The sequence below is a fragment of the Streptomyces endocoffeicus genome (genome assembly GCF_016741935.1).
Lineage (GTDB): Bacteria > Actinomycetota > Actinomycetes > Streptomycetales > Streptomycetaceae > Streptomyces > Streptomyces endocoffeicus.
The window spans coordinates 461374-519044 of sequence record NZ_JAERRG010000002.1 but is presented as its reverse complement, the minus strand read 5'-3'; the positions used below and the strand labels follow the sequence as shown (position 1 = coordinate 519044).

The 57671-nt window shown below is 70.7% G+C and carries 45 protein-coding genes and 2 tRNA genes; 9 read left to right on the top strand and 38 right to left on the bottom strand.

The window, feature by feature from the left end:
* Window positions 1-28: 28 nt before the first annotated feature.
* The 4 genes from JK364_RS09630 to JK364_RS09615 form a co-directional block, all read right to left on the bottom strand.
* Complete coding sequence (locus JK364_RS09630) at window positions 29-1846, bottom strand: LCP family protein (RefSeq protein WP_201849605.1); 1818 nt, start codon at window positions 1844-1846, stop codon at window positions 29-31.
* A gap of 10 nt (window positions 1847-1856) precedes the next feature.
* Window positions 1857-2468 (bottom strand): nicotinate-nucleotide adenylyltransferase, encoded by a 612-nt coding sequence (gene nadD / locus JK364_RS09625; protein ID WP_037945980.1) that lies wholly within the window; start codon window positions 2466-2468, stop codon window positions 1857-1859.
* A gap of 59 nt (window positions 2469-2527) precedes the next feature.
* Entirely contained in the window at window positions 2528-2695 is a 168-nt protein-coding gene (locus tag JK364_RS09620) for a hypothetical protein (RefSeq protein ID WP_037945979.1), read from the bottom strand.
* 147 nt (window positions 2696-2842) lie between these two features.
* A complete protein-coding gene (locus JK364_RS09615) occupies window positions 2843-2995 on the bottom strand; it encodes a hypothetical protein (RefSeq protein WP_044575378.1) in 153 nt (50 codons plus the stop codon).
* Window positions 2996-3098: 103 nt separating this feature from the next.
* Here JK364_RS09615 and JK364_RS09610 point away from each other — a divergent pair, with 103 nt between their 5' ends.
* Entirely contained in the window at window positions 3099-4352 is a 1254-nt protein-coding gene (locus JK364_RS09610; RefSeq protein WP_201849603.1) for a M48 family metallopeptidase, read from the top strand.
* An 18-nt stretch (window positions 4353-4370) separates the two neighbouring features.
* Here the strand turns inward: JK364_RS09610 and JK364_RS09605 are convergent, their stop codons facing one another.
* The 5 genes from JK364_RS09605 to proB all read right to left on the bottom strand — a co-directional run bounded on the left by JK364_RS09605 (window position 4371) and on the right by proB (window position 9718).
* Window positions 4371-5453, bottom strand: coding sequence for an SCO2583 family membrane protein (locus JK364_RS09605; RefSeq protein ID WP_201849601.1), 1083 nt, complete (start codon window positions 5451-5453; stop codon window positions 4371-4373).
* A 137-nt stretch (window positions 5454-5590) separates the two neighbouring features.
* Window positions 5591-6217, bottom strand: coding sequence for an SCO2584 family spore wall biosynthesis protein (locus tag JK364_RS09600; RefSeq protein WP_307841206.1), 627 nt, complete (start codon window positions 6215-6217; stop codon window positions 5591-5593).
* Window positions 6218-6323: 106 nt separating this feature from the next.
* Window positions 6324-7622: a glutamate-5-semialdehyde dehydrogenase gene (locus tag JK364_RS09595; RefSeq protein WP_201849598.1), complete on the bottom strand. Its 1299-nt coding sequence runs from the start codon at window positions 7620-7622 to the stop codon at window positions 6324-6326.
* A gap of 91 nt (window positions 7623-7713) precedes the next feature.
* Window positions 7714-8175: a DUF8830 family protein gene (locus JK364_RS09590; protein ID WP_063893219.1), complete on the bottom strand. Its 462-nt coding sequence runs from the start codon at window positions 8173-8175 to the stop codon at window positions 7714-7716.
* A 328-nt stretch (window positions 8176-8503) separates the two neighbouring features.
* Entirely contained in the window at window positions 8504-9718 is a 1215-nt protein-coding gene (proB, locus tag JK364_RS09585; protein WP_372461933.1) for a glutamate 5-kinase, read from the bottom strand.
* Between the two features lie 302 nt (window positions 9719-10020).
* Between proB and JK364_RS09580 the strand changes: the two genes are divergently transcribed.
* Entirely contained in the window at window positions 10021-12108 is a 2088-nt protein-coding gene (locus JK364_RS09580) for a CDP-glycerol glycerophosphotransferase family protein (protein WP_201849596.1), read from the top strand.
* Window positions 12109-12288: 180 nt separating this feature from the next.
* On the opposite strand, the gene obgE is transcribed toward JK364_RS09580, so the two are convergent.
* The 17 genes from obgE to JK364_RS09495 all read right to left on the bottom strand — a co-directional run bounded on the left by obgE (window position 12289) and on the right by JK364_RS09495 (window position 37125).
* Window positions 12289-13722 carry a GTPase ObgE gene (obgE, locus tag JK364_RS09575; RefSeq protein WP_201849594.1) on the bottom strand — a complete coding sequence of 478 codons (1434 nt, stop codon included), beginning with the start codon at window positions 13720-13722 and terminating at the stop codon, window positions 12289-12291.
* A gap of 142 nt (window positions 13723-13864) precedes the next feature.
* The gene (rpmA, locus tag JK364_RS09570) at window positions 13865-14122 is read right to left on the bottom strand and encodes a 50S ribosomal protein L27 (protein WP_020871349.1); all 258 of its coding nucleotides are present in this window, start codon (window positions 14120-14122) and stop codon (window positions 13865-13867) included.
* Window positions 14123-14136: 14 nt separating this feature from the next.
* Window positions 14137-14457, bottom strand: coding sequence for a 50S ribosomal protein L21 (rplU, locus tag JK364_RS09565; protein WP_201849592.1), 321 nt, complete (start codon window positions 14455-14457; stop codon window positions 14137-14139).
* A gap of 241 nt (window positions 14458-14698) precedes the next feature.
* Window positions 14699-18898 (bottom strand): Rne/Rng family ribonuclease, encoded by a 4200-nt coding sequence (locus JK364_RS09560; protein ID WP_201849590.1) that lies wholly within the window; start codon window positions 18896-18898, stop codon window positions 14699-14701.
* Between the two features lie 222 nt (window positions 18899-19120).
* Window positions 19121-19897, bottom strand: a complete 777-nt coding sequence (locus tag JK364_RS09555) for a TIGR03936 family radical SAM-associated protein (protein ID WP_201849839.1) — start codon at window positions 19895-19897, stop codon at window positions 19121-19123.
* Window positions 19898-20131: 234 nt separating this feature from the next.
* Complete coding sequence (locus tag JK364_RS09550; protein ID WP_201849588.1) at window positions 20132-22054, bottom strand: TIGR03960 family B12-binding radical SAM protein; 1923 nt, start codon at window positions 22052-22054, stop codon at window positions 20132-20134.
* Between the two features lie 94 nt (window positions 22055-22148).
* Window positions 22149-23786 carry a CYTH and CHAD domain-containing protein gene (locus tag JK364_RS09545; RefSeq protein ID WP_201849586.1) on the bottom strand — a complete coding sequence of 546 codons (1638 nt, stop codon included), beginning with the start codon at window positions 23784-23786 and terminating at the stop codon, window positions 22149-22151.
* 63 nt (window positions 23787-23849) lie between these two features.
* A complete protein-coding gene (gene rodA, locus JK364_RS09540; RefSeq protein ID WP_201849584.1) occupies window positions 23850-25052 on the bottom strand; it encodes a rod shape-determining protein RodA in 1203 nt (400 codons plus the stop codon).
* Window positions 25049-27193, bottom strand: a complete 2145-nt coding sequence (mrdA, locus tag JK364_RS09535; RefSeq protein WP_201849582.1) for a penicillin-binding protein 2 — start codon at window positions 27191-27193, stop codon at window positions 25049-25051. The genes rodA and mrdA overlap by 4 nt, the downstream gene beginning before the upstream one ends.
* Window positions 27190-27897 carry a rod shape-determining protein MreD gene (mreD, locus tag JK364_RS09530; protein WP_201849838.1) on the bottom strand — a complete coding sequence of 236 codons (708 nt, stop codon included), beginning with the start codon at window positions 27895-27897 and terminating at the stop codon, window positions 27190-27192. The genes mrdA and mreD overlap by 4 nt, the downstream gene beginning before the upstream one ends.
* A gap of 6 nt (window positions 27898-27903) precedes the next feature.
* Window positions 27904-28848 carry a rod shape-determining protein MreC gene (gene mreC, locus JK364_RS09525; protein ID WP_201849580.1) on the bottom strand — a complete coding sequence of 315 codons (945 nt, stop codon included), beginning with the start codon at window positions 28846-28848 and terminating at the stop codon, window positions 27904-27906.
* A gap of 143 nt (window positions 28849-28991) precedes the next feature.
* Complete coding sequence (locus JK364_RS09520; RefSeq protein ID WP_037946248.1) at window positions 28992-30011, bottom strand: rod shape-determining protein; 1020 nt, start codon at window positions 30009-30011, stop codon at window positions 28992-28994.
* Between the two features lie 321 nt (window positions 30012-30332).
* Window positions 30333-30746, bottom strand: coding sequence for a nucleoside-diphosphate kinase (gene ndk, locus JK364_RS09515; protein WP_020871339.1), 414 nt, complete (start codon window positions 30744-30746; stop codon window positions 30333-30335).
* Between the two features lie 74 nt (window positions 30747-30820).
* A complete protein-coding gene (locus JK364_RS09510) occupies window positions 30821-31174 on the bottom strand; it encodes a DUF4233 domain-containing protein (protein WP_201849578.1) in 354 nt (117 codons plus the stop codon).
* Between the two features lies 1 nt (window position 31175).
* Window positions 31176-32681: a bifunctional tetrahydrofolate synthase/dihydrofolate synthase gene (gene folC / locus JK364_RS09505; RefSeq protein ID WP_307841205.1), complete on the bottom strand. Its 1506-nt coding sequence runs from the start codon at window positions 32679-32681 to the stop codon at window positions 31176-31178.
* Between the two features lie 76 nt (window positions 32682-32757).
* Complete coding sequence (locus JK364_RS09500; protein WP_201849576.1) at window positions 32758-34218, bottom strand: peptidoglycan D,D-transpeptidase FtsI family protein; 1461 nt, start codon at window positions 34216-34218, stop codon at window positions 32758-32760.
* 273 nt (window positions 34219-34491) lie between these two features.
* Window positions 34492-37125, bottom strand: coding sequence for a valine--tRNA ligase (locus JK364_RS09495; protein WP_201849574.1), 2634 nt, complete (start codon window positions 37123-37125; stop codon window positions 34492-34494).
* A 118-nt stretch (window positions 37126-37243) separates the two neighbouring features.
* On the opposite strand from JK364_RS09495, the gene JK364_RS09490 reads away from it, so the two are divergent.
* From JK364_RS09490 to JK364_RS09480, 3 genes are read left to right on the top strand one after another with little or no spacing between them, the layout of a single operon-like run.
* Entirely contained in the window at window positions 37244-38182 is a 939-nt protein-coding gene (locus JK364_RS09490; RefSeq protein ID WP_201849572.1) for a hypothetical protein, read from the top strand.
* Window positions 38183-38233: 51 nt separating this feature from the next.
* Window positions 38234-39229: a hypothetical protein gene (locus JK364_RS09485; protein ID WP_201849570.1), complete on the top strand. Its 996-nt coding sequence runs from the start codon at window positions 38234-38236 to the stop codon at window positions 39227-39229.
* A gap of 58 nt (window positions 39230-39287) precedes the next feature.
* Window positions 39288-40130 (top strand): hypothetical protein, encoded by an 843-nt coding sequence (locus tag JK364_RS09480; RefSeq protein ID WP_201849568.1) that lies wholly within the window; start codon window positions 39288-39290, stop codon window positions 40128-40130.
* A 106-nt stretch (window positions 40131-40236) separates the two neighbouring features.
* Here the strand turns inward: JK364_RS09480 and clpX are convergent, their stop codons facing one another.
* The 5 genes from clpX to JK364_RS09455 form a co-directional block, all read right to left on the bottom strand.
* Window positions 40237-41523, bottom strand: coding sequence for an ATP-dependent Clp protease ATP-binding subunit ClpX (gene clpX / locus JK364_RS09475; protein ID WP_037945935.1), 1287 nt, complete (start codon window positions 41521-41523; stop codon window positions 40237-40239).
* 181 nt (window positions 41524-41704) lie between these two features.
* A complete protein-coding gene (locus JK364_RS09470; protein ID WP_201849566.1) occupies window positions 41705-42376 on the bottom strand; it encodes an ATP-dependent Clp protease proteolytic subunit in 672 nt (223 codons plus the stop codon).
* 46 nt (window positions 42377-42422) lie between these two features.
* Window positions 42423-43025: an ATP-dependent Clp protease proteolytic subunit gene (locus tag JK364_RS09465; protein ID WP_198548849.1), complete on the bottom strand. Its 603-nt coding sequence runs from the start codon at window positions 43023-43025 to the stop codon at window positions 42423-42425.
* A gap of 287 nt (window positions 43026-43312) precedes the next feature.
* Window positions 43313-44749: a trigger factor gene (gene tig / locus JK364_RS09460; protein WP_201849564.1), complete on the bottom strand. Its 1437-nt coding sequence runs from the start codon at window positions 44747-44749 to the stop codon at window positions 43313-43315.
* Between the two features lie 156 nt (window positions 44750-44905).
* Window positions 44906-44982, bottom strand: a tRNA-Pro gene (locus tag JK364_RS09455).
* A gap of 179 nt (window positions 44983-45161) precedes the next feature.
* Here JK364_RS09455 and JK364_RS09450 point away from each other — a divergent pair.
* Window positions 45162-45235, top strand: a tRNA-Gly gene (locus tag JK364_RS09450).
* Window positions 45236-45365: 130 nt separating this feature from the next.
* Here JK364_RS09450 and JK364_RS09445 read toward each other — a convergent pair.
* The gene (locus JK364_RS09445; protein WP_201849562.1) at window positions 45366-45560 is read right to left on the bottom strand and encodes a hypothetical protein; all 195 of its coding nucleotides are present in this window, start codon (window positions 45558-45560) and stop codon (window positions 45366-45368) included.
* A gap of 617 nt (window positions 45561-46177) precedes the next feature.
* Between JK364_RS09445 and JK364_RS09440 the strand changes: the two genes are divergently transcribed.
* Window positions 46178-47356 carry an acyltransferase family protein gene (locus JK364_RS09440; protein WP_201849560.1) on the top strand — a complete coding sequence of 393 codons (1179 nt, stop codon included), beginning with the start codon at window positions 46178-46180 and terminating at the stop codon, window positions 47354-47356.
* Between the two features lie 103 nt (window positions 47357-47459).
* Here JK364_RS09440 and JK364_RS09435 read toward each other — a convergent pair whose 3' ends face one another.
* The 3 genes from JK364_RS09435 to JK364_RS09425 all read right to left on the bottom strand — a co-directional run bounded on the left by JK364_RS09435 (window position 47460) and on the right by JK364_RS09425 (window position 52245).
* Entirely contained in the window at window positions 47460-49991 is a 2532-nt protein-coding gene (locus tag JK364_RS09435) for an ABC transporter permease (protein ID WP_201849559.1), read from the bottom strand.
* Window positions 49988-50806 (bottom strand): ABC transporter ATP-binding protein, encoded by an 819-nt coding sequence (locus JK364_RS09430; protein ID WP_201849556.1) that lies wholly within the window; start codon window positions 50804-50806, stop codon window positions 49988-49990. The genes JK364_RS09435 and JK364_RS09430 overlap by 4 nt, the downstream gene beginning before the upstream one ends.
* A gap of 296 nt (window positions 50807-51102) precedes the next feature.
* Entirely contained in the window at window positions 51103-52245 is a 1143-nt protein-coding gene (locus tag JK364_RS09425; protein ID WP_201849554.1) for a PP2C family protein-serine/threonine phosphatase, read from the bottom strand.
* A 128-nt stretch (window positions 52246-52373) separates the two neighbouring features.
* On the opposite strand from JK364_RS09425, the gene JK364_RS09420 reads away from it, so the two are divergent.
* Window positions 52374-53606 (top strand): GNAT family N-acetyltransferase, encoded by a 1233-nt coding sequence (locus JK364_RS09420; RefSeq protein WP_201849553.1) that lies wholly within the window; start codon window positions 52374-52376, stop codon window positions 53604-53606.
* A 4-nt stretch (window positions 53607-53610) separates the two neighbouring features.
* Here the strand turns inward: JK364_RS09420 and JK364_RS09415 are convergent, their stop codons facing one another.
* Both JK364_RS09415 and JK364_RS09410 read right to left on the bottom strand, forming a co-directional pair.
* Window positions 53611-54420: an Fpg/Nei family DNA glycosylase gene (locus JK364_RS09415; protein WP_201849551.1), complete on the bottom strand. Its 810-nt coding sequence runs from the start codon at window positions 54418-54420 to the stop codon at window positions 53611-53613.
* A complete protein-coding gene (locus JK364_RS09410) occupies window positions 54420-54908 on the bottom strand; it encodes a ribose-5-phosphate isomerase (protein ID WP_201849549.1) in 489 nt (162 codons plus the stop codon). The genes JK364_RS09415 and JK364_RS09410 overlap by 1 nt, the downstream gene beginning before the upstream one ends.
* Window positions 54909-55089: 181 nt before the next feature.
* Here JK364_RS09410 and JK364_RS09405 point away from each other — a divergent pair, with 181 nt between their 5' ends.
* Complete coding sequence (locus JK364_RS09405) at window positions 55090-56562, top strand: amino acid permease (protein WP_201849547.1); 1473 nt, start codon at window positions 55090-55092, stop codon at window positions 56560-56562.
* Window positions 56563-56714: 152 nt separating this feature from the next.
* Here JK364_RS09405 and JK364_RS09400 read toward each other — a convergent pair whose 3' ends face one another.
* Window positions 56715-57548 carry an alpha/beta hydrolase gene (locus tag JK364_RS09400; RefSeq protein WP_201849545.1) on the bottom strand — a complete coding sequence of 278 codons (834 nt, stop codon included), beginning with the start codon at window positions 57546-57548 and terminating at the stop codon, window positions 56715-56717.
* Window positions 57549-57671: the final 123 nt, after the last annotated feature.

The following is a 57671-nucleotide window of genomic DNA, read 5'->3' as shown; positions in this document are numbered from 1 at the left end:
AACGACCGCCCGGCGTGCCCGGGCCGCCTCAGCCCGTGGCGTCGTAGTCCGGGCCGAGGAGGACCGTGATGTCCGCGTTGGCCGCGCCCTTGCCCTTCCGCACCGCCGACTCCGGCAGCCCGAGCGTCTTGGCGACCTCCTTGGCCTGGCCCGCCTGGGCGTTGTCCGCGTAGGTCACCCGCGAGGCCGACTGCGCATCGCCGCCCTCGGTGGCCGTGACGACCGTAAAGCCGCCGTTGACCAGCGCCACCCGCGCGGCACTCGACGCGTCCTTGGGGCCTCCGGCGTTGGTCACGCTGACCCGGGCCGCGGTGTTCTTGTCGGAGTTCTTGACCGTGCCGCCCAGGATGTCCTTGACCACATGGTCGGTCGCCTGGCTGCTGAGCGTCCCGTCCGGCTGGACCGGCAGCATCGCGGTGTCGTACGCACCGCTCTTGGCCTGCCCGGCCAGCTTCGCCAGCGACGCGCCCAGCTGCTGCTCGGACAGCGACGGGTCGGGGATCTGGGCCAGCGACTCCACGGTGCTGGTGGCGCCCTTCTCATCGCTGGAGAGCTTCTTCAACGCCGCGTGCATGACCTGCCCGAACCGCGCGAGCTGCTTGGACTGTGCCTCGCCGGGAGCGCGGTAGGTGGCGTACGCCACGGCCGCCTGGCCGCTCACGATCTGGTCCTTGCCCCGCTTGACCAGGGGGTCCTCGCCCTTCTGGGGGCTGGGGACGGTCGCGTCGGTGTCGATGCCGATCCCGCCGACCAGCTCTACGAGGTTCTCCAGATAGGGCGTGTCCAGTCGCCAGGTGCCCTGGATCTTCGACCCCAGCAGGGTGCTCAGGGAGTCCCGGGTGGAGTCGGAGCCCTCGTCGGTCACGGACTTGCCGAGAGTCGTGGAGGCGCCGTCCTCGGTGGAGACGGCCAGCGAGTTCGGCAGCAGGACGGTGGTGCCCTTCTTGGTGGTCTCGTTGTCCACCAGCAGGGCCGTGGAGGTGCGGCCGCCCTTGGTCTCGCGCAGATGGACGACGATCACATCGCGCTTCTGCGGACCGCCCGCGGCCGCCTGGTCCTGGGCGTCGTCGGACAGCCCCGGGAGCTTGCCCGCGTACCAGAGGTAACCGACCCCGCCCGCCGCGGCGACAACCAGGACCACGACGAGCGCTATGAGGCGGTTGCGGCCCTTACGGCGGCGTTCGTCACGGCGCTCGGAGCGGGTCTCGGCGAATTTCAGCCAGTCGATGACGTCGTCGGATTCCTCGTCCTGCTCCTCGACGAAGGAGAACTGCTCGGTGTGGTACTCCTCCTGATCGGCATCCCCAGGACGCTTTCGCTCCGCGGACCGGGGCCCGGCGGAACGGGGCTCCCCGGCCGGAGGCGGCTCGGACCCGGGGCGCAGCTGCTCCGGGCTCAGCTCCTCGTAGGGGTTGGCCGCGGGGTTGGGCTCCTCGCGCCGCGAGGGGACGGCCGGGGCGGCGGCCGCCTGCGGGTAGTCGTAGCCGTAACCCTGCTGTGGCTGTTGTTGGTACTGCTGCTGGTGTTGCTGTTGTTGAAACTGCTGTTGTTGTTGCTGCTGAACGTACGGGTCGTAGTTCTGCGTCTGGGGCTGCTGCTGGGGCTGCTGGTGCTGGTGATGCTGCGGCTGGCCGTAGGGGTCGTAGCCGTACCCGTCGTGTTGCTGTTGTTGCTGCTGTTGCTCCCCGTACTGCGTCTGCTGCTGCGCGTACGGGTCGTAACTCTGCTGCTGGTCCGCCTGCGGCTGGTAAACCGGACGCCCATAGGCGTCATAGCCGTAGATCTGCGGCTCCTGGCCATACGGGTCCTGTGCGTACGGGTCGTACGGATCCTGCCGGTCGTTCACCGGTACCCCTTCAGCAGTCGTGCCGGTACAGCTCGCGCTTGTCGATGTAGCGCACCACGCCGTCCGGCACCAGGTACCAGACGGGGTCGCCATGAGCGACCCGCGCCCGGCAGTCCGATGACGAGATCGCCAGCGCGGGGACCTCCACCAGCGACACCCCGCCCTCCGGCAGCCCCGGGTCGGCCAATATGTGCCCGGGTCTGGTCACCCCGATGAAGTGGGCCAGCGAGAAGAGCTCTTCGGCGTCGCGCCAGGTGAGGATCTGGTTGAGTGCGTCGGCCCCGGTGATGAAGAACAGATCGGCGTCACCGTTGAGCGCGCGCAGTTCCCGGAGCGTGTCGGTGGTGTAAGTGGGCCCGCCGCGGTCGATGTCGATACGGCTGACCGAGAATTGCGGGTTCGAGGCGGTCGCGATGACCGTCATCAGATAGCGGTCCTCGGCCGGGGAGACCTTCTTGTGACTCTTCTGCCAGGGCTGCCCGGTGGGCACGAACACCACCTCGTCGAGGTGGAACTGCGAGGCCACCTCGCTCGCCGCGACCAGGTGGCCGTGGTGGATCGGGTCGAACGTCCCGCCCATCACACCCAGTCGCCGCTTGCCGGACCCTTTCTGCTCTTCCATGCGTGCAGACCCTACTGGGCCCGGCCCGGAGCCGGGGCCCATAGGTGCAATCGCCCAGGTCAGCGGTCCCGGTTGAAGCGCGTGGTGATCCACAGCAGCAGGAAGAGGATCACCAGGGCCGCACCGCCGGTCATGAAGGGGCTGATGCTCGGGTGAGTGTCGGTGTGCTCACCGCCCTCGGACGCGAGCGTGGTCAGGGCGGCATGTGCGGTGCTGAAAGCGGTCATCGCGGCAGTACCTATCCGGGTCTAGGCGTCACAACACGTCGGCCACATCGTATGCGAGGCGGTTTTCGGTCCCGATGTCCGTCCTGCTGGTGGCAGCCCCGCTCGTATCCGTCCTGCTCGTATCCGCTCAATCCCGCTCGTATCCGCTCAGTCCTGCTTGTAACCGCGCAGCAGGAACCAGGCGAGCAGGGCGGCGCCCACCACGCCGACCACGATGACGATGCGCAGCAGCGCTCCGGGGCCGTCGTTGCTGTGCGAGGTGGCGGCGAGGGCTTCGGTGAGGCCAGTCATTTCGGGCATGTCTCCACGCTAACCCCCAGGCGCTCAGGGCCTAGGCTGGGGGCCGCCGGACGAGGGCCCGGACCGGGCACCCCGTCGAGCGGGCAATCAACGAGGGGGCGACATGAGCGACAGCCACGAGACCGGTGGTGGAAACGGGACGGGAGGCGCCCGGGAGCATGTGCCCAGCCGGGAGCGGCGGCGGTTCCCCGGGATCTCCTCACGGGCGTACGAACATCCGGCGGACCGCTCCGCGCTGGTCGCGCTGCGCAAGCTGACCGGCTTCGACACCGTCTTCAAGGCCATGAGCGGTCTGCTGCCCGAGCGGAGCCTGCGGCTGCTCTACCTCTCCGACTCGGTGCGGGTCAGCGAGCGGCAGTTCACCCATCTCCACGACATGCTGCGGGACGCCTGCTACATCCTGGACCTGGAGCGGGTCCCGGCCATGTACGTCACCCAGAACCCGCAGCCGACCGCGATGTGCATCGGCATGGACGCGCCGATCATCGTGATCTCCACCGGTCTGGTCGAGCTGCTCGACGAGGAGGAGATGCGGGCGGTCATCGGCCATGAGGTGGGCCATGCGCTGTCGGGGCACTCGGTCTACCGGACGATACTGCTCTTCCTCACCAGTCTCGCCATGAAGGTCGCCTGGATTCCGCTCGGCAATGTGGCGGTGCTGGCGCTGGTCACGGCGTTGCGGGAGTGGTTCCGGAAGTCGGAGCTGTCGGCGGACCGGGCGGGGCTGCTGGTCGGGCAGGATCTGCGGGCCTCGATGCGCGGGCTGATGAAGCTCGCGGGCGGCCATCACCTCCATGAGATGAACGTGGACGCCTTCCTGGAGCAGGCGGAGGAGTACGAGTCGAGCGGCGATCTGCGGGACTCCGTCCTCAAGATCATGAACATGCTGCCGCGCAGCCATCCGTTCACCACCGTGCGCGCCGCCGAGCTCAAGAAGTGGGCCGCGACCCGCGACTACCAGCGGCTCATGGACGGCCACTACCCGCGCCGCGACGAGGACCGGGACACCTCGGTCGGCGACTCGTTCCGGGAGTCCGCGAGCCACTACGCGGAGTCGGTCCGCAACAGCAAGGACCCGCTGTTCGCCTTCGTCAGGGACGTGGCGGGCGGCGCCGGGGACCTGGGCAGCAAGCTGCGCGACCGGTTCACGGGCGGCGCGGGCAAGCACGGTGAGACCGCCGAGGAGGGCACACCGCCCCGGGAGGAGCCCCGGGAGCCCCGGGACGAGCCCCGGGGCGGGGCCCAGGACGAGACTCAGGACGGGGCCCAGGACGCGGCTGAGGACCAGCGCCCCGGAGACGGGCCGGCGGAGCGGCCGGGGAACGACGAGCCCGGGGACACCCCGCCGCAGCGCTGAGACGGCCCCTGGCGGCCCTCAGGACCGCCCGTTGACGGCGGGCTGGGTCCCGGGGGCCATGACGCCGCACAGCGAGACCGTGGTCCGGCCCGTGGTGTACGGGTCGGTGCCGGTCGGGGCGTCGCCCTTGGCGCTCTGGCCGGCGAGCATCGGCCGCAGATAGCCGGAGGCGTTCGCGGCGCAGGCCTGCGGGCCCGCCAGCGCGGTGCTCTGCACCAGCTCCAGATGGTGGTCGCGCAGATCGTCCCGGTCGAAGCGGAACCGCGTCTCACGGCGCACGGTGAACAGCGAGGCATGGTCCGGTCCACGCTCATGGGCCGGCTGGAGCGCGTAGACGAAGACGTGGTCGGCGGCGACCTCCAGGGTCGCGGCGCTGCGCTCGATGACCGTAAGGGTGCCGCGGACCCGCACCGGGGTGTCGGCCAGGGTCACCTCGGCCGGGTTGAAGCGGTTCAGCCAGCCGGTGGCGGCATGCCGTCCGTCGTCGACCGGGTGCTCGAAGCTCTGGTCGAACTGGGTCTGCTGGGCGGGATCCAGCAGCAGCCTTACGGCCTGCACCGGACCGCCGGTGAGCACACCCGGGTCGATGGCGGACTTGACCAGGTAGTCCTTGGCGGTGGTGAGCGCCGTCATCACCTGGCTCTCGGAGAAGCTCTGGGTGCGGCGGGCGCCGGGCACGGTGACTCCTTCGGCGCCGGTGCGGAACTCGGCGGCCGGGCTGGCGCGGAACAGCCGGTCCGGCGGTCCTCCGGGCACCTCACCGCGCGGCGCGAGCGGCACCACGCTGCTGTGCAGTGGCTCCACGGTCTGCGGCTGTGGCGTCTGGTACGGGTGGCGCACCCCCATGTAGACGGCCGCCGCGAAGGCGATGGCGATCAGCAGGACGAGCGCGACGGCCTGGCGCGACGCCCCGGCCCTGGCCCAGGCGTGCCGGCTGCGCACCGCCCGTGCGTGCTCGCCCATGCGCTCGTCGGCCGAGAACTCCTGGAGCCGGGCAGCACGGACGAACGACTCGTCGAACACGACGGAGCGGTACTCATCCTCACCACCTCCCGGGATGCCCTCGGGTGTCCCCTCGGGAGGGTCTCCACGCCCGGCCATACCTCAAGAGTAGGTCGCCAGGGGCGACGGTAAACGCGGTGGTACTCCACAACTTGGGAGGCGAGTGCGGAGGAAACGCCCCATACGCCGCGACGTGCTAGGGACACGCCGCGACGTGCCGGGGACATGTGCGGACGTCACCGCGACGGCGGTACGGCGGAGGCGGTCGAGCCCTTGGCCCCGGTCGGCTCCGGGGCCGACTCCGAGCCCGAGGGTTCCAGGCGCGGCTGCCCCGCGGGCGAGCCGTCGACACCGCTGGTGGCGGGCGGCGGGGCGGGGTCCTGGCGGTTGCCCGAGGCGCCCCGGTAGACCGCCGTGAAGGCCAGGGCGACCACCCCGATGCCCATCAGGATGGCCAGCAGCCAGGCCACCGGGCGGTGCCAGCGGGCATGGCCGCGGTAAGGGCGCCCCGCGCTGCCGTAACGCCCATAAGGGCCGTAGGCGTCGTCCCCGTCCCGTCCCGGGCCGAAGCGCCCGTCGGGGTCGTCCGCGCCGTAGAAGTCGGTCTCCGCGCCGTACCCGTCCTCGAAGAGCTCGTCCTCGGGCGGGACACCGGCCCTGCGGCGCCGGGACGCCTCGGCCTCGGCACGGGCCTCGGCGGCGGCCAGCATCCGCTCGATGGCGGTGGGCTCATGGATCGGGGCCGACCGTACGAAGTCCTCGTCGAAGACCACGGCGGCGAACTCGTCGTTCGTCTCGCCGTGGCTGCGGTCGTCGGGCTCGTCGCCGTCCGGGAACGGCTTGCCCCCCACGTCGTCCGGCACCCATTCAGAGTAGACCGGACGGGTCAATTTGGGCAGGGTGAAATGGTATTCGGGGGAAGATCCACCCCAGCGGCGCCGGAAATCGACTATCCCCCGAACGGGTGAGTCAGCGGGTGTGGCCGTCGCCGGTGACGATGTACTTCGTCGAGGTCAGCTCGGGCAGCGCCATGGGCCCCCGGGCGTGCAGCTTCTGGGTGGAGATGCCGATCTCGGCACCGAAGCCGAACTGCCCGCCGTCGGTGAACCGCGTGGAGACGTTCACGGCGACCGTGGTGGAGTCCACGAGCTGGGTGAAGCGGCGGGCGGCCTGCTGGGACGTCGTGACGATGGCCTCGGTGTGCCCGGAGGACCACAGGCGGATGTGGCTCACCGCGGCCTCCAGGGAGTCCACGACGCCCGCCGCGATGTCGTACGAGAGGTACTCGGTCTCCCAGTCGTCGATCACCGCCGGGACCACGGTGGCCTTGGAGCCCTCCGCGAACGCCATGACCCGCTCGTCCGCGTGGACCGTGACCCCGGCCTCGGCCAGCGCGTCCAGGGCGCGGGGCAGGAACCGGGCGGCGATGTCCTGGTGCACCAGCAGCGTCTCCGCGGCGTTGCACACGCTCGGCCGCTGGGCCTTGGAGTTCACCAGGATCTCGACCGCCATGTCGAGGTCGGCGTCGGCGTCCACGTACACATGGCAGTTGCCGGTGCCGGTCTCGATGACCGGAACCGTGGACTCCTCGACGACCGTACGGATGAGGGACGCGCCGCCGCGCGGGATCAGCACGTCCACCAGGCCGCGGGCGCGCATCAGCTCGCGCACCGACTCCCGGCTCTCGCCCGGCACCAGCTGCACCGCGTCCGCGGGCAGCCCCGCCCCGCCGACGGCATCGCGCAGGACCTTCACCAGCGCGGCGTTGGAGTGGGACGCCGACGAGGAGCCACGCAGCAGCACCGCGTTGCCCGACTTCAGGCAGAGCGCCGCGGCGTCCGCCGTCACATTCGGCCGGGCCTCGTAGATGATCCCGACGACGCCGAGCGGAACGCGCACCTGGCGCAGGTCGATGCCATTGGGCAGCGTGGAGCCGCGCACCACCTCGCCGACCGGGTCGGGCAGCGCGATCACGTCGCGGACGTCGGAGGCGATGGCCCGCACCCGCTCGGGGGTGAGCGTCAGCCGGTCCACGATGGCGTCGCTGGTGCCGGCCTCGCGGGCCCGCTCCACATCGGCCGCGTTGGCCTCCACGATCTCCTTGGTGCGCACCTCCAGGGCGTCGGCCATCGCGAGCAGCGCGTCGTCCTTGACGGCGCGCGGCAGTGGCGCGAGATCGGCGGCCGCGACCTGGGCCCGGTAGGCGGCCTGGAGGACCGGGGACTTCGGCCAGGGGTCGGTGAGCGGCGACGTGGGTGCGCTGGTCATGCCCGAAGCGTACTGAGCCGGGCGCGGAGATCCACGCACTATTCCGCAGTTCGAGATGGCGTTCTCATATCTCGGCGTCGCACATCCGCCCTCAGAACGGATGCACGCCCACCGGGGAGGCCGGTGGCGGCCCGTACCCCTCCGCGACCCGCTGGTGATACGTATCACGGTCGATGACCTCGAGCCCCACGATCTCCCAGGGCGGCAGCTTGGCCGAGGCCCGGTGCTCGCCCCACAGCCGCAGCGCGACCGCCGCGGCGTCGTGCAGATCACGGGCCTCTTCCCAGTAGCGGATCTCGGCGTGATCGTTGGCATAGCGACTGGTCAGCAGGAACGGATGGTCATGGGCCAGCTGCTCGAGCGCCCTGCGGACCTCCGGCAGCGGCGCCTCGCTCCCCGAGACGCTGAGGGTGATGTGCCACAGCCGGGACGCCTCGCCACGCCCGGCATCGTGCGCCACGGCGTCGCCGGACCCGGCGTCGCCCGCTCCGACACTGGTCAGGGTGCGCTCCGCCGCCCCTCTGGGCGACGCCCCCGGGCGCCCTCGTCTCACCGGCGGCCTCCTGTAACTCGCTGCTCCGCTCACGCGCGGGCGGAGCATCTCATGACGGTGCCATGGCCGCGGCCTTCCGCTCGGACTCCGCCGCGTCTCCCACAGCCGGCGCGCTGCCCCGCGCGACCCCGTTGAACAAAGTTGACCAGCCCACGCCCGCCCGCGGGGCGCTTTTGAGGTTTTTCGGAGGGGGGTTATTTTCTGGCGGCTCGGTTCTCCCCCGGCTCCCGCCGGGAGGTCCCGCCGCCAGGGCGCCCGTGCCGCCGGAGCGGCCCAGTCGGAGCGGCTCAGTGGAGCGCCCCAGTCGGAGCGGCCCAGTCGGAGCGGCTCAGTCCAGGACGACGAGGTCGTCGCGGTGGACCACCTCGCGTTCATAGGCCGGCCCGAGCTCACGGGCCAGGTCCCGGGTCGAGCGGCCGATCAGCTGCGGAATCTCCTTGGCGTCGAAGTTGACCAGCCCACGGGCCACCGGGCGGCCCTCGGTGTCCCTCAGCTCGACCGGGTCACCGGCGGTGAATTCGCCCTCCACGGCCGCGATCCCGGCGGGCAGCAGGGAGGTGCGGCGCTCCACGACGGCCCGTACCGCGCCGTCGTCCAGGGTGAGGGCGCCACGTGGCGCGGAGGCGTGGGCGAGCCAGAGCAGCCGGTTCGCCGAGCGGCGGCCGGTGCGGTGGAAGAACGTGCCCGTATGGCGGCCGAGCAGGGCGTCCCCGGCCCGGCTGGCGGAGGTGAGCACCACCGGGACCCCGGCCGCGGTGGCGATCCGGGCCGCCTCGACCTTGGTGACCATGCCACCGGTGCCCACCCCGGAGCGGCCCGCGCTGCCGATGGAGACGCCGTCCAGGTCCTCAGGGCCCCGGACCTCGTCGATCCGGGAGGTGCCGGGGGTCCTGGGATCCCCGTCGTACAGGCCGTCCACATCGGAGAGCAGCACCAGCAGATCCGCCCGGACGAGATGGGCGACCAGGGCCGCCAGCCGGTCGTTGTCGCCGAACCGGATCTCGTCCGTGGCCACCGTGTCGTTCTCGTTGACGATCGGCAGCGCGCCCATGGCCAGCAGCTGGTCCAGGGTGCGGGTGGCGTTGCGGTAGTGGGCGCGGCGGCTGGTGTCGTCCGTGGTGAGCAGCACCTGGCCGACCCGGCGCCCGTAGCGCGCGAACGAGGCCGTGTAGCGGGCCACCAGGAGCCCCTGTCCGACGCTCGCGGCCGCCTGCTGGCGGGCGAGGTCGCGGGGGCGCCGGTCCAGGCCCAGCGGGGCCAGTCCGGCGGCGATGGCGCCGGAGGAGACCAGGACTATCTCCTTGCCGTTCGTGCCCCCCTTGCCGCCCTTGCCGTTCGTGCCACCCTTACTGTCGCCGTCCCTGCCGCCGTCGCCCTTACCGTCGCCGTCGAGCACCTTGGCGAGCACGTCGACCAGCGCGTCCACCCGGTCCGCGTCCAGGCCCCCCGCCGCGGTGGTGAGGGAGGACGAGCCGACCTTGACCACGATCCTGCGGGCGGCGGCCACCTCGTCCCGTACCGCCGACCCGTCCTGCTCCGCCACGCCGCTCCCTTGCTCGTCCCCGCTCACCACACGCCCCGAAGAAACGCATGCCCTACACACTCATCATGACAAGGGGGCAATCTACGACAGACGAGCCGCGCCCGCCTCGGCATTTCAGCCTCCGGACACCGCCCGCGCACACCGCCTCACCCACCGCCATAAGTGCCCCGCGGCCACTCTCCGGGGCCCCTTTGACACCGATTGCGACCGGTTGGCACCGGCGCGGATTGTCACCGGGCGGGGCGTCGGCATACGGTCAGGGGTCCCCCCAGTCCGTTGCCCTCCTGCCAGGAGCCCACCCCGTGCCCTCTGCCGGAATCGCCCCACGCCGGGTCGTACAGCTGACGGCGCTGCTCGCGATGCTCGTGTTCTTCGCCACACAGCTCGTCGGCGCCGTGCTTCCGAACGTACCGCTTTTCATCGCCGCCTCGGCGTGCGGTCTCGCGCTCGATCTCTTCCTGCAGCACAAGCAGCCCGGTCTGCTGTCGCTGCTGGGGAAGATCCGCCTCGACGTCACGGTGCGCCAGCTGTTCCGCGACATGCTCATCATGGTCGGGCTGCTGCGCATCGAGGGCATCAACCCCCTGCACGAGCAGGCGCCCCTGACCGTGGGGCTGCTGCTCTTCTACCTGGTGCACTTCGCCTGCCAGGCGGCGGCCATCCTGGTCCGCCGGACCCGCCAGCTGCCGTTCGTCACCCGCAACATCGACGCGTCCGCGCTGCGCCTGAGCGACGCCCCGCCGCGGCTGTTCGCCCGTCAGCACGGGCGCCGTCTGCTGCGGCTGGCCGCACCGGCCACCGCCGGTCTGCTGATCACCGCCGCCACCAAGAACGCCGTCTGGGGCGGCGTCGGCCTGACGATCGCGCTGCTGATCGGCATCGGCGGCACGGCCCACCTGGCCGGCTGGCTGCTGCCGCGCAAGCGCGTGGCGAACGAGGCCACGGCCCTGCGCTGGCTGGACCAGTGGCTGGCCGACTACCAGCCGACCGTGGGCATGTACTTCTCCGGCGGCAACTCCTCGGCGTACCAGGCGAACATGTGGCTCTCCACGCTCGCCGCGCTCGACGGCAAGCCGATCATCGTGCTCCGTGAGCGGTTCATGGTGCAGAAGGTGGAGGCGACGGACGTGCCGATCGTCTGCCTCCCCAAGGTGGCGCATCTGATGCGGCTGGAGCACTCGACGCTCAAGGTACTGCTGCACCCGGCGAACTCCGGCAAGACCTCGCAGGTGCTGCGCATCCCCTCGATCAAGCACGCGTTCATCAACCACGGCGAGAGCGACAAGCTCTCCAGCTGCAACCCGTACGCCAAGGCGTACGACGAGGTGTGGGTCGCCGGCCCGGCGGCGCGCGAGCGCTACCAGCTCGCCGACATCGGCGTCGAGGACAAGGACGTCGTGGAGGTCGGCCGGCCGCAGCTGGCCCCCATCCGCCCCTACGCGGGCGTGCCCACCGGTGAGTTGACGACCGTGCTGTACGCGCCGACCTGGGAGGGCTGGGACGGGAACCCCGGCAACACCTCGGTGATCCTGGCCGGTGAGAACATCGTCCGCGAGCTGCTCGCCGACCCCAAGGTGCGCCTGCTGTACAAGCCGCACCCGATGACCGGTTCCGTGGACCCCCGCGCGGGCCGTGCCAACGACCGCATCAGGGTGATGATCGCCGAGGCGAACACCAAGCGCACCGGCGACCGCCCCGGCGCGGAGGCCGCCGCCGAGCTGGCCCGGTGCGCCGATGAGCTCAACCAGCTGACCAGCACCGCCTTCCGCCCCAGCGCGGACGAGACCGAGCGCATGAAGCTCCAGGGGGCCCCGGACGGCGGCCGCGCGGCGGCCGTCGCCGCGGCCACCGCCGCCTGGGAGAGCGCCTACTGGGCCTCGCTGCCGGTCTGGGAGCACCAGATCATCACCGGTCCGCGTCCGGCGATCTTCACCTGCTTCAACCAGGCCGACGTGCTGATCAGCGATGTCTCCAGCGTGGTCTCGGACTACCTGACGAGCGAGAAGCCGTACGCCGTGGCGAACACCAGCGGGATGACGGAGGAGGAGTTCCGGGCGGGCTTCCCGACGGTGCGCGCCGCCACGATCCTCACGCCGGAGGCCGTGGGCGTGACCGGACTGCTGGAAGCGGTCCGCGACCCCGAGAAGGACACCCTCGCGAGCGCCCGCGCCGAGCTGAAGGTGCATCTGCTCGGCCCGTCCGACCCGCCGTCGCTGGTGCGCTTCGACCAGGCCACGCAGGACCTGTGCCGCGAGGCCGACGAGCGCCGGGCCCGGATGGCCACCCGGCTCACCGACGAGATCCCCTCGCAGCGCGAGGCCCGGGACGCGGCGGAGGAGATGGAGCTGGAGTCCGGCTCGGCGGAGCCGGAGGAGACCGCGACGGTCTGACCTCCGACGGTCCGAGCCGACGGCGGGCACCGACAGCATGACGAAGGGCCCGGGAGATCCCTCCCGGGCCCTTCGTCATGCCACCCGCCGGACGGCGCCGAGAAGCCCGCTCAGAGCCCGCGCACGGGCCCCGGAGCAGACACGCACCGCCCCCAGACGCCCGCTACGGCCGTGCGGCGCTCAGAACGGCTTGAACGTGTCGAACTCCTCGTCCGCCTCGTCCCGCTCGGCATCCCGGTCGCGCCGCCGCTGCGCGGCCGGGCGCGGGGCGTCGAAGCGATGGTCCTCGCCACGGCGGCCCAGCATCTCCGCGCCGGTCGCGAGGCTCGGCTCCCAGTCGAAGACGACCGCGTCGTCCTCGGGGCCGATGACGACCTCGTCGCCCGAGTGGGCGCCCGCCTTCATCAGCTCCTCCTCGACACCGAGGCGCGCCAGGCGGTCGGCCAGGTAGCCCACGGCCTCGTCGTTGGCGAAGTCGGTCTGGCGGACCCAGCGTTCGGGCTTCTCGCCCAGTACGCGGTAGAAGCCCTCCTCGGCGACGACCCTGAAGCCCGCGTCGTCCACGGCCTTCGGCCGGATGACGATCCGGGTCGCCTCCTCCTTCGGCTTCGCCTCCCGCGCCTCCGCGACGATCTTCCCCAGGGCGAAGGACAGCTCCCTGAGGCCGAGATGGGCGACCGCCGAGGCCTCGAGGACCTGGTAGCCGCGGGCCTCCAGATCGGGCCGGATGATGTCGGCGAGGTCCTTGCCGTCGGGGATGTCGACCTTGTTGAGCACGACGACCCGCGGCCGGTCGTCCAGACCGCCGTACTGGGCCAGCTCCGCCTCGATGACATCGAGGTCGGTCAGCGGATCGCGCTCGGACTCCAGCGCCGCGGTGTCCAGCACGTGCACCAGCACCGAGCAGCGCTCGACATGGCGCAGGAACTCCAGGCCGAGGCCCTTGCCCTGGCTGGCGCCGGGGATCAGGCCGGGGACGTCGGCGATGGTGTAGACGGTCGAACCGGCCGTGACCACACCGAGGTTGGGCACCAGCGTGGTGAACGGATAGTCGGCGATCTTCGGCTTGGCCGCCGAGAGCACCGAGATCAGCGAGGACTTGCCGGCGCTCGGGTAGCCGACGAGGGCCACGTCCGCGACGGTCTTGAGCTCCAGGATGACGTCCCCGGAGTGCCCCGGCTCGCCCAGCAGCGCGAAGCCGGGGGCCTTGCGGCGGGCCGAGGCGAGCGCGGCGTTGCCGAGGCCGCCGCGGCCGCCCTGGGCGGCGATGTAGGTGGTGCCCTGCCCGATCAGATCGGCCAGGACGTTGCCCCGCTTGTCGAGGACGACGGTGCCGTCCGGGACCGGCAGGACCAGGTCGGTGCCGTCCTTGCCGGAGCGGTTGCCGCCCTCACCGGGCTTGCCGTTGGTGGCCTTGCGGTGAGGGCTGTGGTGGTAGTCGAGCAGGGTGGTGACGGACTGGTCCACGACCAGGATCACATCGCCGCCCCGGCCGCCGTTGCCGCCGTCCGGTCCCCCGAGCGGCTTGAACTTCTCGCGGTGCACGGAGGCGCAGCCGTGGCCTCCGTTACCCGCGGCGACATGCAGTTCGACGCGGTCCACGAAGGTGGTCATGACGGGTGCCTCCAGTTACATACGGGTTCGGGGATGTTCTGATGTGCCTCACGCTCGTAACGCGCCGAGGGCGGACCCGCTTCCCGTCACGGGAAGAGCGGTCCGCCCTCGGAAAAGGCTGTGCGATGTCGCCCCGGGCTGATTACTCAGCGACCGGAACGATGTTCACGACCTTGCGGCCACGGCTGGTGCCGAACTGCACCGCACCGGCGGCCAGCGCGAACAGCGTGTCATCGCCGCCGCGGCCGACACCCGTGCCCGGGTGGAAGTGCGTGCCGCGCTGGCGGACCAGGATCTCACCCGCGTTGACGACCTGGCCGCCGAAGCGCTTGACGCCGAGCCGCTGAGCGTTGGAGTCGCGACCGTTCCGAGTGGACGATGCGCCCTTCTTGTGTGCCATCTCTTCTCAGTCCCTTACTTCGCAGCCGAGTCGATGCCGGTGATCTTCAGCGCGGTGTGCAGCTGACGGTGGCCGATCCGCTTCCGGTAGCCGGTCTTGTTCTTGTACTTCAGGATGTCGATCTTGTCACCCTTGTGGTGGTCGACGACCTCGGCGCGAACCTTCACACCGGCCAGGACCCACGGGTCGCTGGTGACGGCATCGCCGTCGACAACGAGCAGAGTGGAAAGCTCGACGGTGTCGCCGACCTTGTTGCCGGCCAGACGGTCGACCTCGATGACATCGCCCACGGCCACCTTTTGCTGGCGGCCGCCGGTGCGCACGATTGCGTACACGCGGTTCTCACTCTCTCGCTAGAAAACGGGACCTCTGATGCCAGCCGCCCAACACGGCCCACGGGGGTCGTGACAACCGAGTGATCATGCGATTCACCATCGGCCGAACGGCCTCTTCCGGCGAAGCGGAAGGGATGTGCTCAGGGGTTTGGCGTACAGACGCCGAGGGTCAAGGCTACCAGAGCCCGAAGGGCACACTGTCACGTGACAGTGTGCCCTCCCGGTCGGCCGGGCGGCCGGGTCAGTCGTCGGCGGCGGCCGTGACCGACTGCGGAGTCTGCTGCTCCGCGGCCGCGGTCTTCTTTGTCGCCGTCTTCTTGGCGGTCGTCTTCTTGGCTGTGGTCTTCTTGGCGGCCGTCTTCTTCGCCGCCGTCTTCTTCTCGGCGGTCTTCTTGGCCGTCGCCTTCTTGGCGGGAGCCTTCTTGACGGCCTTACGGGCGGTCTTCTTCGCCGGTGCCGCGGCCTCGGCCTCGGCCTCGCCCTCGGCGGACGCGCTCTCGGCGGACGCGCTCTCGGGCGCCGCCTCCGGCTCGGGCTTCGACCCGGACTCCGGCTCCGACTCCGCGGAAGACCCGCTCACGACCACCACGGCCGCCTCCTCGGAGCCCGTCGGCGAGCCCGCGGGGGCGCTCACCTTACGGGTCGCACGGCGGCGGGTACGCGGCGCGGGAACGCCCTCGAGCGGGGCCGGCTCCTCGGCGGGAGCGGCGGCGTGGGCCTCGGTGGCCGCCTCGGGCTCCGCCCGGACCGCCTCCCTCGGCTCGTCGGCCACCACGACCACCACGCCCTCGGGCTCCTTGGCGGCCTTCGGGGCACCCGCCGGGGCGGACACCTTACGGGTGGCACGGCGGCGCGTACGCCCACGGGTCGCGGCGGCCTCGGCCTCCGCGGCGCTGCTGTACAGCTCCTCGTCGGCCGCGAAGACCGGCTCGGGCAGCGGCTTGGGCTGGGTGGCCTCCGCCGCGATCTCGGCCGCCGCCTCGGTGACGTCCTCGGACTCCGCCTCGGCTTCGGCCTCGGCTTCGGCCGCAGCGGCGGCCCGCTCCTGCTGCTGAGCGCCACCGGCCGCGGACTTCTTCTTCTTGCGCTTGCCGCCACCGCCACCGGCGGCCGACGCCTGGTCCATGTGGACGATCACGCCACGGCCGTTGCAGTGCACACAGGACTCGGAGAAGGACTCCAGCAGCCCCTGGCCGACCCGCTTACGGGTCATCTGGACCAGGCCGAGCGAGGTGACCTCCGCCACCTGGTGCTTCGTACGGTCCCGGCCCAGGCACTCCAGCAGCCTGCGCAGCACCAGATCGCGGTTGGACTCCAGCACCATGTCGATGAAGTCGATCACGATGATGCCGCCGAGGTCGCGCAGCCGCAGCTGGCGCACGATCTCCTCGGCCGCCTCCAGGTTGTTCCTGGTGACCGTCTCCTCGAGGTTGCCGCCCTGGCCGGTGAACTTGCCGGTGTTGACGTCGATGACGACCATCGCCTCGGTCCGGTCGATCACCAGCGAGCCGCCGCTGGGCAGCCAGACCTTGCGGTCCAGCGCCTTCATCAGCTGCTCGTCGATCCGGTAGGTGGCGAAGACGTCGACGTCCGAGGTCCACTTCTGGAGCCGGTCGGCGAGGTCGGGCGCCACGTGCGAGACATAGCCGTGGATGGTCTCCCAGGCGTCGTCACCGCTGACGATGACCTTGGAGAAGTCCTCGTTGAAGATGTCGCGGACGACCCGGACGGTCATGTCGGGCTCGCCGTAGAGCAGCGACGGGGCGCTACCGCTCTTCGCCTTCTTCTTGATCTCCTCCCACTGCGCCTGCAGCCGGGCGACATCGCGGGACAGCTCCTCCTCGCTCGCACCCTCGGCGGCGGTGCGGACGATCACGCCCGCGTCCTCGGGGACGATCTTCTTGAGAATCTGCTTCAGCCGGGCCCGCTCGGTGTCGGGCAGCTTGCGGCTGATGCCCGTCATGGAGCCCTCGGGCACGTACACCAGGTAGCGGCCGGGCAGGGAGACCTGGCTGGTCAGCCGGGCGCCCTTGTGGCCGATCGGGTCCTTGGTGACCTGCACCAGCACGGACTGGCCGGACTTCAGGGCGGTCTCGATGCGGCGCGGCCCGTTGGAGAGCCCCAGCGCCTCGAAGTTCACCTCGCCCGCGTACAGCACGGCGTTGCGGCCCTTGCCGATGTCGACGAAGGCGGCCTCCATGGACGGCAGCACGTTCTGGACCTTGCCCAGGTAGACGTTGCCGACGTAGCTGGTGGCCTGCTCCTTGTTGACGAAGTGCTCGACGAGGACGTTGTCCTCCAGCACCCCGATCTGGGTTCGATCGCCGTTCTGCCGGACGACCATGACCCGCTCGACCGCCTCGCGGCGGGCCAGGAACTCGGCCTCGGTGATGATCGGCACACGGCGACGGCCCTGCTCACGGCCCTCGCGACGGCGCTGCTTCTTGGCCTCCAGACGCGTCGACCCCTTGATCGACTGCACCTCGTCGGCACCGGACTCGGCTTCCTTGCCGCGCCGCTCGCGGGGCTCGCGGACCTTGACGACCGTGCGCTCCGGATCGTCACCGGCCGCCTCGGCCTCGGCACCGTCGCCGCTGCGACGGCGGCGACGGCGGCGACGACGGCTGCTGCTGGAGCCACCGGACTCACCGGACTCGGAGCCCGACTCGTCCCGGCCCTCGCCCTGCTCCTCGGCGTCCTCGCCCTCGGCGGCCGACTCGTCCTCGTACCGCTCACCGGTCTCGGAACGCCCCTCGGCGCCCTCGCCCTCGGCGAGCTCGCCACGGCGGCGACGCCGTCCGCCACGGCGGCGGCGACGGGCCGGACGGTCGCCCGACTCGTCCTCGCCGGACTCGCCCTCGGGCTGACCGGCCTCGGCCTCTGTCTCGCTCTCCTCGACGGCCTCGGGCTCCTCGGCCTCCGGCTGCTCCTCGGCGGGCGCGGCGCCACGGCGGCGACGCCGACGGCGGCCGGCAGGCGCCTCGGACTCGACGGCCTCGGCCGTCGGCTGCTCCTCGTCCTCCTCCTCGGGCTCCTCCAGCGCGGCGGCGGCCTCGGCGGCGGCGCTCTCCGGCGTCTGGAAGACCGGCTCGGTGAAGACGGGCGCCTGGAACACGGCCGTCGGCGGGCGGGCCGCCCGGCGCCGCGAACGGGGCGCGGGCTCCGGCTCGGACGCGGCCTCGGCGGCCGGGGCCTCGCCCTCGGCGGCCTGCGGCTCCTGAGCGCCGCTCGGCTCCTCGGCGGCGGATGCGGTGCTCCGGGTGGCACGGCGGCGGGTGCGGGCGCGCGGGGCCTCGTCCTCGGCCCGCGTACCGGCGGTCTCCTCGGCACTCTCACCGCGCTGCTCGGCGGCGGGCTCCTCGGCGGCCTCGGCCTCGGCCTCCGCGGGCGTTCCGGCGGGGGCGGTGGCCTTACGGGTCGCACGGCGACGGGTACGGGCGGGGGCGGAAGGCACGGTCTCGGCCTCCGCGGCCGCCGCGGACTCCTCGGTGCCCTCCGGCTCCTCCGGCGGTACGACCTCCGCTGCCTCCGACTGCGGCGCGCCCTCGGAGGCGGTCACCTTACGGGCCGCACGACGGCGCGTACGGGCACGCGGGGCCTCGTCGGCCGGGGCATCGGCTGCGACTGCGGCTGGGGCCGTGGCCTCGTCACCACTGCCACCAGCGGCCGCCGCAGACGACGCGTCCGCGTCGGCGGCCTCCGCCTGCGGCGCGCCCTCGGGAGCGGTGACCTTACGGGTCGCACGACGGCGCGTACGGGCGGGGGCGGAAGACACGGTCTCGGCCTCCGCGGCCTCCGCAACCGCCTCGGGCTCCTCGGTCTCTTCGGGCTCCTCCGCCGCCTCCGGCTCGTTCGGCGACACGACCTCCGACTCCGCGGGGGCACCGGCCGGAGCGGTCACCTTACGGGTGGCGCGGCGACGCGTACGGGCGGGCGGAGCGGCCTCGGCGGCGGCCTCCACCACGGGCTCCGCGACCGGCTCGGCGGCGGCTTCGGTCTCCTCGCCGCCACGCCCGGCGTCGGCCGGGACCACGGTCTCCGCGGCCTCCGGCGAACCCGCCGGGGCGGTCGCCTTGCGGGCGACCCGGCGCCGCGTACGAGCGGGCGGAGCGGCGGATTCGGTGTCGGACCCGGATTCGGACCCGGATACGGATCCACTCGCGGTGGCCATGGCGGCACCGGCGGCGACGGGCTCGGAAGCGGCCTCGGCGACGACGGCACCGGTCTGCTCAGCGGCTATGGCCGGTACCGAGGGCGTGGTGACCTCGGCCTCGCTCACCGCGCCGGGCGGCGGACCGGCCGGGCGGGAGGCCGCGCGGCGGCGGCGCGGCGGCAGCGTGTCGCTGGGCGTGTTCTCGATGGATTCCCCGGGCACCGCGGCACGCGGCGCGGATGACCCCAGGGACTGGACAGGTTGGGTCGGCTCAATAGGTTCGAGCATGCGGGCGTTTCTCCCGTCACGCTCCCGGGCGCCGCGCCTGGTTCCGGCCGGCCACCCGCGCACGGTGCGCGGGTGCCGCCGTCCGGGGCGCGGGCGCCGCACGGGAGCTGTCGTCTCGCTCGCCGGGACCGGTTCTGTCGGGACCGGCGAAAGTCTTCTGGTCAGTGCGCCAGCCGGACCCGGGTGGCTCCCAAGTGCATCGGCGGCGCGTCGACGGCGGCCCTACGCGGGACCTTCCGGCGCCATCGCGGCGGTCAGCTTGGCGGCCGTGGTTGGAGCGGCCTGAGCTGCCTCGCGATCGGGCGCGAGCGGGTCGGTCACCGTGCCGGACTCCTCATCGAGCAGCCCCTGCGCCAGCCTGGTCACCGCTGCGGGGACCGGCGGCGCCAGGTCGGCCGTAGCGCGGAGACCGGACAGGACGTCGTCGGGTCGCACGGCAGGTGTCAGATGCCGTACCACCAGCCGCAGTATCGCACAGCCACCGTCGCCGGGCCTATCGGCCCGAGCCGGAAGCGTCTCCAGGCGGGCCACCGCGGCACGGGCGTCGAAGGTTCGCAACCCGTTTTTCGTCCGGCGTTCCACCTCGACCGTGTCGGCCTCCAGGAAGGCCGCGACGGCCCGCTCGGCGTCCGCCGGGGCGACCTGGTCGAGCCGGATCTCCCATACGGACGCCTGCAGCCGGTCGGCGAGCCCCGAGGTGTGGGCCTCCACGGACTCGGTCACATCGAGCCCCTCGGGCAGCGACTCGTCGAGGACCGCCCGCAGCTTCTCGGGGTCGCGGGCCTCGGTCAGCTGGATCTCCAGGTACTCCGCCTCGCTGCCGGTGCCGGTGGGTGCGGCATTGGCATAGGACACCTTCGGATGCGGGGTGAAGCCCGCCGAGTACGCCATCGGCACCTCGGCGCGGCGCAGCGCCCGCTCGAAGGCGCGCTGGAAGTCGCGGTGGCTGGTGAACCGGAGGCGGCCGCGCTTGGTGTAACGCAAACGGATGCGCTGCACCGCGGGTGCGGGCGGCGGGCCTTCGGGCTGTCGCTTGCCCAGGGGACTGTCTCCTTGTACTTCCTTGCCGTCGGACACCGGGGCCACGGGGCCCCGATGTCTTCCAGCCTACTTTGTGGGCGCCGCGGGCGGCCCGGTGACGGAGGGCCGTCGGACGGCTACGTCACCGCCGCACGGCCACGTCACCGCCGGACGGCCACGTCACCGGCCGACCGCCACGTCACCGCCGGTCGGCTACTTCACCGACAGCGGCAGCAGCTTCCGCCCGGTGGGGCCGATCTGGATCTCGGTCTGCATCTGCGGGCACACGCCGCAGTCGAAGCAGGGGGTCCAGCGGCAGTCGTCCACCTCGGTCTCGTCGAGGGAGTCCTGCCAGTCCTCCCACAGCCAGTCCTTGTCGAGGCCCGAGTCGAGGTGGTCCCAGGGCAGGACCTCCTCGTAGGTGCGCTCGCGCGTGGTGTACCAGTCGACGTCGAGGCCGAAGTCGGGCAGGGTCCGCTCGGCGCACTCCATCCACCGGTCGTAGCTGAAGTGCTCGCGCCAGCCGTCGAAGCGGCCGCCGTCCTCGTAGACGGCGCGGATGACCGCGCCCACCCGGCGGTCGCCGCGCGAGAGCAGTCCCTCGACGATGCCGGGCTTGCCGTCGTGGTAGCGGAAGCCGATCGAGCGGCCGTACTTCTTGTCGCCCCGGATCTTCTCGCGCAGCTTCTCCAGCCGGGCGTCGGTCTCCTCGGCACTCAGCTGCGGGGCCCACTGGAAGGGGGTGTGCGGCTTGGGGACGAAGCCGCCGATGGAGACCGTGCAGCGGATGTCGTTCTTGCCGGACACCTCGCGGCCCTTGGCGATGACCTTGGTGGCCATGTCGGCGATCTGCAGCACGTCGTCGTCGGTCTCGGTGGGCAGACCGCACATGAAGTACAGCTTCACCTGCCGCCAGCCGTTGCCGTACGCGGTGGACACCGTACGGATGAGGTCCTCTTCCGAGACCATCTTGTTGATGACCTTACGGATGCGCTCACTGCCGCCCTCGGGGGCGAAGGTGAGGCCCGAGCGGCGCCCGTTGCGGGTCAGCTCGTTGGCGAGGTCGATGTTGAAGGCGTCCACCCGGGTCGACGGGAGGGACAGGCCGATCTTGTCCTCCTCGTACCGGTCGGCGAGGCCCTTGGCGATGTCGCCGATCTCGGTGTGGTCGGCGGAGGACAGCGACAGCAGGCCGACCTCCTCGAAACCGGTGGACTTCAGCCCCTTCTCGACCATCTCGCCGATCCCGGTGATCGACCGCTCGCGCACCGGGCGGGTGATCATGCCCGCCTGGCAGAAGCGGCAGCCCCGGGTGCAGCCGCGGAAGATCTCCACCGACATCCGCTCATGGACGGTCTCGGCCAGCGGCACCAGCGGCTGCTTGGGGTAGGGCCACTCGTCGAGGTCCATGACGGTGTGCTTGGACACCCGCCAGGGCACGCCCGAACGGTTCGGCACCACGCGCGAGATCCGCCCGTCGGCCAGGTACTCCACGTCGTAGAACTTCGGGACGTAGACGCTGCCGGTGCGGGCGAGGCGGAAGAGCAGCTCATCGCGGCCGCCCGGGCGGCCCTCGGCCTTCCAGGCGCGGATGATGCCAGTCATGTCGAGCACGGCCTGCTCACCGTCGCCGATCACCGCGCAGTCGATGAAGTCGGCGATCGGCTCGGGGTTGAACGCGGCGTGGCCACCCGCGACCACCACGGGGTGGTCCTCGGTGCGGTCCACGGCGTCCAGGGGGATACCGGCGAGGTCCAGCGTGGTGAGCAGGTTGGTGTACCCCAGCTCGGTGGAGAAGGAGACGCCGAGGAAGTCGAACGCGGACACCGGGCGGTGCGAATCCACGGTGAACTGCGGCACCTTGTGCTCGCGCATCAGCTCCTCGAGGTCCGGCCACACGCTGTAGGTGCGCTCGGCGAGCACGCCCTCGCGCTCGTTGAGGACCTCGTAGAGGATCATGACGCCCTGGTTGGGGAGCCCGACCTCGTAGGCGTCCGGGTACATCAGCGACCAGCGGACGTCGCAGGAGTCCCAGTCCTTGACGGTGGAATTGAGCTCACCGCCTACGTACTGGATGGGCTTCTGCACATGCGGCAGCAGGGCCTCGAGCTGTGGGAAGACCGACTCGACAGACATCGCGGACTTTCGTGAAGCTGACAGGGGTGACCCTCAAGCGTACCTGCACCGCCGGGGCGCCCTCGCCACGGATCAGGCCTCCAGGTCCGCGCGGTCAAGCCGCCAGGTCCGCCCGGTGCTCCTCGCGCGAGGTCTCGGCCCACAGGTCCGGCAGCTCACGCTCGCGGGCGGCGGCCCGCCCCTCCTCCCTGCCGTACAGCAGCCCGAAGGTGAAGTCGCTCTCCCCCGCCACATGGGCCTGGGTGGCCAGCTGCCGCAGCGCCTCGCGGGCCACGACGCTGTCCTGGTGGTCGCCGAGCACGTCCTGCACGGCCTGCATCCGGCGGGCGAACCGCTTGGCGGACTTGCCGAGCGCGGGCCGGGCCGTCTCGGCGGCGTAGCGGACCCGCTTGGCGGCCTTACGGGCCTGGTGGATGGCGATGTCGCGGTCCGGCCCTGAGGGCGTCTCCAGCGCGGTGGCCATACGGCCGGCGAGCCGCTCGTAGTCGCGCAGCACGGTCTTGGCGACCACCGGCGCGGCCGGCTTCGCGGCGTCGCGGCGCAGCGGCGGATCGGCCACCAGGGCGTCGAGGGTGTCCAGGAGCGTCAGGTGGCGCTCGCTGTCCAGCGCGCCCAGGACGGTGGCGCGGGCGCCGTCGCGCCGCCCGTGCGACCAGTGGTGCAGCCGTTCCCCCACCGGGCCGCGCCGGAGCTCCTCCGGCAGCTCTGCGAGACGGCCTTGGAGCCGCTCGGTGAGCACCTCGCGATCGCGTTCCACGCCGAGCTCACCGGCCAGCCACTTCAGCTCGTCGCCGATCGGATCGGTCACCGCACGGTCCAGGACCTTGCGGTAGGAGCGGAACGCGCTGCGCAGCCGGCGGGTGGCGACCCGCATCCGGTGCACCGCGTCCGGCACGTCCCGGCGCACGGCCGGGTCGAGCCGCACCAGGGCGTCGATCTGACGGCGTATGTAGTCCAGGACGACATCGTCGGCGCCGAGCGGCCGGCGGGGCCCGGACGCGGCCTGTCCGACCTGACGGGCGGTCTTCGCGGGCTTGCCTGGCTTGGCGGGCTTGCCGGGCCCGCCTCCGCCGCTCTCGACCGCGACCGCGGCCTTCTCCGTCTCGGTCAGGGCCTTGGCGAGCTTGGAGGGGGTGTCGGCGCGGTGCAGACCGCCGTCGCGCAGCCGCTCCTCGACCGCGTCGAGCAGCCGCTGATCGTGGCCCCGGCCCTCGGCGAGCTCGACCTCGACCTCGGTCCACCGGACCGGCTCGCTCTCCTCGGGCGCCAGCCGCCTGGCCGTCACGCGGTCGACGGACACCTCGGCGAGCACCGTGCCGTCGGCGTCCACCAGATCCTTGCGGTCCCGCTCGGTGTGCAGATGGGCGAGCGGGCGCAGCGGATCGTGGCGGACCCGCGAGCGCAGCAGTGCGGCCATCTCGGCGGGCACCTCGTCGCCGAGCGGCGCCCGCAGCTCCTCCCGGGTGTCCGGGCCGACGGGCAGCTTCAGATGCCATCCCTCGTCGTCGCCGCCGGTGCGGTGGCGCAAGGTGATGCCGTCGGCCAGCAGCCGCCGCCCGGGGGTGTCGTAGTAGGTGGCCTCCAGGGTGGCGACTCCCCGGCTCACCACGGTCGCGACCGGCCCCGCTCCGGTGAGCTCGGGCAGGCCCGGCAGGTCGGGCCGCCCGGACGGACCGGCTTCCTCGGCGGTGGCCTCGTACTTGCGTTCTATCTCCTGCTTTGTGTCCACCATGTGTGTCACGTACCCAAACTCGGGCTTATCAGCCCCAAGCGGAGACGTGACACCGAGCGGCCCCTATGCGGAGACGGGTCTCTGCACCCGGATGGATTGCAGCAGCCCGATCGCGATCCATACGGCGAACATCGAGGACCCGCCGTAGGAGACGAACGGCAGCGGCAGACCGGCCACCGGCATGATGCCCAGCGTCATCCCGATGTTCTCGAACGCCTGGAAGGCGAACCAGGCGATGATCCCGGCCGCGACGACGGTCCCGTACAGCTCCGTGGTGTCGCGCGCGATCCGGCAGGCGCGCCACAGCACGACCCCCAGCAGCAAGATGATCAGGCCCGCGCCGAGGAAGCCCAGCTCCTCCCCCGCGACCGTGAAGACGAAGTCGGTCTGCTGCTCGGGGACGAACTGACCGGTGGTCTGGGTGCCGTGAAAGAGCCCCTTACCGGTGAGCCCGCCCGAGCCGATCGCGATGCGCGCCTGGTTGGTGTTGTAGCCGACCCCGGCCGGGTCGAGCGCGGGGTTGGCGAAGGCGGCGAAGCGGTCGATCTGGTACTGGTCGAGGACGTGCAGCTGCCAGATGAGCAGCGCGCCGACGACGGCCGTAAGGATGAGCCCCGCGATCCAGCGGTTGGACGCGCCGGAGGAGAGCAGCACGGCGAGCACGATCATCGCCATGACCATCACCGAGCCGAGGTCCGGCATCAGCAGCACGATCGCGATGGGCAGCCCGGCCAGGCCGAGTGCCTGGACGACGGTGCGGTGGTCGGGGTTGAGCCGGTCGCCCGCGTCCACGCGCGCGGCCAGCAGCATCGCCATCCCCAGGATGATCGTGATCTTGGCGAACTCACCCGGCTGCAGGGAGAACCCACCGCCGACCACGATCCACGCGTGGGCGCCGTTGATCGTCGAGCCCAGCGGGGTGAGCACGGCGAGGACGAGGATGACGGACAGCCCGTAGAGGACCGGGACCGCGCCGCGCAGGGTGCGATGGCCCAGCCAGATGGTGCCGATGGCGAGCAGCAGCCCGATGCCGGTGTTGAGGGCGTGCCGGACCAGGAAGTAGTACGGGTCGCCCTGGTTGAGCTCGGTGCGGTTGCGGGTGGCGGAGTAGACGAGCGCCCCGCCGATCGCGGACAGGGCCAGCGCGGTGAGCAGCAGCACCCAGTCGAGGCGGCGGACGACCGAGTCGCGCGCCATGAGCTTGCTCCAGGCGCCGCGCTCCGGGGTGAAGCGGCGGACGGAGTACCCATGTGTGGACGCGCTCATGAATCAGCTCCCCGCCGCCGCTCCCGCGCGGCCGCCTCGAACTGCTTGCCGAGCGGCTGGGACTCGATGGAGCCGTCCGGCGAGATCTTCGGCAGTTTGCCCTGCGGCTGGGGCAGCAGCGCCTTCTTCTTGTCGATGCCGCCCTTGGCGTCGACCCCGTACAGCGCGTTGTAGATCTTGCGCACGGCGGGGCCGGAGGCGCCGGAGCCGGTACCACCCTGGGAGATCGTCATGACGACCGTGTAGTCCTTGGTGTACGTGGCGAACCACGAGGTGGTCTGCTTGCCGTAGACCTCCGCGGTACCGGTCTTGGCGTGCATCGGGATCTTGCTCTGCGGCCAGCCCTGGAACCGCCAGGCGGCGGTGCCCCGGGTGGCGACGCCCGCGAGCGCGCTGTCGATCTTCTCGCGGGTCTGGCCCTTCATCGGCAGCTTGCCGTGCGCCTTCGGCTTGATCTCCCGGATGTCCTTGCCGTCGGGGCTGACGATCGCCTTGCCGACACTCGGGTCGTGAAGCGTTCCGCCGTTGCTGATGGCCGCGTAGATGGTGGCCATCTGGATCGGGGTGACGAGGGTGTCGCCCTGGCCGATGGAGTAGTTCACGGAGTCACCGGCGCGCATCTTCATGCCTTCGAGACAGTTCTCGTAGGCGATCCGCTGGCCGTAGTTCCCGTCCTTCTTGCCGCTCTTGCACCAGGCGTCCTTGTTGGCCTTCCAGTAGTCCTTCTTCCACTGGCGGTCCGGGACCCGGCCGGTGACCTCGTTGGGGAGGTCGATGCCGGTCTCCTTACCGAGGCCGAACTGGTGGGCGGTCCGGTAGAACCAGTCCCCCGGCTTCTTCTTGGGCTTGTTGCCGCCGTCCTTCTTCCACTGCTCGTAGGCGAGGTGGTAGAAGACGGTGTCGCAGGAGACCTCCAGCGCGCGGCCGAGGCTGATCCCGCCGTAGTTCTCGGACTCGAAGTTCTTGAAGACCTGGCTGCCGATGTTGAACGAGCTGGTGCAGGGATACGGCCCGTTGAAGGAGTAGCCGGCGTTGACCGCGGCGGTCGTCGGGACGACCTTGAAGATCGAGCCGGGGGCCGCCTGGCCCTGGATCGCCCGGTTGAGCAGCGGGTAGTTGGACTTCTTGCCGGTGAGCTGCTTGTAGTCCTTGCCGGAGATACCGCCGACCCAGGCGTTGGGGTCGTACGTCGGGTTGGACGCCATGGCCACCACCCGGCCGGTCTTGGCCTCCATGACCACGACCGCGCCGGAGTCCGCCTTGTAGTTGGTGCCGGTGTTCCGGTCGTGCTGCTTGCGGGCGTCCCGCATCGCCTGGTCCAGCTCCTTCTCCGCGACCGCCTGGACCCGCGAGTCGATGCTGGTGACGACGTTGTCGCCGGGACGGGCCCGCTGGCTCTCCCGCTGGCCGATGACCCGGCCGAGGTTGTCGACCTCGTAGCGGGTCACCCCCGCCTTACCGCGCAGCTCACTGTCGTACTGGCGCTCGAGGCCGTTGCTGCCGACCTGGTCGGAGCGGAGCAGGGGCGACTTGGTGTCCTCGGCCGCCTTCACCTGCTCATCGGTGACCGGGGAGAGATAGCCGAGCACCTGGGCGGCGTTGGAGCCGGCGGGCGCGGCGTAGCGGCGCACGGCGGTGGGCTCGGCGCTGATGCCGGGGAACTCCTCTTCGCGCTCGCGGATCTGGAGCGCCTGCTTGGCACTGGCCTCGTCGGTGATCGGGATGGGCTGGTACGGGGAGCCGTTCCAGCAGGGCTGCGGGGTCTTGGCGTCGCACAGCCGGACCTTGTCCAGGACATCCTTGGGCTTCATGCCCAGGACGTCGGCGAGGCGGGTGAGGACGGCCTTGCCGTCGTCCGGCATCTTCATCAGCTCGGTGCGGCTGGCGGAGACCACCAGACGGGTCTCGTTGTCGGCCAGCGGCACCCCGCGGGCGTCCAGTATGGAACCGCGCACGGCGGGGTGGACGACCTGCTGGACGTGGTTGTTGGCGGCTTCGGCGGTGTACTCGTCGCCGTTGCGGATCTGGAGGTACCACAGGCGTCCGCCGAGGGTCAGCAGCAGCGAGAAGACCAGGATCTGGAGGCCGACGAGCCGGATGGTGACCCGCGAGGTCCGTCCGGTCTCAGGGATGTTGCTCACAGGCGCTTGACCCCCTTGATCCGTGCCGTCCTGTTCTTCCCCGCGCGGGCCAGCAGCCCGCCGCGCTGGCCCCCGATCCGGGGCGCCCGGCCCGGACGCCTGAGCCGGCTCATCCGGCCGATCCGGCCGGTGCTGACGCCGCCCGCCGTGCTGATCCAGCGGGACGGGCTCTCGCCGCCGCCCGCGCTGTCGGCCATCGGATCGTTCTCACTCCGTCTGGCGAGCCCCATGATCAGCGGCACCGTGAAGGGTGCCAGCAGCAGGTCGTAGAGGGCCGCGGTGAACAGCAGCTTGCCCAGGCCCACCTGACGGGCCGCGTCGTCGCCGACGAGGATGCCGACCCCGGCGTACAGCAGCGTGGCGCCGATGGCCGCCGCCACAACCACCAGCATCGGCCCGGTGGCGGACCTGAGCTGGCCGGTCTCCGGCTTGGCGAGCCCGGCCAGATAGCCGATGACGCAGAGCACCAGGGCGTAGCGGCCGGCGGCGTGGTCGGCGGGCGGGGCGAAGTCGGCGAGCAGCCCCGCACCGAAGCCGATGAGCGCGCCGCCGGTGTGGCCGTAGACGAGCGCGAGGCCGAGCACGACGAGCAGCAGCAGGTCCGGAACGGCGCCGGGCAGTTGGAGGCGGGCCAGTACGCAGATCTGGACGACGAGGGCGAAGACCACCAGGCAGGTCGACAGGACGATCCGGTTGAGGTGCAGCATCGGTCAGCTCCTGTTGGCGGCCGGGCTGGTGGCGGTGGCGGAGGGATTGGCCGTGACGGTGACCGTGGGCGTCGGCTTGGGCTTCGCGGGCTTGGGCGGGAGCACGCTGTCCCGCGGGTTGGCGCGCGGCGGCTGGACGACGACTCCGACGATGTCCAGCTTGCTGAACCGGACGTACGGGCGCACCCGGAGCGTGCGGGTCAGATCGCCTCCGGTGGGATCGACGCCGACGACCTTGCCGACCGGGACGCCGGGGACGAACGGCTTGTCCGCCTGCGAGCCGAAGGTGACCATCCGGTCGCCCTTCTTGATCCGGGCCTTGCCGTTGAGGAGCTGCACATGGAGCGAGCGGTCGCCGCGCCCGGTGGCGAAACCGAGCTCGCCCGATCCCTCCATACGGGTGCCGACGGTGAAGTCCGGGTCGATGGCGAGCAGCACGGTGGCCGTCGAGGAGCCGACGGTGGTGACCCGGCCGACCAGCCCGTCGCCATTGATGACGGTCATGTCGCGGCGGATGCCGTCGCCGCTGCCCATGTCGATGGTGACGGTCCAGGAGAAGCCCTGGGCGGCGCCGATGCCGATGACCTGGGCACCTTTGATGCCGTATTGACCGGCGCCGGCGGTCTTCAGCAGCTTGTCGAGCTCGGCGGAGCGGGCGCGATCGCGGGCGTTGTTGCCGAGCCGCTGCTTGAGCTTGGTGTTCTCCTCCTCCAGCCGGCGGACCCGGTCGTGCCGGTCCCCGGATTCCCGTACGGCCGCGACCGCGTTGCCGACCGGGTCCACGGCGGAGGCGACGCCGTCCTCCACGGGCCCGAAGACGGAAGCGGCGGCGTGCCGGGCGCCGTCGAGGGGTGAGTCCTCGCCGCCGCGGATATCCACCGTGATCAGCGCGAACGCGATGGCGACCAGCAGCACCAGGAGCAGCCGGCTCTCTCGTGTGTCCCTCACGTGCGGCGACGTGCCTTCCTCGTCGAAGTCGGACCGATGCCGGGGATGTGACGACCGGTCGGTCCTGGGGAGCCTTATGCCTGTATATCAGCGTTCCGCCGCACGGGCAGCCAACCACCCGTACGGCCGGTCCGCCGGATTGTTCATCTGCGGGGCTGGGCGTCCAGCACCTGCTGGAGCGCCTCGAACTCCTCCACGCACTTGCCGGACCCGAGTGCGACGGAGTCCAGCGGGTCCTCGGCGATGTGGATCGGCATGCCGGTCTCGCGGCGCAACCGCTCGTCCAGGCCGCGCAGCAGCGCACCGCCGCCGGTGAGCACGATGCCGCGGTCCATGACGTCGCCGGAGAGCTCCGGGGGGCACTTGTCGAGGGTGGTCTTGACCGCGTCGACGATCGAGTTGACCGGCTCCTCCATGGCCTTGCGGACCTCGGCGGCGGAGATCACCACGGTCTTGGGGAGGCCGCTGACGAGGTCACGGCCGCGGATCTCGGTGTGCTCCTCCTCGTCGCCCTCGTACGCCGAGCCGATGGTGATCTTGATGTTCTCGGCGGTGCGCTCGCCGAGCAGCAGGCTGTACTCCTTCTTGATGTGCTGGATGATCGCGTTGTCCAGCTCATCGCCCGCCACCCGGATGGACTGCGCGGTGACGATGCCGCCCAGCGAGATGACGGCGACCTCGGTGGTGCCGCCGCCGATGTCCACGACCATGTTGCCGGTGGCCTCGTGGACCGGAAGGCCGGAGCCGATGGCCGCGGCCATGGGTTCCTCGATGATGTGCACCTGACGGGCGCCCGCCTGGGTGGACGCCTCGATGACGGCACGGCGCTCGACCCCGGTGATACCGGACGGCACACAGACGACCACTCGGGGCCGGGCGAGATACCGTCGCTTATGGATCTTGAGGATGAAGTACCGCAACATCCGCTCGGTGATCTCGAAGTCGGCGATAACGCCGTCCTTGAGCGGACGCACAGCGACGATGTTGCCAGGGGTGCGGCCGATCATCTTCTTCGCCTCGGCGCCCACGGCGAGAATTCCGCCGGTGTTGGTGTTGATGGCGACGACGGATGGCTCGTTGAGGACGATCCCGCGGCCCCTGACGTACACCAGCGTGTTGGCGGTCCCGAGGTCGACAGCCATGTCACGGCCGATGAACGACATGTTGTTCCCCATGAGGATACGTCAGGCCTTCCCTGCTGGAGCGATTGCTTGCTTGAGGTCGGCAGGATGGGTGCGCGCTGCGAGGCGCGGAGGTTTCATCGTAGTCACGCCCGCTCGAACACGCTGCGGGGGTCCTCCGCCATTGTCAGCAGAACACGACCCCGCCTCCTCTAATGGTGACGTCGTGTCGCGGAGATGCGTTCCCCCGATCGGCTCGCATATGCCGAAGGGCGGCCGGGTAATTCGGCCGCCCCCAGGTCAGCAGGGGTATGGCAAGTCGATGATCAAACTGATGGCCGATCAGTAACGATCGGATCGGGATCAGGCGAGCCCGGGAAAGAAAATCTTGATTTCCCGTTCGGCGGACTCCGCCGAGTCGGAGGCATGGATCAGATTTTCCCGAACGATGGTGCCGAAATCGCCACGGATGGAGCCCGGCGCCGCGGCGATCGGGTCGGTCGGCCCGGCCAGCGCCCGGACGCCCTCGATCACCCGCTCGCCCTCGACCACCAGCGCCACGGCCGGGCCGGAGGCCATGAACTCCACCAGCGGCTCGTAGAACGGCTTGCCGACATGCTCGGCGTAGTGCTGCTCCAGGACCTCACGCTCCAGCTGACGCAGCTCGAGGGCGCTGATCGTCCAGCCCGCCTTCTTCTCGATCCGCCCCAGAATCTCGCCCACCAGTCCGCGTCGGACGGCGTCGGGCTTGAGCAGGACGAGCGTGCGCTGGCTCACGGTGCGGGCTCCTTTGGGAAAAGACATGCGGCGGGGCTGTGAGGCAGAGGCTACATGGGGGAACGAGGGCCACATCACGCAGTGTCAGGCGAGGCGGCCGAGGACGCGGCGAACCGCGCCTTGGCCTCGTCGACCTTGCGGCCGAAGTGGACCGAGGCCCACCACAGCGCGGCGAAGGCCGCCCCGAGGAAGAACATGGTGGGCACCACGAAACCGCTCAGCACCAGGCCGATCTGCAGGGCCCAGCCGATCTGCACCGCACCCGGACGGCTCAGCAGCCCGCACAGCAGCACACACAGCCCCATGGCGATTCCGCTGACCGTCCAGACGGTGCCCGTGGACAGCCCGGACGTCTTCATCGCGACCAGCCCGGCGAAGCCGATCACGAAGAACTCGCCGATGAGGGTGGAAGCGCACAGCGTTCGCATATCAGCCCTTTCCCAGGAGGAGCCGGGCCTCGCCGACCGTGATCACCGACCCGGTCACCAGAACTCCCGCTCCGGCGTATTCACCCTCTTCTTCCGCCAGGGTGATGGCCGCCTCCAGAGCGTCGTCCAGCCGTGGCTCGACCTGGACCCGGTCGGAGCCGAAGACCTCGACGGCGATCGCGGCCAGCTCGTCCGGGTCCATGGCGCGGTGGCTGGAATTGCCGGTCACCACGACCTCGGCGAAGATCGGCTCGAAGGCTTCCAGCACACCGCGCACGTCCTTGCCGTCACTCGCGCCGACCACGCCGATCAGCCGGCTGAAGTCGAAGGACTCGGTGACCGCCGCGGCGGCGGCCTGGGCGCCCGCGGGGTTGTGCGCGGCGTCCAGCACCACGGTGGGGCTGCGGCGCACGACCTCCATCCGGCCGGGCGAGGTCACGGAGGCGAAGGCGGAGCGGATGGTGTCGATGTCGAGCGGGCGGGCGTGCTGGGAGCCGACGCCGAAGAACGCCTCCACGGCCGCCAGCGCCATCGCCGCGTTGTGCGCCTGGTGGGCGCCGTGCAGCGGGAGGAAGACATCGGTGTACTCCCCGCCGAGGCCGCGCAGGGTCAGCAGCTGACCGCCGACCGCCACCTCCCGGGACAGCACACCGAACTCCATGCCCTCACGGGCGACCGTGGCGTCCACCTCGACCGCGCGCTTGAGCACCACGGAAGCGGCCTCCACCGGCTGCTGCGCGAGCACCACGGTGGCGTCCTGCTTGACTATGCCGGCCTTCTCGACGGCGATCTGCTCCGGAGTGGTGCCGAGCCGGTCGGTGTGGTCCAGGGAGATCGGCATGATCACCGCGACGCCCGCGTCGATCACATTGGTGGCGTCCCAGGAGCCGCCCATGCCGACCTCGACCACCGCGATGTCCACCGGCGCGTCCGCGAAGGCCGCGTACGCCATGCCGGTGAGCACCTCGAAGAAGGACAGCCGGTGCTCCTGCTGGGCGTCGACCATCTCGATGTACGGCTGGATGTCCTGGTACGTCTCGATGAACCGCTCGGCGGGGATCGGCGCCCCGTCCAGGCTGATCCGCTCGGTGATCGACTGGACATGGGGGCTGGTGTAGCGGCCGGTGCGCAGCTCGAAGGCGCCCAGCAGCGACTCGATCATGCGGGCGGTGCTGGTCTTGCCGTTCGTACCGGTGATGTGGATCGACGGATAGGCCCGCTGCGGCGAGCCCAGGATGTCCATCAGCGACTCGATCCGCACCAGCGACGGGTCCAGCTTGGTCTCGGGCCAGCGGCCGGCCAGCTCGCCCTCCACCTCCCGCAGGGCGCGGTCCACCTCGGGGTCGGTCGGGCGGGCCGGGATGCCGTCCCCCTGCGGCGGCCCGGACTGCGCACGCAACGTCCGGCTGCCGGCCTCGATCACCGCCAGATCGGGGTCGCGGTCGGTCTCGGCTCCGACGATCTCTTCGAACTCGTCGGACTCGTTCTGGGGGCGCTCCTCGCTCACGCCGACCAGTCTACGAGGGAGGGGTGACAACCCGGCCCAGCGCCATCCCCACCCAGGTCACGACCCGGTATCAGGGTCACGACCCGGTATCGGCCAGTGCCGCCTTCATCATCGACTTGGCGATCGGCCCCGCCAGACCGCCGCCGGAGATGTCGGCGCGGGCCGCGTCGCTGTCCTCGACCACCACCGCGACCGCGACCTTGTGGCCGCCGCCGGCGTCCGCGTAACTGATGAACCACGCGTACGGATTGGCGCTGTTGTTCTCACCGTGCTGGGCGGTGCCGGTCTTGCCGCCCACCGTCACGCCGGGGATCTTGGCGTTGGTCCCGGTGCCCTGGTCCACGACCGTCCGCATCGCGGACTGCAGCTCGGACGCGGTGTGCTTGGACATCGCCTGGCTGTAGGTCTTGGCCGAGCCCCGGTCCAGGGCGGACGCGCTGCCGTCCGTGGTGCGGTCGATCTCGTACGGGGTCATCAGCTTGCCGTCGTTCGCGATGGCCGAGGAGACCATCGCCATCTGCAGCGGAGTGGCCGTCACATCGAACTGCCCCATACCGGTCAGGGCCGTCTGCGAGTCGTTCATCCCGCTCGGGTAGGTGCTCTTCGCGGCGCGCACCGGGATGTCCAGCTTCGCATCGTCGAAGCCCAGCTTCTTGGCCTCCGCCGCCACCTTGGACTGGCCGAGGTCCACGGCCATCTTCGCGAAGACCGTGTTGCACGAGTACTGGAGGGCGGTGCGTATGTTCGCGTTCTTGCAGGGCGCCGACCTGTTCTCGTTGTGCATGTCGGTGACCGTGCCCGGCAGCCGGTACGGATCCGGGCTCTTGGTCTGCTCGTCCACCGACGAGTACAGCCCGTTCTCCAGCGCCGCGGCGGCGACCAGCACCTTGAAGGTGGAGCCCGGCGGGTACGTCTGGCGCAGCGCGCGGTTCAGCATCGGCTGCTTGTCGTCCTTCTGGAGCGCGGTCCACGCCTTCTGGTCCGCCGTGGAGGTGCCCGCGAAGGTGCCCGGGTCGTACGAGGGGGTGCTGGCCAGGCCCAGGACGGCGCCGGTGGTGGGGTCGAGCGCCACGGCCGCGCCGGTCTTGTTCCCCAGTCCCTCGTAGGCGGCCTTCTGCACGGCCGGGTTGATCGTGGTGACCACGTCGCCGGGCTTGGACCGCTCCCGCGTCACCGCCTCGAGCGGGTTCTTCAGCCGGCTGTCGGAGCCGTCGAGCACCTGCCGCTCCAGGGCCTCCAGCTGAGTGCTGCCGTAGGACTGGGAGGCGTAGCCGGTGACCGGCGCCCAGAGCTTCCCGTCCGTGTAGGTCCGCTTGTACTTCAGGTCGCCCTTGGTGGCGGCCGAGCCGGTGACCGGCTTGCCGCCGGCGGTGATGTCGCCCAGCGGCCCGGCGTACTCGGAGATGGCCACCCGGGCGTTGCGCGGGTTCTCCCGGAGGCTGTCGCCTCTCGCCAACTGCACATAGGTGACCCAGGCGAGCAGGGCCAGCACGAGCAGCAGCGAGAACACCGATGCCCTTCTCAGCGGCTTGTTCATGGAGGGGGAGCTCCTTCCGGGACGTACGGCCGGATAACTCCCTGAAGGCAGTGTTTGGTTCCCGGTGGGGCATTGCTGTGTGGTGTCTGTGGGGCGTCTGTGGGGCTTCTCCGGGGGGCCTGTGAGGCTTCTCCCGGGCGTCTGTGCACATCCTCCTGGGCCTCTGTGGCACATCCTCCCGGGCGTCTGTGGCGCATCGCACACACCTCACGCACAAGCGCCTCCGCCGGATTCCGGCGGAGGCGCTGTGGTGCGATCGGTACCCCTCGGTGGTCAGCCCTTGGGGAGGGCCGCCAACTGGGCGGTGATCCGGGCGATATCGGCATCGGCGGTCGCCTGCCGGGTGCGGATCTTCTCCACGACATGGTCGGGGGCCTTGGCCAGGAAGCCCTCGTTGGACAGCTTCGCGGTCGTCTGCGCCTTGTCCTTCTCGGCCGCGGCGAGGTCCTTGGCCAGCCGCTTGCGCTCGGCCTCGACGTCGATCGCGCCGGACAGGTCCAGGGCCACGGTCGCGCCCGCCACCGGCAGCGAGGCGGTGGCCGTGAAGTCCTCACCGGCCGGCTGGAGGCGCAGCAGGGAGCGCATCGCGTCCTCGTGGGCGGCCAGCGAGGTGCCGGACAGCTCCAGCCGGGCCGGGACCCGCTGACCGGGCTGGAGGCCCTGGTCGGCGCGGAACCGGCGGACCTCGGTGACCACCTGCTGGAGGTTCTCGATCTCCCGCTCGGCCGCCTCGTCCCGGAAGCCGCTGTCGCCCGGCCAGTCCGCGATGACGACGGACTCCTGACCGGTCAGCGAGGTCCACAGCTTCTCGGTGACGAACGGGACCACCGGGTGCAGCAGCCGCAGCGTGACGTCCAGGACCTCGCCGAGGACGCGCCGCGCGGCGTCGGCCTCCGCGCCGCCCTTGGCGAAGGTGGTCTTGGACAGCTCGACGTACCAGTCGAAGACCTCGTCCCACGCGAAGTGGTAGAGGACGTCGGAGAGCTTGGCGAACTGGTAGTCCTCGTAGTACGCGTCGACCTCGGCGACCACCGCGTTCAGCCGGGACAGGATCCAGCGGTCGGTGGCGGACAGCCGCTCGGGGGCGGGCAGTTCGCCCTCGACCGTGGCGCCGTTCATCAGCGCGAAGCGGGTCGCGTTCCAGATCTTGTTGGCGAAGTTGCGGGACGCCTGGACCCAGTCCTCGCCGATCGGGACATCCACGCCGGGGTTGGCGCCGCGGGCCAGGGTGAAGCGGACCGCGTCCGATCCATAGGTGTCCATCCAGTCCAGGGGATTGACCGCGTTTCCAAAGGACTTGGACATCTTCTTGCCGAACTGGTCACGGACCATGCCGTGCAGCGCGATGGTGTGGAACGGCGGGGTGCCGTCCATGGCGTACAGGCCGAACATCATCATCCGGGCGACCCAGAAGAAGAGGATGTCGTAGCCGGTGACCAGGACCGAGTTCGGATAGAACTTCTCCATGCTCTCGGTCCGCTCGGGCCAGCCGAGCGTGGAGAACGGCCACAGGCCGGAGGAGAACCAGGTGTCCAGGACGTCGTTGTCCTGGTGCCAGCCTTCGCCGCTCGGCGGCCGCTCGTCCGGTCCGACGCAGACGACCTCGCCGTTCGGCCCGTACCAGACCGGGATCCGGTGGCCCCACCACAGCTGGCGCGAGATGCACCAGTCGTGGAGGTTGTCGACCCAGTCGAAGTAGCGCTTCGACATGTCCTCGGGGTGGATCTTCACCCGGCCGTCGCGGACCGCGTCGCCCGCGGCCTTGGCCAGTGGGCCGACCTTGACCCACCACTGCATGGACAGCCGCGGCTCGATGGTGGTCTTGCAGCGCGAGCAGTGGCCCACGGAGTGGGTGTACGGGCGCTTCTCGGCCACGATCCGGCCCTCGGCGCGCAGGGCGCCGACGACGGCGCTGCGCGCCTCCAGCCGGTCCAGGCCCTGGAAGGGGCCGTGGGCGGTGATGATCGCGTGCTCGTCCATGACGGTCAGGTTCGGCAGGCCGTGCCGCTGCCCGATCTCGAAGTCGTTCGGGTCGTGGGCCGGGGTGACCTTGACCGCGCCGGTGCCGAACTCGGGGTCGACGTGCTCGTCGGCGACGACCGGGATCCGGCGGCCGGTCAGCGGCAGCTCGATCTCGGTGCCGACCAGATGGCGGTAGCGCTCGTCGTCGGGGTGGACGGCGACCGCGGTGTCGCCCAGCATCGTCTCGGCCCGCGTGGTGGCCACGACAATGGAAGCGTCGCCCTCGCCGTACCGGATCGAGACGAGCTCGCCGTCATCGTCGTCGTACTCCACCTCGATGTCCGAGATGGCCGTAAGACAGCGCGGGCACCAGTTGATGATGCGCTCGGCGCGGTAGATCAGCTCGTCCTCGTACAGCCGCTTGAAGATCGTCTGGACGGCCTTGGAGAGCCCCTCGTCCATGGTGAAGCGCTCGCGGTTCCAGGCCACGCCGTCGCCCAGGCGCCGCATCTGGCCGGAGATCTGCCCGCCGGACTCGCTCTTCCACTGCCAGACCCGCTCGACGAACGCCTCGCGGCCCAGGTCGTGGCGGGAGACGCCCTCCTTGGCCAGCTCTCGCTCGACCACGTTCTGCGTGGCGATACCGGCGTGATCCATCCCCGGCTGCCAGAGCGTCTCAAAGCCCTGCATTCGCTTGCGCCGGGTGAGCGCATCGATGATCGTGTGCTCGAAGGCATGGCCGAGGTGGAGCGAGCCGGTCACATTGGGGGGCGGGATGACGATGGTGTAGGGCTCTTTGTCGCTCTTCGCGTCCGCCTCGAAGTAACCGCGCTCTACCCAGCGCTCGTACAGCGGCCCCTCTACATCGGCCGGCGCGTACTGGGTCGGCAGTTCGGGGTGGCTGTTCGGCCCGCTCGTGGGGCGCTGCGAAGAGTTCTCGGTCACGCCCGCAGTCTAAAGGGCGGCGGCCTTCCGTTACGAACCCGTTGTGGCCCCGGCGCCGAGGCGCTCAGGGCCGTCGGGAAGGATGTTTGGTACCTGTCATGCGCATAAGGAGAGGCACATGAGCCATCAGCAGCCGCCGCCGCAGCCCGGCCCCTATGGGGGCCAGCCAGGGCCGTACGGCGCCGGTCAGCCTCCCGTGCCCAATCCGTACGCGCAGACGCCGGGCTACGGACAGCCGCCGCAGGGCGGCTACGGCCAGCCGGGCCCGTACGGCGGGTCCGGCGGCGGCTATGGCCATCCTCAGCCCGCGAACCCTTACGGTCAGCCGCCGCAGCCGCCCCAGCAGGGCCCCGCGCCCCAGCAGGGTCCGGGCTACTACGGCGGGCCCCAGGCCCCGCCGCCCCCGGGGCCGGCGGCCGGTGGCAACGGTAAGGGCAGGAAGGTGGGTCTCGCGATCGGCGCCGTGGTGGTCGTGGCGGCGCTGGGGGTGGGGGCGTTCGCGCTGTTCGGCGGCGGCAGCGACGGCCCGTACAAGCTGACCACGCCCGAGACCGTGGCCTCGGACTACGAGCGCCAGGGCTCGGGCACGGACGACAGCGATCTGTCCGCGGCGGGCCGGAAGGACCTCCAGCAGGTGCCGGTCGTCAAGGACCCGCATCTGGTGGCGGCCGACTACCAGACCTCCGGTAAGGAGATGCTGAAGTTCACCGGCGTCTGGGGCGAGGTGACCGACCCGGAGCGGGGCGCGGACCTCGCACTGGCGGTCATCGTCAAGACGCTGCAGGACAACGGCACCGCGCAGGCCAAGGGCAGCCCCCGGACGTTCTCGCCGGACGGTTTCGACGGGGACGTCCTGAAGTGCCAGTCCATGAAGTTCACCTCGGATCAGGGATCCATGGAGGCCCCCGCGTGCGTCTGGGGCGACAAGGACACCCTGGGCGTCACGGTCATGGCGGATCCGGCGGCGGCGGTGCTCGGTGGTGGCATGTCCCTTGAGGACGCCGCCGGCATCACGGCCAAGGTGCGCAAGGACGCGCGCGTCGGGATCGACGGCTAGCGCGGCCGGCGCGGAGCGACACAACAGCACGATTTCTAACGAGGGATACAGATGAGCTACAACCAGCCGGGCCCTTACGGCCAGCAGCCCCAACAGCCGGGTCCCTACGGACAGGGTGGAGCGGCCGGCCAGCCCGGCTACGGCTACCCGCAGCAGCCGGGTCAGCCGGGTCCCTACGGACAGCCGCAGCAGCCGCCCCAGCAGGGCTACGGCTACCCCGGGCAGCCGCCGCAGGGCCAGCCGGGCCCCTACGGCCAGCAGCCGAACCCGTACGCCCAGCAGCAGCAGCCGTACGGCCAGCCGGGCATGCCGGGCCCGTACCAGCCGGGACCGGGCCAGGGCGGCGGCAACAAGAAGGGCCTGGCGATCGCGATCGGCGCGGTGGTCGTGGTGGCCGCGGTCGTCGGCGGTGTCCTGGTGTTCAAGGGCGGAGACGACAGCGGTGGCGGCGGTAAGGTCGCCGACGACGGCAAGCGGTACAAGCTCACCACCCCCGCGACGGTGGCCGGCGACTACACCAAGAGCTCCTCCGGCGGGGGCGGGCTCACCTCCTCGGACGCGGACGACTTCAAGAAGTTCGGCGTCACCGACCCCAAGACCGAGAGCGCGGAGTACAAGTCCGGCGAGGGCATGAGCGCCAAGCAGCTGCAGCTCAATGGCGTCTGGGGCGAGGTGAAGGACCCCGAGGCGGTCGTCGACGGCGCCTTCTCGAAGATCGCGCAAGAGGCCGAGAAGGACCCCTCCACCAGTGGCGGGATGAAGGCCGAGCTCGTGGGCAGCCCGGAGTCGGTGACGCCCAGCGGCTTCGAGAACGCCGTGATGAAGTGCCAGAACACCAAGTTCACCCCGACCGGGGACTCCGGCTCCAGCGGCATACCCACCAAGGGCTTCTCGATCCCGATCTGCATGTGGGGCGACAACAGCACGGTGGCCTATGTGGTCGTCTCCGACGCGGCCGCGGCGCTGTCCGGCAAGAGCATGTCGCTCGACGAGGCCGGTGAGATCACCGCGAAGGTCCGCAACGACGCGCGCGTGGAGATCAAGTAGCCGAGCGGGCCGCGCAGTTCACAGGCCACAGCCGATCCGGAGGGGGACCCCCACAGCCATGAGCCACAACCAGCCACCGCCGCCGGGGCCCTACGGCGGCGGGCCCAGCCCGTACGGGGGCACCCAGCCCAATCCGTACGGCGGGGGGCAGCAGCAGCCCGCGGAGCCCAACCCGTACGCGCAGGCGCCGGGGTACGGCTATCCGCAGGCGCAGCCCCCGCAGGGCTACGGCTACCCGCAGCAGGCGGGTCCCTACGGCCAGCCGCCCTACCCCGCGCCGCCCGCGGCCGGCGGGGGCGGCAACCGCACCAAGATCATCGCGGTGACGGTGGCCGGGCTCGTGGTGGCGGGCGCGATCGTCACCGGCGCCGTGGTGCTGACCGGTGGCGACGACGACCCGAAGGCGATGAAGCTGGTCACCCCCAAGACGCTCGCCGACGGCAGCTACACGCTGGACAAGGGCACGGACGACCTCGACAACGAGGGCACCAGCGTGCAGGGCGGCATGCCCGAGGGCGCGACCTCGGTCCTGGCCCAGTACAAGCGGTCGGACGACGACAATTCGGGGCTCGCCTTCTCCGGGATGTACGGCGACATCAGCGACCCGGACACGGTCCGCGACGAGATGTTCAAGGGCTTCGCGGGCGGCGACGGCTCGCCCACGGTGGAGCGGAAGCGCAAGCGGTTCCAGCCGAAGGGCGCTGACGGCCCGTCGGTGGAGTGCGAGGTGGTCAAGCTCTACGACCGGATCTACGCCCCGGCCTGCGTCTGGGCCGAGGAGACGGACGCGGCGATGGTGCTCGACGTCAACGCGGAGAACACCTCGGTGTCCGACGCCGACATGGAGTCCTTCGCCAAGGTGACCGCGGGCATCTACCAGGACACCCGCAAGCCCGCCTGAACCGCCCGTAAAGCGGCCACAGGGCGCGTACGACACGAAGAGGGCCCCGGGAGACCGGGGCCCTCTTCGTACGCCCTCAGCGGGGCGGCCGCGCGTTCGGGTGCGGCTACGCGCTCTTCTCGTGCCGCTCGCCCGGCTCGGTGCCGCGGGTGCGGGGCACCAGCGTGGGGTTCACATTGGAGTGCACGACGTCCTCGGTGATGACGACGCGGGCCACATCCTTGCGGGACGGCACCTCGTACATCGCCGACATCAGCACCTCCTCGATGATCGCGCGCAGGCCCCGGGCCCCGGTGCCGCGCAGGATCGCCTGGTCGGCGATGGCCTCCAGGGCCGGGCGGTCGAAGTCCAGCTCCACCCCGTCGAGTTCGAACAGCCGCTGGTACTGCTTCACCAGGGCGTTCCGCGGCTCGACGAGGATCTGCAGCAGCGCCTCGCGGTCGAGGTTGTGGACGGAGGTGATGACCGGGAGACGGCCGATGAATTCCGGGATCATTCCGAACTTCACCAGGTCCTCGGGCATGACCTCCTGGAACTGGTCGCTCGCCTCGATCTCGCGCTTGGAGCGGATCGTGGCGCCGAATCCGATGCCCTTGGCGCCCGCCCGCGCCTCGATGATCTTCTCCAGACCGGCAAAGGCACCGCCCACGATGAACAGCACATTCGTGGTGTCGATCTGGATGAACTCCTGGTGCGGGTGTTTCCGGCCGCCCTGCGGCGGCACCGACGCCGTGGTCCCTTCCAGGATCTTCAGCAGCGCCTGCTGAACGCCCTCGCCGGACACATCGCGGGTGATCGAGGGGTTCTCGCTCTTGCGGGCCACCTTGTCGATCTCGTCGATGTAGATGATGCCCGTCTCGGCCTTCTTGACGTCGTAGTCGGCGGCCTGGATCAGCTTCAGGAGGATGTTCTCCACGTCCTCGCCGACATAGCCCGCCTCGGTGAGCGCGGTGGCGTCGGCGATGGCGAAGGGGACGTTGAGCATCCGGGCGAGGGTCTGCGCGAGCAGGGTCTTGCCGGAGCCGGTGGGGCCGAGCAGCAGGATGTTGGACTTGGCCAACTCGATGCCGTCGTCGCGGTTGTGGCCGCCGTTCTCGCCCGCCTGGACCCGCTTGTAGTGGTTGTAGACGGCGACCGAGAGGGCCTTCTTGGCGGCCTCCTGGCCGACCACATAGCCCTCGAGGAATTCATAGATCTCGCGCGGCTTGGGGAGTTCCTCCCAGCGCACTTCGGAGGTCTCGGCGAGCTCCTCCTCGATGATCTCGTTGCAGAGATCGATGCATTCATCGCAGATGTACACGCCCGGGCCCGCGATGAGCTTCTTCACCTGCTTCTGGCTCTTCCCGCAGAACGAGCACTTGAGCAGGTCGCCGCCGTCACCGATGCGTGCCACGAGGTGCTTCCCCTTCGCCTTGGATCCGCTTTGCTGCGCGGAACCGGGTGCTTGCGCTGCGCTTTCTGCTTCTTTCCCGATGGGCCGGGCCCCCAGCCCTCTACGACGGTACCTTGCCGGGCCCCCGGTTCGGGCCCCCCTTGGACCTACTCGGTCCAAGGGGGGTGTTTCCACCGAAGATTCAGCCGAGACCGACCGAGGTCTTACGGGTGGAGACGATCTGGTCGACAAGACCGTACGCCAGGGACTCCTCGGCCGTGAGGATCTTGTCCCGCTCGATGTCGTCGCGGATCTTCTCGATGGGCGTCGTGGAGTGCTTGGCCAGCATCTCCTCGAGCTGCGAGCGCATCCGGAGGATCTCGTTGGCCGCGATCTCCAGGTCGGAGACCTGGCCGCGCCCGGTCTCACTGTACGGCTGGTGGATCAGGATCCGGGCATTGGGCAGGGCCATCCGCTTGCCCGGCGTACCGGCGGCGAGCAGCACGGCCGCGGCGGACGCCGCCTGACCCATGCACACCGTCTGGATATCGGGCTTGACGAACTGCATCGTGTCGTAAATGGCGGTCAGCGCGGTGAACGAGCCACCGGGAGAGTTGATGTAGACCGAAATGTCACGGTCCGGGTCCATCGACTCCAGGCACAGCAGCTGCGCCATGACGTCGTTGGCCGAGGCGTCGTCGATCTGGACGCCCAGGAAGATCACGCGCTCTTCGAAGAGCTTGGCGTACGGGTCGTACTCGCGGATGCCCTGGGAGGTGCGCTCGACAAAACGCGGAACGACATAGCGGGATTCGGCCATCGGGCCGGTGTACAGGCCGCTGCCGGGGAAGTTGGTCATCTGGGTCTTCACCATCCTGTGGCGATCTGAGGGCTGGAGGTCGGCTACGGGACGGCGGGACTCAGGCCCCGGTGCCGCCCCCGCCCGGAACGCTGGAGGCGGACGTCATGACGTCGTCGACCAGGCCGTACGCCTTGGCCTCATCGGCGGAGAACCAGCGGTCGCGGTCGGAGTCACGGACGATCTGCTCAACCGTCTGACCGGTGTGGAAGGCGGTCAGCTCGGCCATGCGCTTCTTGGTGTGCAGCAGCCGCTCGGCATGGATCTTGATGTCCGAGGCGGAACCGGCCAGACCCGCGGAGGGCTGGTGGATCAGGATCTCGGCGTTGGGGAGTGCGAAGCGCTTGCCCGGGGTGCCCGCGCTCAGCAGGAACTGGCCCATCGAAGCGGCGAGGCCCATGGCGATGGTGACCACGTCGTTCTGGATGTACTGCATGGTGTCGTAGATCGCCATGCCCGCCGAGATCGAGCCGCCCGGGGAGTTGATGTAGAGGTAAATGTCCTTTTCCGGATCGGCGGCGAGCAGGAGCAGCTGAGCCGTGATCTTGTTGGCGATGTCGTCGTCGACCGGCTGGCCGAGGAAGATGATCCGCTCACCGAGCAGCCGGTTGTAGACCTGGTCGCCGAGGCCACCGACGGTCGGCTCGCCGGCGGCGGAAGGCATCGTATTCGTCACGTATCCACCTGCTCGTCTCTGACGGCTAACTGGCCGTCTCAGCGTCTTCTTCTGGGGTGTGGGGCCTGGCCGCCGATCTGCCGGCGGGCTCGCGAGACTCCCCTGCCCTCGTATCTACGGACCCTAACGCGCTGGTCGGCGGGCGCCATCCCGCATCAGGAACTGTTCGCTCTGAGCGCATGTCCCGGCGCCGGACCGGCGTCGCGGAACACGAACGGGCCCGGACGCGTGCAGACGTTCGGGCCCGTTCGTACGGGCTGTGGAGCGGACCGGGATCAGCTCTCGGTCTTGTCCTGCTTCTCCTCGGCCTCCGCGGGCGCCTCGGCGGCCTCCGCCTCGGCCGCGGCGGGCTCCTCGGCGGTCTCGGAGGTGGCCTCGACCGTCTCGCCGGTCTCGTCCTCCTCGTCGTCCAGGTCGACGGTCTCGCCCTTGTCGTCGACGACCTTGGCGGCCTCGACCACCACGGCCAGCGCCTTGCCGCGGGCGACCTCGCCGACGAGCATCGGCACCTGGCCGCCCTCGACGACGGCTTGGGCGAACTGGTCCGGGCTCATGCCGGAGGACTGCGCACGGCGCATGAGGTGCTCGGTGAGCTCCTCCTGGCCGACGGACAGCTGCTCCTTGTTGACCAGCTCGTCGAGGACGAACTGGGTCCGGATGCCCTTCTCGGCCTGCTCCTTGAGCTCGGCGTCGAACTCCTCGGCGGTCTTCTCCTGCATCTGCAGGTACGAGTCGAGGTTCATGCCCATCTGGGCGAGCTGGTGGTGCTCGAGGTTGTGCTTACGGGTGTTGATCTCCTCCTGGAGGAGCTTCTCCGGGATCGGCACCTCGACCAGCTCCAGCAGGGCGTCCAGCACCTTCTCCTGGGCCTGGGTGGCCTGCTCGAACTTCTTCGACCGCTCCAGGCGCTTACGGCTGTCGCCGCGCAGCTCCTCGAGGGTGTCGAACTCGCTGGCCAGCTGGGCGAAGTCATCGTCGAGCTCGGGCAGCTCACGGGCCTTGACCTCGGAGACCTTGACCGAGACCGCGGCCTCCTTGCCCTGGGCGGAGCCGCCCTTGAGCTCGGAGGTGAAGGTGGCCTCGCCGCCCGCCTCCAGGCCGGTCACGGCCTCGTCGATGCCGTCCAGCAGCTCGCCCGAGCCGATGGTGTAGGTGACGCCGGTGGCGACGCCGTCCTCCAGGACCTCGCCGTCGACCTTGGCCTCGAGGTCGATCACGACGATGTCGCCCTCGGCGGCGGCGCGCTCCACCGGGCTGGTGGTGGCGAAGCGCTCCCGCAGCTGCTCGACGGACTTGTCGAGGTCCTCGTCCGAGACCTCGACGGAGTCGACGGTGACCTCGATGCCGGAGTAGTCCGGGATCTCGATCGCCGGGCGGATGTCCACCTCGGCGGTGAAGGTCAGCAGCTCGTTGTCCTTGAGCTCGGTGATGTCGACCTCGGGCTGGCCGAGCGGGTTCAGCTCACCCTCATTGACCGCGTCGGTGTAGAACTTCGGGAGCGCCTCGTTGACGGCCTCTTCCAGCACGGCGCCACGACCGAACCGCTGGTCGATGATGCGGGCCGGGATCTTGCCCTTACGGAACCCAGGCACCGTGACCTGCTGGTTGATCTTCTTGTACGCCGCGTCGAGGCTGGGCTTGAGCTCCTCGAAGGGCACCTCGACAGTGAGCCGAACCCGGGTCGGGTTCAGGTTCTCCACGGCGCTCTTCACGGTTTCGGTCTCCTTGGGGGCTGACGTGTGGTGTTCAGCTGCGGTGCGCTGTCGCGTCGCAGCGGATTCGCGTCCGGTTAAAAAGACACAGACACGCAGCTTGCATAGTAACCGCAAGCATGACGGGCCCCACAACGCGATCTTGACGCCTGTGGATGGTCGGGGTGGCCGGATTCGAACCGACGACCTTCCGCTCCCAAAGCGGACGCGCTACCAAGCTGCGCCACACCCCGTCGGTGCGACACGTAGGGTACATGCCCGCGGACGCCCCGGCTGCCGGTTATTCGACTGGTGGGCAAGGGTGTGCGGGGAACGGTCGGGAACCGCTACGATGCATGCCGTGCCGCGATCCGGGCGATCATGCCTGGGCGGGGGTGTCCGGGAGACCGGTGCATCCGTGTACGCGGCGTGTGCGGGCGTAGCTCAATGGTAGAGCCCCAGTCTTCCAAACTGGCTACGCGGGTTCGATTCCCGTCGCCCGCTCCATAGCTTTCGGCCCGGCCCGGGGAGTGCCCCGAGCCGGGCCGTTCGCATTTGCGCACACTCGCGCGCCGAGGCATCCGCTCCCCGGGACGCGGGGGCGGATGCCTCGTGAGTCGATGCCAGGGGTCGGCGATCAGGGGTTGATGTCGGCGATGGCCTCGGCGGCCGAGTCGAGGAACTTCTGGATGTCCGGGGCGATATTGGACGAGGCGAGCAGGAACCCGAAGAGGATCGCGACCAGGGCCGGTCCCCACTTGAGCCGGCCATTGCGGATCATGAACACCAGGATGATGCCCACCAGCAGTACCAATGACAGGGAAATGGCCACAACATCCCACCCTCGGTCGCACACGTCTCACAGGCCCCGGAAGCACGCGACCCCGCACACCCCCGCAGCCACCATCGTGCCATCAACTCCCGCCGCTCAGCAGTGGGGTGGAGCGATAAACGGTCACATGTGCACACGGTGCCCACCCCTCCGGTACCCGTCCGGTAAGCGTTCATTCAAAGGGTTACGGGTGACACTCCCCACAACTCGGCGAGCCGCCCGACCGATAAATTCCGATCACCCCGGGATGACCTCGGGCGGGAATTCGGAATTCACTCGGCGGTCACTCGGCAGGGTGACAAAACATCAATGAATCAGACATTCCGCCAGAGCCTCCTGCGGGGCATATGCCCCAATTAAGTGGGATGAAAGCCATCAGAACGGACAGTCTGCGCCCGGATATCGAATGATCGCATCGCTTTGTCGACTCCTCGGTCGACATACCGGGGTCGACTATCGGCCGCGGCGTGAAGACTATGAACGGAAAGCAAACTGAACGAGGTTTTACGCAATACAGGTTTCGGCGCTATCGTGCCTCAGATGTTTCACGCTGCCATGACTCCCCCACGCGCAGTGAGGTCCCGGGTGGTCTCCCCCAGTTCCTGGTGGGAGGGCCTGTGACCAACTCCCTGCGCCCGCACGGTTATCAGCGGACCCCGCTCCCCCAGGAGGCGGCGCCCACTCCCCCCTCGCCGCGGGCCGAAGAACCAGGGCAGCAGGCGACCACCCCGCCCGCCGCCTCCCCCGCCGGGCAGCAGCCCAAACAGCGGGACGCGTTCTTCGACAACGCGAAGTACCTCGCGATCGTGCTGGTCGCGATGGCCCACTCCTGGGAGCCGCTCACCGACACCAGCCGCACCGCGGAAGCGCTGTACATGGTCGTGTACACCTTCCACATGCCGGCCTTCATCGTGATCTCCGGCTACTTCTCGCGCAGCTTCGACATGCGGCCGGACCGGCTCAAGCGCCTGATCACCGGCATCGCGGTGCCCTATGTGCTCTTCGAGGTCGCGTACACGCTGTTCAAGCGCTGGGCGGACGACGACCCGACGTACGACTTCAGCCTGCTGGACCCCTGGTACCTCACCTGGTTCCTGGTCTCGCTGTTCGTATGGCGGCTGACCACTCCGATCTGGAAGCTGGTGCGCTGGCCGATCCCGCTCGCGCTCGCCGTCGCCACGCTCGCGGCGGTCTCGCCCGACATCGGCGACGACCTGGACATGCAGCGGCTGCTGCAGTTCCTGCCGTTCTTCATCCTCGGCCTGTGCATGAAGCCCGAGCACTTCCAGATGATCCGCCGCCGCTCGGTGCGGATCGCGTCGGTGCCGATCTTCGCGTGTGCCTTCGTGTTCGCCTACTGGGCGGCCCCGCGGATGAGCTCGGCGTGGTTCTACCACCGCGACAGCGTCCAGGAGCTGGGTGCGCCGCCGTGGACCGGCCCGGTGATGACGCTCGCCCTCTTCGGCTGCTCGGTCGTGCTCGTCAGCTGCTTCTTCGCCTGGGTGCCGCGGCGCCACATGTGGTTCACGGTGCTGGGCGCCGGGACGCTGTACGGCTATCTGCTGCACGGCTTCCTGGCCAAGGGCTCCCGGTTCTGGGGCTGGTTCGACAAGTACGAGTGGCTGCACCAGCCGCTGGGAGAGATCGCGGTCACGATCATCGCCGCCACCGTGGTCACCGTGCTGTGCACGCCTCCCGTCCAGCGCGCCTTCCGCTTCGCCATGGAGCCGAAGATGGCCTGGGCCTTCCGTAAGGACCCCGCCGAACAGGCCCGCAGCCGTACGACGACGGGCTAGCGCGCCAACGGCCGCCACGACGCGAAGGGCTGGACCGCGGATCCCCACGGGCCAGCCCTTTCTCGGCTCATCCACGGCTCATCCACGGCTCAAGGCTTACGGCTCACGGCTTCGGCGTCGTGCGGCGCAGTGCCGCCCGGGCCGGGAGCGCCGTCGCCGCCAGGCCCAGTGCCACGGCGGTACCCGCGAAGCCCGCGTAGGTCAGCGGCGGGACGTACGGGTCCTCGCCGGTCAGGCCGCGCATCATCGGCACGAGCGTGGCCAGGGCGATCGCGGTGCCCAGGCCGATGCCCGCCGTGGCCACCAGCAGCGCCTCCCAGCGCACCATCCCGAGCACCTGCCGCCGGGTGGAGCCGATCAGCCGCAGCATGCCCAGCTCGCGGCGGCGGTCCAGCACGGTCATCACCAGAGTGTTGACGGCGGCGACGGCCGCGAAGCCGCCGAGGACGCCCGCCATGACGGTGTTGGCCCAGGCGTTCAGCTTCCGCTCCTCGTCCTGGGCCGCCGCATAGCCGTCCCGGTCGGTGACGTCCTCGCCGAGCCGCCTGCCGAGCGCGGCGGCGACGGCCTTACGGTCGGCGCCCTGGGCGTCCCGCACCAGCACATCGCTGTCGAACGACGACGTCACATGGCCGGACAGCGCCGTACGGGGGAGGGTGAGCTCGGCGATCCCCAGCCCGCGCCCGTAGATCGCGACCACGGTGGGCGAGATCGTCGTACCGTCCGGGAGGTGGAGGGCGAGCCGGTGGCCGACCCGGGCATGGGCCGCCTTCGCCAGCAGCCCGTCCACGGCCACCCGGCCCGGTCCCAGGGCGTCCAGGCGCCCCTTACGGACGTCGAGGTCCTGTACGGCCGCCAGGTCGCGGCCGCTCCCGGAGACACCCTGCGCCGACGCGGTCCGCAGCCAGCGGCCGTCGCCCGAGCCCACCGGGACCAGCACCCCGGTGCGCAGCAGCCCCACAGAGGCGGCCACGCCCCGTACGGAAGCGGCGCGGGCCGCCGTACCGGACGGCAGCCCCTCCGGGGCGGAGATCACCTGGTCGGCCACGATGCCCGCCCGCCGCTGGCGGGCGCCCGCGTGGTCCTCGCTGGTGTGCATGAAGACGAGGGTCGAGGCGAAGGCCATGGCCAGCACGATCGGGGTGATCGCCGAGGCCAGGCGGCGGGCGTTGGCCCGGCTGTTGGCCGAGGCCAGATGGGCCGGCGCCGGTCCGGCGCGCAGCGGCAGGCCGATCAGCCAGGCGCACAGGCGGGCGATGACCGGGCCGAGCAGCGCCACGGCGAGCATGAAGAGCATCACGACCCCGAGGGCGGCGTTGGCCGCGTCGTCGCCGGAGGCGGAGGCGGCGATGCCGGTCATGATGATGCCGCCGACCAGGGCCGCGACGCCGAGGACCGTACGGATCACACCGGGCCGCAGCCGCTCCACGGCCGCCTCGCCGAGCGCCCGCCCCGGCGGGATCCGCGCGGGGCGGCGGGCGGCCATCAGGCCCGCCAGGAGCGAGGTGAGGAGGCCCGCGCCGACGGCGACGAGGAGCGGGATCCAGGAGATGGCGAGCTCCACGGGGCCGGGGATGGCGCCCTTCTCCTCGAGCTGCCCGAACCACCAGCGGGCGAGCGCGCATCCGGGCAGCAGGCCGACCGCGCCCGCGAGCGGGGCGACCAGCAGCGCCTCGGCCGCGACCGAGCGGCGGATCTGGCGCGGGGTGGCGCCGATAGCCCGCAGCAGGGCCATCTCGCGGCCGCGCTGGCCGACGGAGAGGGCGACGGTGCCCGCGGTGGTGAAGACGGCCACGGCGGTCGCGATGCCGCCGAAGGAGCCGCCGAGCGCGATGAGCATCTCCTTGGCGTTCGCGAGTGAGGGCTCCTCGATGGCGCCGCGCCCGCCGCCGGTGTGCACACGAGGGGAGTGCGCCGCGCCCTTCACGGTCCGCTCCAGGTGTCCGGCCAGCCGGTCGGCGCCGATGCCGGTGCCCGGGCGGACGAGGACCGCGTCCACGGTGGTGGGGTGGCCGCTCAGCACACCGGCCCGGCGGTCGGTGAACCACGCCGTAAGGCCGTCACCGTCGGCGCCGCCCGCCTTACGGGTCACACCGGAGACCCGGAAGGTGTGGCGGCCGTCCGGCGCGGTCACCGTGATCCGGCCACCGACGCCGGTCCCCGCCGCACGGGCGGCCCCGGGGCTGAGCACGGCCTCGTCCTCGCGGGGCGCGGCCCCCGAGGCGAGCGCCACCCCCGTGAAGGGCGCCGAGCCCCAGCCGTGGCCGGTGAGCGCCCCGTGGGCGGTGCGCAGGGGGAAGGTCACGTCCGGGGCCGCGGCGGCGGCCCCGGGGGTGCGGGCGGCGGTGGCCACCAGGGAGGCGCCGAGCCGGGCCCGGTCGGGCACCTGCTCGGATTCGTCCGAGCGGCCGTCGCCGTGGCCGATGACGTAGTGCACCCGCTGGTCGGCGGCGATCACAACCGGGGCGCTCGCGTAGCGCTGCGGCGGTACGGAGGCCCGTAGCCCGGTCTCCAGCAGGATGCCGCACGCGGAGACGATCGCCGCGGCCATGGCCAGGGCCACGAAGGTGCCCGCGAAGGCGGACGGCTTGAAACGGACGGCGGCGCGGGCCAGTCCGTTGGTGAGCGGCCTCATCGGGCCCCCTCCGCGGACCGGGCGCCCGCGAGGGCCGGGGTGCGGGCGGTGAGGCGGGTCATCCGCTCGGCGATCTCGTGCGCCGGGGAGCGGAGAAGCCGGTCGGCGATCGCGCCGTCGGCGAGGAACAGCACGCGGTCGGCGTAGCTCGCGGCGACGGGGTCGTGGGTGACCATCACGACGGTCGCGCCCAGCGTGTCGACGGCCTGCCGCAGGAGGGTGAGCACCTCGGCGGCGGTGTTGGTGTCCAGGGCGCCGGTCGGCTCATCGGCGAAGACCACGTCGGGGCGGGTCACGAGGGCGCGGGCGATGGCCACCCGCTGCTGCTGGCCGCCGGAGAGCTCACCGGGCCGCCGCCTGGCCTGGTCCCCCAGGCCGACTTCGGCGAGCACCTCATGGGCCCGGTGGCGGTCGGGGCGGGCGCCCGCGAGCCGCATGGGGAGCAGCACGTTCTGCTCAACGGTCAGGGAGGGGAGGAGGTTGAAGGACTGGAAGACGAACCCGAGGCGGGCGCGGCGCAACGCGGTGAGCTTGTTCTCACTCATTCCCGTGATTTCGGTGCCGCCGAGTTTGACGGTCCCGGCGGTCGGCCGGTCGAGCCCGGCGGCGCACTGCAGGAATGTCGATTTGCCGCAGCCGGAGGGGCCCATGACGGCGGTGAAGCTGCCGTGCGGAAGGGCCAGGTCGATGCCGCGCAGGGCGTGGACGGCGGTGCGGCCCCGGCCGTAGCGGCGCTGGACGCCGTGGAGTTCGATGGCATGGGCGTGGTGCGGCGCCGGTGCCGACGGTGTCTGTCGCCGCTTGCGCAGCCCCATGGTGGTGACCCTTCCGAGGAGTTCGCCCGATTCCCCTCGAACGTACGGATCACGGCCCCTCGGCAGCCATGACGGCCACCGGCGTATCCGGGGTGGGGCTAACCCCCGCCGGGCGGGCCGGTCGGGCCTCAAGGCGCCGCGGGGCAGTCCGGCGCGGCCGTAAGGCGGCCGTACCGACTGCGGAGAGGCGCCCCTACCGGTTGGCCGCGAGGCGCCTCTGCAGGTGGGCCGCGAGGCGCCCCTACCGGCGGCCACGAAGCGCACGAAGCGCCCTTACTGGTGCCCGCGAGTCGCCCTTACTGGCGGCAGATCAGCAGCAGGACGCGGTCGTCGTTGACGTCCTTCGCGACCGTCTCGATCAGATGCCAGGCCGCGCCGTGGAAGCCGGAGCCGACATAGCGGTCCGCCTCGCCGGTGAGGCGGTCGATGCCCTCGCTGATGTCCCGGTCGGCGGTCTCCACGAGGCCGTCGGTGAAGAGCATCAGGACGTCGCCGGGCCGCAAGGTCCCCTTGGTGGGGTCGAACTGAGCACCGTCGTAGACGCCGAGCAGCGGGCCGTCGGCGGACTTCTCCTCCCACTTGCCGGTGCCCGCGCTCAGCTGGAGCGCGGGCAGATGTCCGGCGGAGAAGAGCTCGAAGTCGCCGCTGTCGAGGTCGAGGACGAGATGGATGGAGGTCGCGAAGCCCTCGTCCCAGTCCTGACGCAGGAGATAGCCGTTGGCGGCCGGGAGGAAGCCGTGCGGCGGCAGGGAGCCGAGGAGGCCGCCGAAGGCGCCGGAGAGCAGCAGGGCGCGCGAGGCGGCGTCCATGCCCTTGCCGGAGACGTCGGTGAGGACGACCTCGAGGGTGCGGCCGCCGCCGGTGCGGGCGGCCACGACGAAGTCGCCGGAGAAGGACTGTCCGCCGGCCGGGCGCAGCGCCATCTCGCGGTGCCAGCCGCGCGGCAGGTTGGGCAGCTTGCTCTGGACGCGGATGCGCTCGCGCAGGTCGAAGAGCATGGTGCCGCCGCGCCGCCACGGCACCCCGACGCGGCTGCGGAACTGGGCGATCAGCAGACCGAAGAAGCCGACGGCGGCGACGACCAGGATGGTGCCGGGGGTGACCCGGGAGGAGGCGTCCTCCTCGGTGTACGGGCCGAGCACGGCGGACTCCACGATCAGTGCCGTGGCGGCCGCCGCGTACAGGGCGAGCAGGCTGGCGGGGCGCAGCAGCAGCCCGCCCGCGACGATGGGCAGGACGAGGGCGGACGGGGAGCACCAGTCGGGCTGGGCGATGGTGCCTCCGGCGATGGCGGGGACGCCGAGGAGCAGCGCGGTCAGGGCGAGCCGGTCGGAGCCCTCACCCCGGAAGTAGTCCACTCCGGCTTTGCGCACGCCTGTGCGAGCCCGGTGCAGAACTCTGCGCATCCGGGCCCACGGAGTGTCCACGCCGCCAGTCATTGCATCGGGACCCTACCCACCCGTTCGGACGCGCGTCGATTCGTGGCGCGTTGAACCACCCAGCCAGGGGGGCAATCGTAAGCGAAATTCGTTCGCGTGTACGTGAAACGGCTGCTAGGGATGGGAATATGAGGACTGAGCTGCGTGTGCTCGACCCATCGGTTTGGGATGATTGGTACGGAAAACTGGTACTCGGATTCGGAGGAGTTCCCGAAGCGCCGGAGGAATCCGCGCTCTGGCGGGAGTTGACCGAATGCGAGCGCTCGATCGGCGCCTGGGACGGCGCCGACATCGTCGGCACGGCGGGGCTGTTCAGCTTCCGGCTGTCGGTCCCGGGCGGCGGGGTCGTACCGGCGGCCGGGGTCACGATGGTGAGCGTGCAGGCCACGCACCGGCGGCGCGGGGTGCTCCGGGCCATGATGCGGCGGCAGTTGGACGACATCCGCGCGGCGGGCGATGAGCCGCTGGCCGTTCTGACCGCGTCGGAACCGGACATCTACGGACGGTTCGGCTATGGCGCGGCCACGCAGAACGCCAACGCCGAGATCGACACCGCCCGGGTGCGGCTGACCGCCCCCGAAGGCGCCGACGACGTACGGCTGCGCGCCGTGCCCCTGGAGTCCGCCGTCGAGGCGTGCGAGGCCGTCTACGCCCGGCGGGTGCGCACCCGGCCGGGCATGCTGGAGCGGGCCCCCGGCTGGGAGCGGATGCCGCTGCTGGACCCGCCGGGCGACCGCGAGGGGGCGTCTCCGCTGCGCTGTGTGCTGGCCGAGTCGGGCGGCGAGGTCAGCGGCTACGCGCGGTTCGCGGTCAAGCCCGACTGGGATCTGGCCGGGCCGAAGGGCACGGTCGTCCTGCGCGACCTGGAGGCCCTGGACCCGGCGTCCTACGCGGCGCTGTGGCGCTTCCTCTTCGACCTCGACCTGACCTCGGTGATCCGGACCGGCCCCCGCCCGGTCGACGATCCCTGGCAGCTCATGGTCTCGGACATCCGGCGGTGCGCCGTAAGGCTGCGCGACTCGCTGTTCGTCCGCCTGGTGGACGTGGGGGCCGCGCTCGAGGCGCGGACGTACACGACGCCCGTGGAGACCGTCCTGGAGGTCACGGACCCCTTCTGCCCCTGGAACGAGGGGCGCTGGCGGCTGAGCGGCGACGCCAAGGGCGCCTCTTGCGAGCGCACGGACGACGCCCCCGATCTCCGGCTGGGCGCGCGGGACCTGGGAGCGGCGTATCTCGGCGGCGTCTCACTGACCGCGCTGGCGGGTGCGGGGCGCGTCCAGGAGGCCCGTCAGGGCGCCCTTACGGAGGCCACGACCGCGTTCGCGTCCCCGGTCGCCCCGTGGCTGCCCCACGGCTTCTGAGAGCTCAGGCTCTCTGGCAGTCAGGGCACCAGAAGAGATTGCGGGCGGCGAGATCGGCGGCGCGGATCTCGCCACCACAGATGTGGCAGGGCTGTCCGGCGCGCCGGTAGACATAGACCTCACCGCCGTGGTCGTCCACGCGCGGCGGGCGGCCCATCGCCTCGGGGGTGTGCTCGGGGCGGACCGTATCGATCCGGTTGTTCCGCACCCCCTCGCGCATCAGCGCCACCAGATCGGCCCATATGGCGTCCCATTCGGCGCGGGTCAGCGCACGGCCGGGCCGGTAGGGGTCGATCCCGTGCCGGAAGAGCACCTCGGCACGGTAGACGTTCCCGACCCCGGAGATCACCTTCTGGTCCATGAGCAGCCCGGCCACACTGACCCGGCTGCGGGAGATCCGGGCCCAGGCCCGCTCGCCGTCGTCCGCCGGGCGCAGCGGATCGGGGCCCAGCCGGTCGTGGATCACCTGCTTCTCGCCGTCGGTGATCAGCGCACAGGCGGTCGGGCCGCGCAGATCCGCGTATCCCTCGGGGTTGGCCAGCCGCAGCCGGACGGTGTCGGTGGGCGGCGGGGCGGGGGCCGGGCCGAAGGCGTACGTACCGAAGAGCCCCAGGTGGACATGGATCCAGCCGGTGGCCGCGAAGTCCAGGAAGAGGTGCTTGCCGTGCGCCTCGGCGTGGTGCAGCCGCCGGCCGTCGATCAGTCCGGCGCCGTCGGCGAACTTCCCCTGTGGGCTGGTGGCCCGGACGGGCCGGCCGCCGAAGGTCTCGAGGTGGTCGGCGGCCAGCCGGTGGATGGTGTGCCCTTCGGGCATCAGTCGCCTTGCGGATGGTGGGCCGGGATGGGCGGCAGCTCGCCGGTGGTCTCGTAACCCGTGAGCATCTCGATACGGCGGGTGTGCCGCTCCTCGCCCGAGTACGGGGTGTTCAGGAAAATCTCGACAAACTTGGTGGCCTCGTCCTGGGTGTGCATCCGGGCGCCGACGCTGATGACATTGGCGTTGTTGTGCTCACGGCCGAGGGCCGCGGTCTCCTCGCTCCAGGCCAGCGCCGCGCGCACCCCCTTGACCTTGTTCGCCGCGATCTGCTCACCATTGCCGGATCCGCCGATGACGATGCCGAGGCTCCGCGGGTCGGCGGCGGTCCGCTCCGCGGCGCGCAGGCAGAACGGCGGGTAGTCGTCCTGGGCGTCGTAGATGTGCGGGCCGCAGTCGACGGGCTCATGGCCGGCCGCCTTGAGCCACTCAACGAGGTGGTTCTTGAGTTCGAAACCGGCATGGTCGGAGCCGAGGTACACGCGCATGTACCGAGTGTGTCATGGCCGTGTGGCCCTCGCCGCCCAGGGTAGGCATCGCATAAATCCCTGTAATGCCAAAGAACCTCATGAAAACCTCAAGTAACAATCTGGATTCAAAGGTTCAACTGGCCGACCTCCTGAGATTCACTGGCGTCGCTCGTAACGCGAGAGCAAAGGAATCGAGCACATGAGCGCACAACCTGCGACCACGCCGGAGCAGCAGCGGCCCCCCGGCGACCCGGGCTCACCCGACGGCCTCAAGGCGGGACTCAAGAACCGCCATCTTTCGATGATCGCGATCGGCGGCGTGATCGGCGCCGGCCTCTTCGTCGGCTCCAGCGCCGGCATCGCCAAGGCCGGCCCGGGCATTCTCGTCTCGTATGCGCTGGTCGGCCTCATGGTCGTCTTCGTCATGCGGATGCTCGGCGAGATGTCCGCCGCCAATCCCACCTCCGGCTCCTTCTCCGCCTACGCCGACCGGGCGCTCGGCCGCTGGGCCGGTTTCTCCATCGGCTGGCTGTACTGGTTCTTCTGGGTCGTGGTGCTGGCGGTCGAGGCCACCGCCGGCGCCAAGATCCTGGAGGGCTGGTGGCCGGCCGTCCCGCAGTGGGGCTGGGCCCTGATCGTGATGGTGGTGCTCACCGCGACCAACCTGGTCTCGGTCGGCTCCTACGGTGAGTTCGAGTTCTGGTTCGCCGGGATCAAGGTCGTGGCGATCGCCGCGTTCATCGTGGTCGGCGGGCTCGCGGTGTTCGGGCTGCTGCCGCATTCGAACAACGAGGGCGCGGGCCTGGCCCACCTCACCGACCACGGCGGCTTCCTGCCGAACGGGCCGGGCGCCATCCTCACCGGTGTGCTGCTCGTGGTCTTCTCCTTCATGGGCAGCGAGATCGTCACCCTCGCGGCCGGTGAGTCCGAGAACCCGCAGCGGGCGGTCACCAAGGCCACCAACAGCGTGATCTGGCGTATCGCGGTCTTCTACCTGGGCTCGATCTTCGTCGTGGTCACCCTGCTGCCCTGGGACTCCAAGGCGATCGCCGACAAGGGCAGCTATGTCGCGGCGCTCGACTCGGTCGGCATACCGCACGCCGGTGACATCATGAACGTGATCGTGCTGACCGCCGTGCTCTCGTGTCTGAACTCCGGCCTCTACACCGCCTCCCGCATGGCCTTCTCGCTCGGCCAGCGCGGCGACGCCCCGGCCGCCTTCGCCCGCACCAACGCCCGCGGTGTGCCGGCGGCCGCGATCCTCGGCTCGGTCGTCTTCGGCTTCGTCGCGGTGTGGTTCAACTACCAGTGGCCGGACACCGTCTTCACCTTCCTGCTGAACTCCTCGGGCGCGGTCGCGCTCTTCGTATGGCTGGTGATCTGCTTCAGCCAGCTGCGGATGCGCGGGATGATCCTGCGCGAGAACCCCGAGAAGCTGATCGTCCGGATGTGGCTCTTCCCGTATCTGACCTGGGCGACGATCGCGATGATCTCGTTCGTCTTGGTCTATATGCTCACCGACAAGGACGGGCGCGAGCAGGTGATCCTCTCCGCGCTGGTGGCCGTGCTCGTGGTGGCCCTCGCCCTGGTAAAGGACCGCCTCACCGCCGGCCGCTCCACCGCCCCGGCCGCCTCCTCGGACCCCGCCCCCAAGGAGCGGGCGGCCCCGTAGGAACGCGCTCCGCTGATTCTGATTCCCCTGTGCCCCTGGGTGGCGGCCGATGTATCGCCGCCCGGGGGCACAGCCATGTCTGTGGGCGCATGGGCCCACAGGCCCATGGGTCCACAGGGCCACAGGGCCACAGGGCCACAGGGCCACAGGGCTCAGACGACGCGCGGAAGGACCCGCTCCGCGAAGCGCCGGACCGCGTCCAGCACCCCCATCCCCCGGTGCCCGACCCCGGGCACGATGTCGAGGGTGACGTCGATGCCCAGCTCGGTGTAGTTGTCCCGCAGCGCGGTGATGCGCTCCACGCGGGTGTGGCCGACGGCGTCGGCGCCGTCCATCCAGTTGGAGTCGCCGGGGTTGTTGATCTCCCAGGTCTCGGTGTCCTCCGCCCCGACCACCATGTGCACGGGCACCTTACGGATGTCGTCCAGCCGCAGCGGGGCCCCGAAGCGCTGCTCGAACCCCTTCGTGCCCAGCCACCACTCGCGGTCCGGGTCGATCAGCGTGACCCGGCCGGGCGCGCCGATGGACACTCCGCACAGCCGGTCGGGGTGCAGATACAGGAAGCGGTGCGCGAACTGCCCGCCGCCCGAGAAGCCCTGGAGCAGAAAGCGCTCGGTGTCGATGTGGAACCGCTCCCCCGCCTCGGCCACGATCTCGAGCAGCCGCTCGTCGTAGCGGATCCCGCGGTACTCGATGAACTTGAAGTTGTGCAGGTCCTCCGGGTCGTCGATGCCCGCCGGGAACATCGGGGTGAGCACGACACAGCCGTGCCGCTCGGAGAACTCGGCCATCGCGTCCCGGTACTGGGACGCGGTGCGCCCGGTGCCGTGCTGGATCACCATGAGCGGCAGCGGGGTGTCGGTGGTCTCGTGGACGGACGGGATGTGCAGGCCGTACGAGAACCGCTGGTCGTGCCGGGAGGCGAACCAGGTGGTGGAGCCGGTGCGGTAGAACGCCTTGGTGGTCTTGACGCGGGGGGTGGTCACGTATCGCTTCCTTCTGCCGTCGCGGGTGCCGCCACGATCCGCAACGGTCGGCGCGCGCTCAAGATGATTGCCGCCTGAGCGTCAATACCTCCGCCGATACTTCCGTCTCATGCCTCCGCCGGT

What these genes read in the sequence shown, in the direction of transcription:
- nadD (WP_037945980.1), bottom strand. Translation starts at nt 2,468, where the DNA reads ATGGAAGAGCAGAAAGGGTCCGGCAAGCGGCGACTGGGTGTGATGGGC.
- JK364_RS09620 (WP_037945979.1), bottom strand. Translation starts at nt 2,695, where the DNA reads ATGACCGCTTTCAGCACCGCACATGCCGCCCTGACCACGCTCGCGTCC.
- JK364_RS09615 (WP_044575378.1), bottom strand. Translation starts at nt 2,995, where the DNA reads ATGCCCGAAATGACTGGCCTCACCGAAGCCCTCGCCGCCACCTCGCAC.
- JK364_RS09610 (WP_201849603.1), top strand. Translation starts at nt 3,099, where the DNA reads ATGAGCGACAGCCACGAGACCGGTGGTGGAAACGGGACGGGAGGCGCC.
- JK364_RS09605 (WP_201849601.1), bottom strand. Translation starts at nt 5,453, where the DNA reads ATGGCCGGGCGTGGAGACCCTCCCGAGGGGACACCCGAGGGCATCCCG.
- JK364_RS09595 (WP_201849598.1), bottom strand. Translation starts at nt 7,622, where the DNA reads ATGACCAGCGCACCCACGTCGCCGCTCACCGACCCCTGGCCGAAGTCC.
- obgE (WP_201849594.1), bottom strand. Translation starts at nt 13,722, where the DNA reads ATGACCACCTTCGTGGACCGCGTCGAACTGCATGTCGCCGCGGGTAAC.
- rpmA (WP_020871349.1), bottom strand. Translation starts at nt 14,122, where the DNA reads ATGGCACACAAGAAGGGCGCATCGTCCACTCGGAACGGTCGCGACTCC.
- JK364_RS09560 (WP_201849590.1), bottom strand. Translation starts at nt 18,898, where the DNA reads ATGCTCGAACCTATTGAGCCGACCCAACCTGTCCAGTCCCTGGGGTCA.
- JK364_RS09550 (WP_201849588.1), bottom strand. Translation starts at nt 22,054, where the DNA reads ATGTCTGTCGAGTCGGTCTTCCCACAGCTCGAGGCCCTGCTGCCGCAT.
- JK364_RS09545 (WP_201849586.1), bottom strand. Translation starts at nt 23,786, where the DNA reads ATGGTGGACACAAAGCAGGAGATAGAACGCAAGTACGAGGCCACCGCC.
- rodA (WP_201849584.1), bottom strand. Translation starts at nt 25,052, where the DNA reads ATGAGCGCGTCCACACATGGGTACTCCGTCCGCCGCTTCACCCCGGAG.
- JK364_RS09520 (WP_037946248.1), bottom strand. Translation starts at nt 30,011, where the DNA reads ATGTCGTTCATCGGCCGTGACATGGCTGTCGACCTCGGGACCGCCAAC.
- JK364_RS09510 (WP_201849578.1), bottom strand. Translation starts at nt 31,174, where the DNA reads ATGCGAACGCTGTGCGCTTCCACCCTCATCGGCGAGTTCTTCGTGATC.
- JK364_RS09500 (WP_201849576.1), bottom strand. Translation starts at nt 34,218, where the DNA reads ATGAACAAGCCGCTGAGAAGGGCATCGGTGTTCTCGCTGCTGCTCGTG.
- JK364_RS09490 (WP_201849572.1), top strand. Translation starts at nt 37,244, where the DNA reads ATGAGCCATCAGCAGCCGCCGCCGCAGCCCGGCCCCTATGGGGGCCAG.
- JK364_RS09485 (WP_201849570.1), top strand. Translation starts at nt 38,234, where the DNA reads ATGAGCTACAACCAGCCGGGCCCTTACGGCCAGCAGCCCCAACAGCCG.
- JK364_RS09480 (WP_201849568.1), top strand. Translation starts at nt 39,288, where the DNA reads ATGAGCCACAACCAGCCACCGCCGCCGGGGCCCTACGGCGGCGGGCCC.
- JK364_RS09470 (WP_201849566.1), bottom strand. Translation starts at nt 42,376, where the DNA reads ATGGTGAAGACCCAGATGACCAACTTCCCCGGCAGCGGCCTGTACACC.
- JK364_RS09465 (WP_198548849.1), bottom strand. Translation starts at nt 43,025, where the DNA reads ATGCCTTCCGCCGCCGGCGAGCCGACCGTCGGTGGCCTCGGCGACCAG.
- JK364_RS09435 (WP_201849559.1), bottom strand. Translation starts at nt 49,991, where the DNA reads ATGAGGCCGCTCACCAACGGACTGGCCCGCGCCGCCGTCCGTTTCAAG.
- JK364_RS09430 (WP_201849556.1), bottom strand. Translation starts at nt 50,806, where the DNA reads ATGGGGCTGCGCAAGCGGCGACAGACACCGTCGGCACCGGCGCCGCAC.
- JK364_RS09425 (WP_201849554.1), bottom strand. Translation starts at nt 52,245, where the DNA reads ATGACTGGCGGCGTGGACACTCCGTGGGCCCGGATGCGCAGAGTTCTG.
- JK364_RS09420 (WP_201849553.1), top strand. Translation starts at nt 52,374, where the DNA reads ATGAGGACTGAGCTGCGTGTGCTCGACCCATCGGTTTGGGATGATTGG.
- JK364_RS09415 (WP_201849551.1), bottom strand. Translation starts at nt 54,420, where the DNA reads ATGCCCGAAGGGCACACCATCCACCGGCTGGCCGCCGACCACCTCGAG.
- JK364_RS09410 (WP_201849549.1), bottom strand. Translation starts at nt 54,908, where the DNA reads ATGCGCGTGTACCTCGGCTCCGACCATGCCGGTTTCGAACTCAAGAAC.
- JK364_RS09405 (WP_201849547.1), top strand. Translation starts at nt 55,090, where the DNA reads ATGAGCGCACAACCTGCGACCACGCCGGAGCAGCAGCGGCCCCCCGGC.